Genomic DNA, 57,671 nt, shown 5'->3' with positions numbered 1-57,671 from the left:
TCATTGCGCGACGCGTCCGAGCCCTGGCGAGGTCTCGTGCATCCACTCGAGACGGCCTCGGGCCGGGACAGAGTGCGTTCGACAGGGACGGCGCTTGTCGAACGCATTCTCGGTCCCGGTCCCGGCAGAGTCGACATGCACCACTACCGCCGCCGACACTAAGGCCGCGGTTGAGGTGAGATCGTCCGTTCGGTGAGGTCCGAAGGAACGACGGTCAGTTGGTCGCTGCGCCAGCGGCAGGCGTGCCGCCGGACTGCGTACCCAGGAAGAACTGGACGCTGCCCTGAGCGTCCACCTCGGCATCGAGGACCATCTGGTCGAGCATGGTCGACGCGCCTGCCTCGAGGAAGACGCGGGCACCCTGCTCCTCGACTACCTGGTCGCCATCGGTGGGTTCCGGGGCGACCGCAAGGCTGAGGCTCTGCTGGTCCTCAGGCTGCGCGGTGATGCGCAGTCCTGCGCTTCCGGGAAGCTCGGGGCTGTTCGTCAAGGACTGGATGACGAGCGCAGCGTTGTTGGTGAGCGCAAGCAAAATTGCTCCTCGGATTCGAGTGTGTGGAGATGGTGAACAGGCCCCACTCGAGAACGGCACGCGCGAACCGCACACTGCCGCGTAGGGGCCCTGGCCGGCTGGGCAGGTGGTGAATCACTCCCTGGTGCGTTGACTGCCGGTCATTCCACCCTTGCCCCTCATCGGCGCACAGTCAAACCCAGGGCCCGAGTTGGCGGGTCGCGGAAGCGGGATGATGGGGGAGTGACGACTACCAGTCCCCCCGAATCAGTCGCGTCTGCGCCCATATCCCCACGGTGGGGTATTCCCACCGTGGTCGCCGCGCTGTTGGGGTTCGTCGTACTGTCGTTCGGCGTGTCGGTCGCGCTGGTTGCGCTGGGAGCCGATCCGGTTACTGCCGGAATCGTCGCGACTCCGGTCGGTTGGCTTGCCTTGGCCGGGTTGCCGATCGTGATGTCGCTGCGGCGTGGGAACGGGCCGCGTTCGGACCTTGCGTGGCGGTTCCGCCCGGTCGACCTCGGAATCGGCGCGTTGGGCGGTCTGGTGGTCCTCGTCGCCGCCGTGGTGTTCGTTCTCGTCTATGTCCAGCTCACCGGCGACACTCCCACCTCGTCGCTGGGTGTCGCCGCAGGCGAAGCCCAGGCCGACTGGCAGGTCGTCGCTCTGGCCACGCTCGCGCTTGCCGCCCCGTTCGTCGAGGAGCTGCACTTTCGAGGAGCGTGGTGGTCGGCGCTCCGGCGGCGCGGGCTGGGTGGATGGCCAACCCTCCTGCTGACCGCGGGGCTGTTCGCCGTCATCCACCTCGAGCCGACGAGGGTCGCGCTGTTGTTCGCCGCCGGGTTGGCCGCCGGTTACGTCCGGCTCGTCACCGACCGGCTCGGTCCCGCCATCGTCGCGCATCTGCTCATCAACGGCATCGCCGTGATCGGGCTGCTGAGCCTGCTCTGACAGCCGGCCAAACCCCGCGCGGTGCCTGCTCTGACACGAGGGCTGGCGGCAGGTAAGAATGGCGGCGTGACCCTGTACGTTGACGAAGCGATCGTGCTGCGTACCCAGAAACTGGGCGAGGCTGACCGGATCATCACGATGTTGACCCGGCACCACGGTCGGGTACGCGCGGTCGCGAAGGGCGTCAGACGGACCACCTCACGCTTCGGCGCCCGCCTCGAGCCGTGTTCCTACGTCGAGGTCCAGCTGGCGGTGGGGCGCTCGCTCGACGTGGTGACGCAGGCGGAGACCCGCCGCCCCTATGCCGAGGCGATGTACGCCAACTACGGCCGCTACACCACAGCGGCGGCGATGCTCGAGACGGCCGAACGGTTCACCGCCGAGGAGCGGGAACCCGCCACCCAGCAGTTCCTGCTGCTCGTGGCGGCGCTCCGGTCGCTCGCCGAGGTGGCGCATGATCCGGGACTGATCCTAGACTCCTACCTGCTGCGATCTCTGGCGGTCGCGGGCTACGCAGCGTCGTTCGATGCCTGCGCACGGTGTGGGGTCGAGGGACCGCACCGCGCGTTCTCCCCGGCGGCGGGCGGCATGGTGTGCGCCGACTGTCGGCCCGCGGGGGTCGCGCTGCCGGCCGCGGAGACGGTGCAGCTCCTCGCGGCTCTGCTGACCGGTGAGTGGGAGGTGGCCGACGCCAGCGACGCCCGTCACCGCCGCGAGGCGACCGGCATGGTGTCGGCGTACCTCCAGTGGCATCTGGAACGCGCCCTCCGATCCCTCCCGCACGTCGAGCGATTGGAGCCGCCCGGGACCATGAGCACGGAGCCGCGCCCGACCATGAGCACGGAGCCGCGCCCGACCATGAGCACGGAGCGGGGCGGCGAGCGAGTGAGTGGAGTGGTCGGTGTGGAACGAGGTCGCGAGGGAGGGGCGTGCCGGGTGCCGGGGCCGGGTAGTGACGCGAGCATGGACACAGGCGTGGGCGCAGGATGAGCCCAGGAATGCGACGTCGCCGCCGTCCGCCGGTCCGGCCACGCCCGCCGGTCGTCCCACCCGACCGGCACCCGTCCGGCGCCCGGCCGCCGGAGATCCCAGTCGACCTCCTGCCGCGGCACGTGGCGCTGGTGATGGACGGCAACGGCCGTTGGGCGAAAGCGCGTGGCCTGCCGCGTACCCGTGGACACGAACGCGGCGAAGGCGCCCTCCTCGACGTGATCAAGGGTGCGATCGAGATCGGCGTGAAGACGCTCTCGGCCTACGCGTTCTCCACCGAGAACTGGAGTCGTTCCGCTGACGAGGTGCGGTTCCTGATGGGTTTCAACCGGGACGTGATCCACCGTAGGCGCGACGAACTCGACGCCATGGGCGTACGCATGCGCTGGGCGGGCCGGCGGCCGCGGTTGTGGAAGAGCGTCATCGCCGAGCTCGAGGAGGCCGCCGAGCGTACGCAGGACAATGACGTGATCACGTTGCAGTTCTGCGTCAACTATGGCGGCCGGGCGGAGATCGCCGATGCCGCGCGGGCGCTCGCCATGGATGTCGCGGCGGGAAAGGTTCGCGCCGACCGGGTGGACGAGCGGATGCTGGCGCGTTATCTCTACGAACCGGATCTCCCCGACGTCGACCTGTTCGTGCGTTCCTCGGGGGAGCAGCGGACCTCGAACTTCCTGCTCTGGCAGTCGGCGTACGCGGAGATGGTCTTCCTCGACACGTTGTTCCCGGACTTCGACCGGCGGGATCTGTGGCGGGCTATCGAGATCTATGCCCAACGGGACCGGCGTTTCGGTGGCGCCGAGCCCAACGTCGTCGACGGGAGCTCCTGACGTCGGGCGGGGCCGCCCTCGGTGATCATGCTCCGGCCCGCCGCCGCCGATAGGTTGAGCGGTCCCGGGCTGGTCGCTGTCACCGGGTCGCGCAGGTGCCGCAAGTGCCGAAGACCTCCACCGTGTGGGTGACGTCGACGAATCCGGCCTCGCCAGCCACGCGGTCGGCCCACCGCTCGACTGCCGGGCCCTGGACCTCCACGGTGCGCCCGCAGGACCGGCACACCAGATGGTGGTGGTGTCGGGAGGTCGCGCAGCGGCGGTAGACGGTCTCGCCGTCGGCGGTACGGATGGCGTCGACCTCGCCGGCGTCCGCGAGTGCGGCGAGGGTGCGGTAGACGGTCGTCAGTCCGACCGTCTCACCGCGCGATCGCAGCAGGGCATGGATGTCCTGCGCGCTGCGGAAGTCGTCGATTCCGTCGAGGACCTCGGCGACGGCAGCGCGCTGGCGGGTCGCCCGCAGCTTCGGCCCGGTGGTCACCTGGATACCTCCTCGATCGCCGGTCGCGGGTCCATTCTCGCCGACGGTCTCACGCCGGCGACGAGGCGTCCCGGAGAGCACTAATGCTCGTCGTAGTGCGCGCCGTGGACGGCATGGCGGTGCCCATCGTGGACGTAGTCGATGTGATCGTCATGGTCGATCGCAGGATGCCCGCACCCGGGGCCGTGCTGGTGGAGGTGATCCTCTGCCTCTCGATGGGGCCGCCGGAGCAGGGAGCGCAGCCCGGACGCCAACGCCATGACGATGAACACCGCGATCGCCGCCAGCACGATCGTGCCGCCCGAGGGCGTGTCGGCGTAGTACGACGCGCCGACGCCACCGACGCTCACGACCACGCCGATCACCATGGCCGTCGCGACGGTTCCGGCGAAGCTGCGACCGAGGCGCTGGGCGGAGGCGACCGGCACGATCATGAGCGCGCTGACGAGGAGGAGCCCGACGACCCGCATCGACACGACGACGGTCACGGCGACCATCACGGCGAGCACGACGTTGAGCCCGAGCACGGGCAGGCCACCGGTCCGGGCGTACTCCTCGTCGGCCCCGACCGCGAAGAACAGCCGGGCACCACCGATCGTCGTGACGAGCACGCCGATCGCGAGCGCGGCGAACACGACGAGGTCGGCCGGCGAGGTGGTCGTGATGGACCCGAACAGGAACGCGTTGAGGTTGGCCGGCGTGCTCCCGGGTGACTTGGCCATCAACACGACGCCGCCGGCAATGCCGCCGTAGAAGAGGACGGCCAGGGCGACGTCGCTGCTGGTGCGCCCCTTGGTCCGCATGAACTCGATCGCGAGCGCGCCGGCGATGGTCGCGGCGAGCGCGGTCCAGATCGGTGCGGTGTTGGTGAGGAGACCGACGCCCACGCCGGTGAGGGCGACGTGGCCCATGCCGTCGCCGATCAGTGCGAGCCGCCGCTGGACGAGGTAGACGCCGACCGCCGGTGCGGTGAGGCCGATCAACAGTGCGGCGAGCAGGGCCCGTTGCATGAAGTCGAACTGCAGGATCTCCATGGTCACCGGACGCTTCCGAGGCTGAGGACAGCCTCCGTCGGTGGCCCGTCGTAGCGGACCCGGCCATGGTCGACGACGACCGTACGCCTGACCAGGGCCGCGACCGGCGCGATCTCGTGGGTGGCGAGGAGCAACGTGACCCCGCCGGCGACCAGCGTGGACAGGGTGGCGGCGAGGATCTCCTGGTTGGGTGCGTCGACACCGGCGAACGGTTCGTCCATGACCAACAGGTCGGGCTGGCTCGCCAGGGCGCGGGCGATCAGGGCGCGGCGCTGCTGGCCGCCGGAGAGGGTGGACATCCGCTCGTGTGTCTTCTCGGCCAGCCCGACGGTCGCGATCGCGTCGGCCACGATGCCGCGGTCGCTTCCGGTCAGCCAGGGCCGCCACCGGTGGCTGACCAGGCGGCCGGTGCTCACGACCTCGCCGACGGTCGCGGGGACACCGCCGCCCACGGTCTGCCGTTGCGGGACGTAGCCGATCCGAGCCCGCTCGCCGAACCGCTCACCTGGAGTGCCGAAGAGCTCGAGCGAGCCGGCGGCGAGGGGGACGAGCCCCAGGATGGTGCGCAGCAGGGTCGACTTGCCGGAACCGTTCGGGCCGAGCAGTGCGACCACCTCGCCCGGGTGGACCTCGACGTCGATCCCACTGAGGACCGGCACGCCCGCGTAGCTCACCGCTCCGCCGAGGATCCGGACGACGGGACCTCCGCGCGCGGCGGTGCCTGCAGGCGGTGTGACCTGCGGCGCGGTGGTCGCGGACGACGGGTGGTCGTCGGGGGGCACTAGCAGTCCTGGCCCTTCTCCAGCGTGGCGAGATTGGCTCGCATGACGCTCAGGTAGTCGGTGCCGGCCGATTCGTCGGTGAGCCCTTCCAGCGGATCGAGGACGGCAACGTCGGCCCCGGTCTCCGTCGCCAGCGTGTCCGCGATCGACGGGTCGAGCAGTGTCTCGTAGTAGATCGTACGGACGTCGTGGCGGCGGACGAACGTCGCGACGGCACTGAGCTCGGCAGGCGACGGCTCCTGCTCGGGCGAGAGCCCGGCAATGCCTTCCTGCTCGAGGTCGTAGCGGGCGGCGAGGTACCCGAACGCCGCGTGACTGGTCACCAGCTCGCGGTTCGTGCACCTCGCTAGGCCGGTGGCGAACTCCTCGTCCAGCGCCTCCAGGTCCGCGCGGAGCTCGCCGGCGTTGCGTTCGTACGCCTGAGCGTGGTCGGGGTCGAGGGTGGCCAGGCGTTCGGCGATCCCTTCGCCCACCCCGGCGAGGCGTACCGGGTCGAGCCAGAAGTGGGGGTCGGGCGCTCCTTGGGCCTCGTTGTCCGCGTGGCCTTCTTCCCCGTCCTCGTGAGCGTCCTCGTGAGCGTCCTCATGTACGTCCGAGGCGGCCGGTCGGGTCAGCTTGGCCAGGGTGGTGACGTCGAGGCTGTGGTCGCCCGCCACCTGCGCGATGCTGTCGTCGACCGCGGGTTGGAACCCGTTCAGGTAGATGACGAGCCCGGCCTCCTCGATCGTCGCGACGTCTCGGGGCGTGAGCTCGAGGTCGTGCGGCTCTGCGCCGGGTTTGGTGAGGTTCGTGACGTCGGCGTGGGATCCGGCGATCCGTTCCGCTGCGTACTGCAACGGGTAGAAGGCCGTGACCACCGCCAGTTTGTCGCTGGCTCCGGGGGCTCCTTCGCTATCGGTTCCGCAGCCGGCGACTCCCCCCAGGACGACCAGGAGGACGCCCGCGCAGGCTCCGACCAGCACTCCGCGGCCCCGAGACCGCCTCCACCCTAAGAACATGAGAATCATTGTCAATTAGGGCGACCGGTATGTCAACCGCTCCCGCGGCCGGGGCACTCAGGGCAGGAGGCTCAGGACAAGGGCCACGACCGCGAGTCCGAGGGCGACGACCCTGAACACCCGGCGAAGGCGATCGCCGTGATGCCAGGCGAGATAGGCCACCCAGCCCATCACCAGGACGAGGGCGGCCAGGCACACCGAGCTGTAGGGCCGGGGAGCCGTCAGGCCGCCGAGAAGAAGCGCGACCGGGATGAGCGCGACGAGCCACCGCGGCAGGGTGTGCAGGCGGACGAGGAGGGGATAGCTCACCTTCTCGACACGCGCCCGGAACCCGCTCGCTGCCGGAGCGGCCGAGGTGGTGCGCGACTGACGTGGCGAGTGGGGCCCGCTGGACACGGTTCTCCTGACATCAGGTCGGGTCGGGCGCCTGGGCCGGCGCCTCTCACTCCGATCTTCCCCCACAGGCTGTCCGAACCCTGCGTCAGGTGCGGCAACGTCCCGGTAACCTGTGCAGTTCCGCGTACCCCGCCGACACCCAGCCGGATGGAGCGACCACGTGCCAGCCGACCGCATCGACACCCTCGTCAGTCTCTGCAAGCGTCGCGGTTTCGTTTTTCCCTGCGGGGAGATCTACGGCGGTACCCGGTCGGCGTGGGACTACGGCCCACTCGGCGTCGAGCTCAAGGACAACATCCGGACGCAGTGGTGGCGGTGCATGGTCCGCTCCCGCGACGACGTGGTCGGGCTCGACTCGTCGGTGATCCTGCCGCGGGCGGTGTGGGAGGCGTCCGGGCACGTCGAGGCGTTCGTCGATCCCCTGACCGAGTGCCAGAGCTGCCACCGCAGGTTCCGGGCCGACCACCTCGAGGAGGCGCATGCGGCCAAGCATGGGACGCCGCCCGCCGGTGACCTCGCCGACGTCGCCTGCCCGGTGTGCGGCACGACCGGTGCCTTCACCGAGCCGCGGATGTTCAACGGCCTGCTCAGGACCCATCTCGGTGCGGTCGACCCGGGTGACGAGCGGTCCCACAGCGGGGGATCCGGCGCCGGCACCGGTCTGCACTTCCTCCGGCCGGAGACCGCGCAGGGGATCTTCGTCAACTTCGCGACCGTCATGGCCTCGGCGCGTCGCAAGCCGCCGTTCGGGATCGCCCAGACGGGTAAGAGCTTCCGCAACGAAATCACGCCGAGCAACTTCATCTTCCGTACGCGGGAGTTCGAACAGATGGAGATGGAGTACTTCGTCGAACCGGGAACCGATGAGGAGTGGCACGACTACTGGCTCAAGACCCGGTGGGACTGGTACGTCGGCCTCGGCATCGATCCCGACAACCTGAGGTTCTACGAGCATCCCAAGGAGAAGCTCTCGCACTACTCCAAGCGGACGGTCGACATCGAGTACCGCTTCCGCTTCGGTGGCGAGGAGTTCGCCGAGCTCGAGGGGATCGCCAACCGCACCGACTTCGATCTGACGACGCACGCCAAGCACTCTGGCGCCGACCTGTCCTACTTCGACCAGGACAAGGGCGAGCGTTGGACGCCGTACGTCATCGAACCGGCAGCCGGGCTGACCCGCGCATTCCTGGCGTTCCTGCTCGACGCCTACACCGAGGACGAGGCGCCGAACGCCAAAGGCAAGCTGGAGAAGCGGACCGTCCTACGCCTCGACCGCCGGCTGGCTCCGGTGAAGGCGGCGGTCCTGCCGTTGTCCCGCAATGCGGACCTGTCGCCACGGGCCAGGGAGCTGGCGGCACAGCTGCGTACGTGCTGGAATGTGGACTTCGACGATGCCGGTGCGATCGGACGCCGGTACCGTCGTCAGGACGAGATCGGTACGCCGTACTGTGTGACAGTTGATTTCGAGACCTTGGAGGATCTCTGCGTGACGGTGCGTGAGCGCGACTCGATGGCGCAGGAGCGGGTGTCCCTGGACCGGGTCGGGGGATATCTCGCCGAGCGTCTCGCCGGCTGCTGAGTCCTCCTTTCCTCTGCTGTGGTGACACGACTGCTGTGATGACACGACGAGCACGTATCTGCCGGGTTGCGGGTGTGGGTCTGTTGGTGTGGGTCCTCGCGCTCGTGACGGGCTGCGCCCTCCAGGCAGCTGGTTCTGAGCTCCGGCTCCCGCCCGACAAGTCCGAGAGCACGCCGCACAAGGGTGACACGTCGCCGCGTCGGGTCGCCCAACCCATGTCCAGCACGCCGGCGAGTGTGAAGCCGAAGAAGCGCAAGTCGGCGGCCCCGACGGTCACCATGTCGCCGCTGCCCCAACCTGAGGAGACGTTCGCGACTCCGCGGATGCCGAAGCCACCGGCGAAGTCCGACACCGAACTCACCCGGATCGCGTACCAGCTCAAGACCGAGGTGTGGAAGTCCGCGGGCGTGGTCGATCCGAAGACCACCAAGGCCGACTGCACCGTGTCGGAGAACGACATCATCCAGGTGGGCACCTACAACTTCAGCTGTGACGTGTCGCTGTGGGGATCCTCGACCAGGTTCGGCGTCCGCGCGAAGGTGAGCCGATCGGAGGTCCAGGCGAGCTGGACGGCCAAGCGGCTGCCGGTCTCGGAGCAGAAGGCGATCTACGAAGCGACCCGGCAGTCGTTCAAGCCGGCTCGCGTGACCTGCGACATCATCGGCCTCGAGCTCGTCGAGGTCGGCAACCGGAACGCCTTCACCTGCTGGGTCACCGACGTCTACAACGAGGCGGTGACCTACCGCGGAGAGCTCCTGCCCACAGGGGCGCTCGCGTTGCGGCCGGAGTCCTGAGTCCCTGAGCTCCGGCATCGGGGGACGGGACACAATGTGGGCATGCGAGCAGCAACCCCGGCGCTGACTGTCGGCCGGCACCGTGTGGACCCGCCGGTCGTCCTCGCTCCCATGGCCGGCGTGACGAACGCGGCGTTCCGGACGCTGTGTCGGGAACAGGCTGAGGCGGCCGGGACCGCGGGGCCGTCGCGGAACGGGAAGGGCGCTGCGCCGGCGGCGGGGCTGTACGTCTGCGAGATGATCACCTCCCGCGGGCTGGTCGAGGGCGACGAGTCGACCCGGCGGATGCTGGCGTTCGATCCGGGGGAGGCGGTCCGGTCGGTCCAGCTCTACGGCGTGGACCCGCGCTATGTCGGCGAGGCGACCCGGATCCTGTGCGGGGAGTACGACGTCAGCCACGTCGACCTCAACTTCGGCTGTCCGGTGCCCAAGGTGACCCGCAAGGGTGGCGGGGCCGTCCTGCCCTGGAAACGCGGCCTCCTCGACGCCATCCTCCGGGCTGCGGTCGAGGCGGCGCGGCCCTACGGCGTGCCCGTCACCATGAAGACCCGCAAGGGGATCGACGACGACCACCTGACCTACCTCGACGCGGGCCGGATCGCCGAGCAGGCCGGCTGCGCGGCGATCGCCCTGCACGGGCGTACGGCCGCGCAGCACTACAGCGGCGAGGCCGACTGGGACGCCATCGGTGCGCTCGTCGCCCACGTCGGCATCCCGGTGCTCGGCAACGGCGACATCTGGGAGGCCGCCGACGCGGTTCGCATGGTCGAGCACTCCGGCTGCGCGGGAGTGGTGGTCGGGCGCGGGTGTCTCGGCCGGCCGTGGCTCTTCCGCGACCTGGCGACGGTCTTCGCCGGCGAGCCCGCGACGGTGCTGCCGGCCTTGGGTGAGGTGTCCCGCGTGATGCGGCGGCACGTCGGGTTGCTCGTCGAGGACATGGGCGAGGACCGGGCCTGCCGGGAGTTCCGCAAGCACGTCTCCTGGTATCTCAAGGGTTTCGCCGTACGCCAGCACCTCCGCAGCGCCCTCGCCCTCGTCTCCACCCTGGCCGAGCTCGACGCGTTGCTGGCCGAGCTGGACGCCGATCAGCCGTTTCCGCAGGCGGCTCTGGGACTACCGCGCGGGCGGCAGGGGAGTCCGCGGCCGGTGACCCTGCCCGCGGGTTGGTTGTCGGACCGGGACGGCGTGGGCGCCGACCTCGCCGCCGCAGAGGTCGGGATCTCCGGCGGCTGACAGCCGCCGCCGGCGCTTTCCTCCACCCTTCTGCCTTCGCATGTCAGATGTTGGCCGCGCCATGATCGGCTAAGGCCTCGCCGAGGCGTTGATCGGCGCCCATCCTGGAGGACCCGACCCGAACGCCGAAGCGCATCCGAACGAACACCGTGCGTTCGCGACGGGCTTTCCGAAGAAGCCGAAGCGACGCGGAGGTGGAAGCGTGTCCCCAACGAACGACCGATCCGACGGCCTTGGCAGGCGGACGTTTCTCGCCGGCAGTCTGGCCGCCGGGTCCCTTCTCGGGGCCGGAGTGCCGGCACATGCCGCGGAGAAGGTACCGCCGATCTACGCCCGCATGTACCCCTTCACCCTGGGGGTTGCGTCGGGGGACCCCAGCCATGACGGGTTCGTGTTGTGGACCCGGCTTGCTCCCGAACCCCTTGCCGACGACGGACTGGGCGGCATGCCGGACGCCACGGTGCCGGTGCAGTGGCAGGTCGCGAAGGACGACCGGTTCAGCGACATCGTCGCGTCGGGCAGCGTCACGTCCCGCCCGGAAGATGCGCACAGCGTCCACATCGAGCTCGACAGCCTCGACCCGGGGCGCGACTACTGGTACCGGTTCAAGGTGGCGTCGCACCTCTCGCCGGTCGGGCGTACCCGGACCGCACCCGAGCCGGGCGTACTCGCGCAGCATCTGACGGTGTGCCTGGCGTCCTGCCAGCACTACGAGTCGGGTTTCTACGCCGCCCATCGCGGCATCGCCGACGACATGCCCGATCTCGTGCTGCACCTCGGCGACTACCAGTACGAGTCGGCGGGTGTCGCCGGTCGCCCGCGCCTGCACGCCGGGCCGGAGACCACCACGCTCGCCAACTACCGGCAGCGTTATGCGCAGTACAAGACCGATCCCGACCTGCAGGCCGCGCACGCGGCGGCACCGTGGCTCGTCGTCCTGGACGACCACGAGATCGACAACAACTGGGCCGACGAAGTGCCGCAGGATCCGCACCTGCAGCCGCCGGAGGTGTTCCTGCCCCGGCGGGAGGCCGCGTTCAAGGCGTACTGGGAGAACATGCCGCTGCGCCGCAGGTCGATCCCGGTCGGCATCGACATGCAGCTCTACCGCACGGTCCAGTGGGGGCGGTTGGCGTCGTTCCACATGCTCGACACGCGGCAGTTCCGCGACGACCAGGGATGTGGGGACGGCTACAAGGACTGCCCGGCGTCGGTCGATCCGGCGCGGTCGATCACCGGCGCGGAGCAGGAGGCCTGGCTGATCGAGAGCTTCCACCGGTCGCGGGCGCGTTGGGACGTGCTCGGCCAGCAGGTGTTCTTCGGCCAGCGTGACAACAACGCCGACAGCCTGGTCAAGGTGACGAGCCAGGACGCGTGGGACGGCTACGTCGCCTCGCGGCAGCGGATCACGCAAGGCTGGGTCGACGCGGGAGTGCGCAACCCCGTCGTGGTCACCGGCGACGTCCACGCCAACTGGGCGAGCGACCTGAAGCTCGACTACGACGACCCGACGTCGGCCACGGTCGGGTCGGAGTTCGTGACGACGTCCATCTCCTCCGGTGGTGACGGCTTCGACTCTGACCCGAACGAGCACCCCTTCCTGCAGATCAATCCGCACCTGCGGTTCTACAACAACCTGCGGGGTTACGTGCGGTTGACGGTCACCCCGGACCAGATGCAGGGCGACTACCGGGTCGTGCCGTACGTCAGCCAGCCGGGCGCCACCCCGTTCACCCGCGCGTCGTTCGTCGTCCAGGACGGAGAGCCGGGGCTGCACCAGGTCGCGGACAACCCGACGCCGGTGCGTGCGGCCTCCGCGCCCGACACTCCACAGGAGTGGATCGACTACACGGTCTACGAGGAGACCAGGCGCTACACCTGAGTGGGCCACCCCCGCCTTCCCCACGATGCACGGCACATTCACCGTGCATCGTGGGGAAGTGCCGTGCACCGTCCCCGTGCGTGGCTGCCCGGTCGAGCTCGAGACGTCGTACGTCCGTAACTGGACGCACCGCAGCCAACCGGTCATCTGGTCGTCGCCGGCGCCTCACGATCACGCCATGTGCTGGGGATCTTGCCCGCCGATGCTGAGCACTCCGAGCCAATCTCGCGGAGGTGCTCAGTGCCCGAACACGATGGGCCCCAGCATGACCACACGCCCCATGACGTGGGTCGCCGTATCCTGCTGATCGGTGGACTCGCCGCCGGAACTTCTCTCGCGTTGCCCCAGGTGGCGAACGCGGCGCGGCCGAGCGCCGTCACCCTGGACCCGTTCACCCTGGGAGTCGCGTCGGGTGACCCGGGCCCGGACGGATTCGTCATCTGGACCCGGCTCGCCGTCAACCCAGTCGCCGAAGACGGGCTCGGCGGCATGCCGGACGCCGCGATCGACGTGCAGTGGCAGGTGGCGGCCGACGAGCGGTTCCGTCGGGTCGTCCGGTCGGGTTCGGCGAGCGCCCGCCCGTCGTCGGCGCACGCCGTGCATGTGGAGGTGACACGGCTGGAACCCGGCCGTGAGTACTGGTACCGCTTCCGGGTGGGTCGCTTCGTGTCCCGTGTCGGGCGGGCGTTGACCGCTCCGTCGCCGGACAGCCTGGTGTCGTCGCTCGCGATGGCGTTCGTGTCGTGCTCGCAGTACGAGCACGGGTACTTCACGGCGTACAAGAGACTTGCCGAGGATCGCCCCGAGCTCGTACTGCACCTTGGGGACTACCAGTACGAATACCGGGCCGGCGTGTACGTCGCACCGGGCGGGAACCCGCGCGACCACGAGGGCCCGGAGACGGAGACGCTGGCCAACTACCGGCAACGGCATGCGCAGTACAAGTCCGACCCGGACCTGCAGGACGCACACGCGGTTGCACCCTGGCTCGTCGTCTGGGACGACCACGAGCTGGACAACAACTGGGCCGACGAGGTGTACGAGAAGCCGGAGATCCCGCAGCCGAACTTCCTTGCCCGGAGGGCGGCGGCGTTCCAGGCGTACTACGAGAACATGCCGCTGCGCCGCTCGTCCGTGCCGCGCGGGATCGACCTGCAGCTCTACCGGCGGATCCGCTGGGGTCGGCTGGCGACGTTCCACCTGCTCGACACCCGGCAGTACCGCGACGACCAGGGTTGCGGCGACGGCTACAAGGATTGCCCGGCCGCGGTCGACCCCTCGCGGTCGATCACCGGTGCGGAGCAGGAGGAGTGGCTCATCGACGGGTTCCACCGGTCGCGCGCCCGCTGGGACGTGCTCGGTCAGCAGGTCTTCTTCGCCCAACGCGACAACAACAACGGTCCGGCGAAGGTCACCAGCATGGACGCCTGGGACGGCTACGTCGCCTCGCGGCAGCGGATCACGCAAGGCTGGGTTGACGCTGGCGTCCGCAACCCGGTCGTGCTCACCGGCGACGTGCACGCGCACTGGGCGAGCGACCTCAAGCTGGACTACGACGACCCGACCTCGACGACGGTCGGCTCCGAGCTCGTGTGCAGCTCGATCACGTCGGGCGGCAACGGGGCGGACTCGATCCCGGGCGACCATCCGTTCCTGCAGATCAACCCGCACCTGCGGTTCTACAACAACCTGCGCGGCTACGTGCGGACGACGATCACGCCGGAGGAGATGCGGGCGGACTTCCGTTGCCTGCCGTACGTCCAGGAGCCGGGGGCGGAGGTCTTCACGCGGGCGTCGTTCGCGATCGAGGACGGCAAGCCTGGCCTGCACCAGGTGGCCGACCGACCGCCGAGCACGGCCGTTCGGGCGCGGTCGGCCGACGCTGATCCCGCGCAGGTGATCGCCGACACAGTGGCGTGGGAGACCGAACGCCCGTGACGTGGGGGAGCGGGCCGATCGCTCCCGTTGGATGAGGGCGCCCCTCACGCAAGGGGCGCCCTCATCCAACGGCGGTTGGTCGGAACGGTGGTTGGCCCGACAGCGGTTGGTCAGACGGCGGTAGTGTCGACACCGTGGGAAGGACCGCCCCTCGCACCGACACCGGACTCTTCGGGCCGGGGTCGGTCACCTGGCGGGTGCACACCGAGCCCATCCTCTGGGTCGCCGGACTCCGGGCTCTCTACCTGCAGTCGCTCTATCCGCGGGTGATGCGGGCGACCTACCAGAACTCCGCGCTCTTCGACCGCAAGCGCGCGTGGGCGCGGTTCCTGCGTACGGCCGAGTTCGTGACGGTCCGCACCTACGGCACGTCCGCCGAGGTCGAACGCGCGGCCGCCCGCGTCCGCGCCATCCACGCGGCCCTCACCGGCTACGACCCCGACACCGGTGAGACCTTCCGACTCGACGAACCCGAAGGCCTGCTCTGGGTCCACTGCGCGGAGATCGACTCCTACGTCGACATCGCGCGGCGATCCGGAGCACTCCGCACCGACGCCGACGCCGACACCTACGTGGCGGAGAGCCGCCGTGCCGCCGAGGTGATCGGAATAAAGCGCGAGGACGCCCCGGCCTCCCGCGCCGCTCTTGCCGACTTCTTCGCCGAGATCCGCCCGAAGTTGTACGCATGTACCGAAGCCCGGCGCGGCCTGGTCCACAGCTTCCATCCGCCGCTGCCGTGGAAACTGGCGCCCCTGCGACTGGGCGTTCCGTCGCTCAACGTCCTCGCGTTCTCCTCGCTGCCGGGGTGGGCGCGGCGGCTCTACGGTGTACCCGCGCTGCCGGCGAGCGACCTCGCGACCACGGTCACCTTGCGGATGGTGCGCCAGGCGACCGGCATTCTGCCCCGACCGGAGATTCCCACCCAAGCCTGACCTTCTCCTTTCGGGCCGCCGGTTGTTTCCGCACTGGCTCGTCGAAAAGATCTGGCAGCGCATTCTCCTGGCATTACTGTCGTAGCTGCTGAGCCGTTGTGTGCACCCGCAGCTGCGGCGCAGAGGGGGTTGCGTGTCATGTACACCTATGACTTTTCCCACGGCAACAAGGACATGAAGGACCTTCTCGGCGGGAAAGGCGCGAACCTCGCCGAGATGACCAGGCTCGGCCTTCCGGTACCCCCTGGATTCACGATCACCACCGAAGCCTGCCGCGTCTACCTCGAAACCGGAAAAGAACCGCTCGAACTCCGCGACGAGGTGACCGCACACCTTCATGCGGTGGAAAGAACGCTGAGCAGGACTCTCGGCGACCCGCGCGATCCCTTGCTGGTCTCCGTACGCTCGGGTGCGAAGTTCTCCATGCCCGGCATGATGGACACGGTTCTCAACATCGGCCTCACCGACGACTCCGTCCACGGCTTGGCCGCACGCGCACATGACGAACGCTTCGCGTGGGACTCCTATCGCCGGCTCGTCCAGATGTACGGAAAGACGGTGCTCGGAATTGACGGCGCCCGATTCGATGCCGCACTCGACAAGGCGAAATCGGAACGAAGGGCGGCCCACGACATCGACCTGGACACCGACGCCTTGAGAGATCTGGTGGCGGCGTACAAACGCATTGTCGAAGACGAGACCGGACATGAATTCCCGCAGAATCCACGTGACCAACTCGACGCCGCCGTCCGAGCGGTATTCGACAGCTGGAACGCACCACGCGCGGTGACCTATCGCCGGCAGGAAAGCATTCCGGCCGACCTCGGCACGGCGGTCAACGTGGTCGCGATGGTGTTCGGCAACCTGGGCGGGGATTCGGGCACCGGTGTGGCGTTCACCCGTGACCCGGCATCGGGCGCGCGCGGAATCTACGGCGACTATCTGCCCAACGCGCAGGGTGAGGACGTCGTCGCCGGAATCCGGAACACCCTGCCGCTGACGGAGCTGGCCCATATCGATCGCCGCTGCTACGACGAACTGCTCGCCATCATGTCGACGCTCGAAGGTCATTACCGCGACCTGTGCGACATCGAGTTCACCATCGAGCGCGGCAAGCTCTGGATGCTCCAGACCAGGGTCGGCAAGCGCACGGCGGGGGCGGCGTTCCGGATCGCCACCCAGCTCGTCGACGAGGGACTGATCGACGACGACGAGGCGTTGCGCAGGGTCGACGGCGAGCAGCTGGCCCAGCTGATGTTCCCGCGCTTCGACGGCGGCGCCGAGCGACACCGGATCGCCCGCGGGATGAACGCCTCGCCAGGTGCGGCCGTCGGCCGGGCGGTGTTCTCCACGATGACGGCCGTGGAGAGGGCGCGCGCTGGCGAGGATGTCATCCTCGTCCGCCGCGAGACGACACCGGACGACCTCGACGGCATGATCGCGGCGCGCGGCATCCTCACCAGCAGAGGCGGCAAGACCTCGCACGCGGCGGTCGTCGCACGCGGCATGGGCAAGACGTGCGTGTGCGGTGCGGACCAGCTCGAGGTCGACACGTCGGGGCGGTTCTTCACCGCACGCGGCGGCGTCGAGGTGCGCGAGGGCGACGTGATCTCGCTCGACGGAACGACCGGGGAAGTCTTCCTGGGCGAGGTTCCTGTCGTCGACTCGCCGGTGATGCGGTACTTCGAGAGCGAGCTTGACCCCGGCAGCGACGAAGCCGACGACCTGGTTCGCGCCGTCCACCGGATCATGACCATCGCGGACGCCCGTCGCCGTCTGGCCGTGCGGGCGAACGCCGACCTGCCACCCGACGCGATCCGCGCCCGCTCGATGGGTGCGGGCGGGATCGGCCTGTGTCGTACGGAGCACATGTTCCTCGGCGAGCGACGCGGGTATGTCGAGCGGCTCATCCTGGCCGAGACCGACCAGGAACGGGAGGAGGCGCTGGCGGCGTTGCTGCCGCTGCAGCGGGAGGACTTCGCGGGCGTACTGGAGGCCATGGACGGACTGCCGGTGACCGTACGCCTGCTCGACCCGCCCTTGCACGAGTTCCTGCCCGACCTGACGGAGCTGTCGGTCCGGGTGGCGACGGCGGAGGCTCGTCGCGACGAGCCTGGTGAAACCGGCGGCCCGGCCAGCTCCGACCGGCGGATGCTCACCGCGGTGCGCAGGCTGCACGAACAGAACCCCATGCTGGGCCTGCGTGGCGTCCGCCTCGGCCTGGTCGTCCCCGGGTTGTACGCGATGCAGGTGCGGGCTTTGACGGAGGCGGCGGCCGCCCGTGCCCAGGCGGGCGGCGATCCCCGGGTCGAGATCATGATCCCGCTGGTCGGCGCCGTGCAGGAGTTGGAGCTGATGCGCGAGGAAGCTCTCCGCGCGATCCACGAGGTCCTGGAACGCTGGGGCCTCACCCTGCCGATCCCGATCGGGACGATGATCGAGCTTCCGCGTGCGGCGTTGACGGCGGGTCGGATCGCCTCGGCCGCGGAGTTCTTCTCCTTTGGTACGAACGACCTCACGCAGACCGTCTGGGGCCTGTCCCGCGATGACGTGGAGAGCGAGTTCTTCCCGGCCTACCTCGACCGGGGGATCTTCGGGGTGTCGCCGTTCGAGTCGCTCGACGTCGAGGGGGTCGGCCGGCTGGTACTCCTTGCCAGTGCGGAGGGCCGGGCGGCGCGGGCCGACCTCGAGATCGGCGTGTGCGGCGAGCACGGCGGCGACCCTGCGTCGGTGCACTTCTTCCATCAGGCAGGGCTGGACTACGTGTCCTGCTCGCCGTTCCGGGTGCCTGTCGCCCGGCTGGAGGCGGGGCGGGCGGCTGTCCTCGCAGAGACCGACGCCTCGACCGGAACGGCCTGAGGCACGGTGAGCTCACGGGCGACCGGGCTGACCAATTCCTCAGGTGACTCGCGAGTCAGGCGACTTCCCTTCGAGCTCGTCATCTAAGGTCGGCGGCGATGCCTTCCCCACCTGCACGTTCGACCGCCGAAAGCAGCCTCGGCTACGGCCCGGCCGACATCGAGCGCTGGGTCGTCGAGCCGCCCAAGAGCGCCGGACGTACCCCGTTCGCCCGCGACCGCGCCCGGGTCCTGCACTCCGCTGCGCTGCGCCGTCTCGCCGCGAAGACGCAGGTCATCGGGCCCGGAACGGATGACTTCGTCCGCACCCGGCTCACGCACACGCTCGAGGTCGCCCAGGTCGGGCGCGAGCTGGGGCAGGCACTGGGCTGCGACCCTGACGTCGTTGACACGGCAAGCCTCGCCCACGACCTCGGGCATCCACCGTTCGGCCACAACGGCGAGGCCGCCCTCGACGAGGTGGCGAGCCAGATCGGCGGATTCGAGGGAAACGCCCAGACGCTTCGCCTGCTCACCCGGTTGGAGGCCAAGAGTTTCGCTGGGGGACCGGGCGAGGCAGGGTCCGGATCCGGGCGAAGTGCCGGCCTCAACCTGACCAGAGCCACGCTCGACGCGGCCACGAAGTACCCCTGGGCACGCGGCGAGGGGCCGGCGGAGATCAGCGGCAAGTGGGGCGTGTACGCCGATGATCTCGAGGTGTTCAGCTGGTTGCGGAAGGGGGTCGCCGGCGAGCAACGATGCCTGGAGGCGCAGGTCATGGACTTCGCCGATGACGTGGCCTACTCCGTCCACGACGTCGAGGACGGAGTGGTCTCCGGCCGAATCTCGCTGACGCGTCTCACCGACGCGGCCGAGCGCGGCACCGTCTGGAACGTCGTCCGCGACTGGTACCTCCCCGGCTGCGACGACGCCGAACTGGACGCCGCCTATGGCCGACTCCGGCGGTTCGGCTACTGGCCGGATGGGGACTACGACGGCCGGCGCCGCTCCCTCGCGGTCCTCAAGGACATGACGAGCCAGCTGATCGGCCGGTTCTGCGTCGCCGCCGAACGCGCCACCCATGCCGCCTTCGGCACGGGGCCGCTGACCCGCTACCACGCCTCCCTCGTCGTACCGCACGAGACCAGGGTCGAGATCGCCGTCCTCAAAGGGATCGCGGCCCGCTACGTGATGCGTTCAGGTGAGCGGATGGCGCTCCTGTCCGAACAACGCGACATCGTCCACGGGCTGGTGGCGGCGCTCCGACTGCAGGCGCCCCGCGGGCTCGACCACGCGTTCCAGGACGACTTCAGAGCGGCCGCCGACGATGCCGCCCGGCTGCGGGTGATCATCGACCAGGTGGCCTCGCTCACCGACGCCTCCGCGGTCGCACTGCATGCCGAGCTGACGCGGTAGGTTCGGCTGCATGGCAGACAACACCTCTCAGACGTTCGTCATCGTCGGCGCCAGCGTGGCCGGGGCGAAAGCCGCCGAGGCCCTGCGTTCGGAAGGTTTCGACGGCCGGATCGTGCTGGTCGGCGAGGAGGCGGAACTTCCCTACGAACGACCGCCGCTGTCCAAGGGTGTGTTGCTCGGCAACGACGAACCGTCCGCTGTGTATCTCCACGAGCAGGGGTGGTACGACGAGCAGCGGATCGAGCTGCGGCTCGGTGCCCGCGCGCTGCTGATCGACCGGGACGCGCACGAGGTGGAGCTTTCCGACGGGTCCCGGTTGTCCTACGACAAGCTGCTGCTGGCGACCGGTTCCTCCGTACGCCGGCCGAAGATTCCAGGCGGCGACCTCGACGGTGTCCTGTACCTGCGGACCCTCGCTGACTCGAACCGGTTGCGTGCGGCGTTCGCGGCCGGCCGCCGGGTCGTCGTGGTGGGTGCCGGCTGGATCGGCCTCGAGACGGCAGCTGCCGCCCGTGCCGCGGGTGCCGCCGTGACCGTGATCGAGCCGCAGCCGACTCCGCTCTTCGCGGCACTGGGGCGGGAGATGGGTGAGGTGTTCGCCGACCTGCATCGTGAGAACGGCGTCGACCTCCGCCTTGGCCAGAGTGTGACCGCGTTTCGCGGTGCCGGTCCTGGCGGCGCGACAGTGACGGCTGTCGTGACCGGTGATGGTGAGGAGGTGCCCGCCGATGTCGTGGTCGTCGGTGTCGGCGTCACACCCAACACCGAGCTGGCGGAGTCCGCTGGTCTCGACGTGGCCCACGGTGTGGTCACCGACGCGCGGCTGCAGACATCCGACCCCGACATCTTCGCGGCCGGTGACGTCGTCCGGTGGCAGTCGCCGGTGTTCGGACGCACGCTGCGGGTGGAGCACTGGGCCAACGCGCACGACGGCGGTCCCGCTGCCGCCAGGTCCATGCTGGGCTCGGACGCTGTGTACGACGCGATCCCGTTCTTCTTCTCCGACCAGTACGACCTCGGGATGGAGTACGCCGGCGACGTCGGGCCTGATGGCTATGACGAAGTGGTTGTACGCGGCGACGCGAAGGCGCGGGAGTTCGTGGCCTTCTGGCTGAGGGATGGCCGGGTCGTGGCTGGGATGAACGTCAACGTCTGGGACGTGCAGGACGACATCCAGGCCCTCATCCGCTCGGGCAGCACTGTCGACCGCGCTCGTCTGGCCGATCCGCAAGTCCCTCTCGGCGACCTGACCAGCTGACCTGACCAGCTGACCTGACCAGCTGAACTGACCTGTCGACTGGACAGGTCGGCGGGCGACCACGGTTTTCGCAGGCTGCGGGATTAGACTGCCAAGTGGCCAGGGCAGCCGGCCGCCTGCGCCTCGATCCCGAGGTTTGGTGAATGCCCGTCATCGTGCATCGGACCGCTGATCACTCGAACTCTTCTGCGGACGACCAGCAACGCAGGCGCCTGATCGCGTACCGCGAGAGGACTCGAGATGATCAACCTCCTTGGTGCCGACGATGTCAAGGCGATGGCGAGGCGGCTGCGCACCGCGCTTGCCGCCGACGGCACGACGATCAGTCACAGCGCAGCCCTGGAACTCACCGCCCGGCAGCTCGGAGCCCGGGACTGGAACACGCTCGTCGGGTCGCTGCCCGATGCCGCCCGGAACGACCGGCCTAAGCCGAAGCCGGGCGATCCCGTCGATGCGGTGCCGATCATCCGCATTTTCGACGTTGATCGAGCGTACGCGTTCTACTGCGATTACCTCGGCTTCGGAAGGGACTGGGAACAGCGCTTCGAGGATCACCAGCCGATGTACGCCCAGGTCTCCCGCGGTGACGTCCGGCTTCATCTGAGTGAGCACCACGGCGACGGGAGTCCCGGCATCGGCGTGCTCCTCACGACCCTGGACGTCCAGGCCCTGCACGACGAGCTGCAGAGCAAGGACTACCCGCTGAACCCGGCGATCGAGTCCGAAGAGCGAGGTCTCACGCTGGCAGTCATCGACCCGTTCCACAATCGGCTCGTCTTCCACCAGCCGGTCGACCAACCGGCCCGGGTCGACACCGTTGCCGCACCCTGGCGCCATCGGCTGCGCGTCTCCTGTTCGCCAGCGGTTGCGTTCGAGATCTTCACCCTTCGGATGGGCGAGTGGTGGGGCCCGGGTTACAACGCCCATCCAGAGGCGTACACGGGTGTGCGGCTAGAGCCGCGGGTCGGTGGTGCCGTGGTGTTCACCTTCGACGGGTATCCCGATCAATCCTGGGGCCGGGTTGCGGCGTGGGATCCGCCGCGGGTCTACGCCCAGGACTTCTGGCTGGCGCAGGATCCGGACTACCCCAGCCGGCTGACCGTCACGTTCACTGACGATGCCAACGGCACGGTCGTCGACTTTGAGCATGGCGGCTGGGTGCCGGGCAACGCCGTCTGGCGGAACAAGTTCACCGAGTGACCGATCATCCTGCGCAAGTACATCCGGTTCGCCGATCAACCCGCGTGAGCGCCGGCCACCTCGGTGGCCGGTGTGGCGGGCCGCCGAGGTCGTGAGGGAGCGCCGGCTTCACGTGCGGCACCGGGCGATCTTTCTCACCGCGGGAGGTGTTCGTTCCCTTCGACAACTTCTAGCTGCGGTATCGCTGGGTGACTGAGGTGATGTGCCAGCGGCCGTCAGATCGGCGTTGGGCCCTGTAGTTGTGGGCGTTTTTGGCGCGGTCGCGGTTGTGATGGTCGCAGGCGCGTGCGATGTCGTCGAGTTTGGTGCTGTGGTGGATCGCCCAGGGGTGAACGTGGTCCATTTCGCACCACGTGGCGGGGATGGGGCAGGTGTTGTAGGCGTGGGTGGCGAGGATGGCCTTGCGCATCCAGGGTGGGACGAGGCGGACGGTGGAGCCGAGGTCGAGGACCCGGCTCGTGCGTTGAGCACGATGCGGGTGAGTTTGAGGTGCTCGCCAGGCGGCGGATATGGGGTGCCGGGAGTGGGTGGCCGGTCGACAGGAGTAGTCCGGGTACCTCGCGGCTGGTGCGGCGTCCGCAGGTGGGACAACCGTTGCCGGTCCAGCCGTAGCCTCGGCCCGGTTCGCTGGCGCTGGCGACGGTCCGTTGTCGCTGTCAGTTTCGCCTGCGCCGGGTTTGTCGGCTGTCGGTGTCGCCTGTGTCGGTGTCGCCTGACTCGGTGTCCTGGTGCTCTTCGCCGTCGTCGGTGAGGGTTTCGGCGTTGACGAGGACGAGGAGTTCGGCGGTGACGGCTTGGACGAGGAGTTGGATGAGGACGTCGGCGTTGCGGATGGAGGTGGTGCGGGTGTCGTCGGCGCCTTGTTTGCGGCCATAGGTGTCGAACAACGTCTGAAGCCGGGCGGCCGCTTCGGGCCGGAGATAATAGGAGCCGGAGATGCCGCCGTCAGGTTCGCGGTGTGCGGTCATGAACCGTCTCCGGTGGGCCTTCTCGTCGTCGTGGTGACCGTCGGGATCGAGGACCTGGCGTAGGTATCGTCCGGCTCGGGCGATCTTCTCCACTGTAGGCCTGAATCGGGAACTGGCAGCCCGACTAACGCGGTCGCTGCGGACTCCAACGCGGCGAGCGTCGTGGCGGGCGAGTCCACCACCCCCGTGGTCGAGAACACGTTCCAATCCTAGTGGATCATGCCCCTTCCCCTTGTTCCGTTGGGTGATCGTCATCCATCCGGCGCGGCAGTCGCCTGTGGTCGCGGGTCGATACTGCTCAAGCCCGTGCGTCATCAGGCTGGCGCATAACCACACACAAATGGAATTGTGCCGACATAGCGGGTGAGGTCCGCCGACAGTGCACAGTCCGGTGTGTTCTCTACCAGCTGCGGATAACCCTGCGAAACAAGGCGACCGGGCTTCAGCTCCGTCCGGATCTGTGGCACGGTTGACCAACTCGGCGGGCAACGGCGCTCGCCGAGCCGAAGCTCTGGGTACGCATTGGACCATGCGGGCGGTTGCCCGCGGAGATCACGGGGGCGGCTGTCAGGACCGGATTGGCGGAGACCTCGTGAGAACGACATGAGTGCCGAGACCATCCCCGATGTCGTACGCCTGCTGACCGATCTCGTCTCCATCGACACCGCACACCCGGTGGGCAACGAGGGCAAGGCCGCTGCGCTGCTGGCCGAGATCATGGGCCGCAACGGACTCGACGTCGAGGTCGAGGAGATCGAACCGGGACGCGCCAATCTTGTTGCACGGTTGGAGTTCGGCTCGGCGACGCCCACGTTGATGTTGAACTCCCATCTCGACGTGGTCCCAGCCGGACCGGGATGGTCGATGTCGCCGTTCGCCCCGGTACAGAAGGATGGCCGGCTCTACGGACGCGGCACAGCCGACGCCAAGGCCAGCGTGGCCGCGATGGCGGTCGCCGCTCTCTGCCTGCGCGACCCGGGCGAAGCGGGGCAACTCTCCGGGACGCTCGTCTACACCGCCGTCATCGACGAGGAAGCCGGAAGTACGGGGGTACGACGGCTGCTGGAAAAGCACCGCGCGGACGGCGCGATCGTCGGCGAACCGACAGGGGGCCGGCTGTTCACCGCCCACCAGGGTTCGGTCTGCCCGGTCGTGGAGATCACCGGACGGGCCGCGCACGCAGGGGCGCCGGACCAGGGCGCCAACGCGATCGTGCACGCGGCCGCGCTGATCGAGTTGATCGGTGACTACGCGGGTGTCCTTTCCGGACGTGACCACTCGCTGGTCGGTGCGCCCACGGTGACGCCGGTGCTTGTCGAAGGCGGCGAGGCGTCCAACTCGGTGCCGGAACGGTGTCGGCTCACCTTCGATCGGCGACTGGTGCCCGGCGAGACCGAGAAGGACGCGCTCATGGAGATCGAGCAACTCCTCACGCAGTTCAACACCGACTACGCACCCGTCAATGCCGAGGTGGTGGGCTTCGCGCCGACCACCGGCGGCCCGTCCGAAACGCCGACCGGCCATCCGTTCGTCGTGAGCTGTCAACGCGGCCTTGTCGACGCCGGCCTTGCGGTGGAGGTGGGTGGGTTGGGCGTGAGCTGCGACATGTCCCATTTCCGGGCGGCCGGGATTCCCTGTGTGGTCACGGGTCCGGGAGGGGTCGAGGCGATGCACATCGTGGATGAGTACGTCGACCTCGAGGAGGTGCGCCGCTCCGTTCGGACCTACGACGCACTGGTGCGCGAACTCCTCCGACCAGGCTCCTCCTGGTGGCGGTGACTCCGGACCGAGGTCAGCTGAGCCGGCCGGCCGCGACGAACACGCAGACCGCGAAGATCGCGACGTTCGCGGCGACGTTGCGCCACTCCGCCGAGTTGGCCTGCGTGATCGCCAACCTACTGTGCGAGATCATCGCGCCCACCATGACGACGGCGAGGCCGACCGCGGCCCAGCCGGTGAGTGACGGCGCGATGTCCACGAGGCGCGGGACGATCAGCCCGACCACGGCGATGAGTTCACAGATCGCCGTCAGCCGTACGACCGGCAACGGAAAGGCCGCTGCTCCAGTCTGTCCGGTGGCGAGCAGCCGTTCGGTCGACATGGTCGATTTCGCGATGCCGGAGACCAGAAACAGTGCTGCCAAGAGGATCTGAGCGATCCAGAGCGCCGTGTTCATCCGACGAGTCCTCCCAAAAGCTGTGACCGGGCGCGGGTGCCCGGTCTTCTCAGGCAGAGGACGAGACGGTGGAGGCATCTGTGACAGCGCTCCGCCGACGGGCAGCCGCCCTATCCGTGGTCGAGCACCACGAGATCGAACAGGTCGAGGTGGGGCAACGTGAAGGTGACCGCGCCAGCAGCCGTCCTGGACGTTTCGAGCGGCATTCCCCGCCGGAGCGAGTTCGCAGCCGCCACGGTGGCGACGCCGGGAAGCTCGACCTGGATGTCGTGGATCGGCAGTGGCGGCCCGAACGCCCGCCCCCGCTGGCCCGAGTAGTTGATGAGGTGGACCAGCGTTCGGTGTGGGTCGTCCTGCGTACTCACGACGATCTCGACATGGGGAGGAGCGTCCGTCGAAAGCTGCCGGCCGCCACCCACCTCGTCGAGTGCGTGCACCAGGATGTCGCGGTGCTCGGGCCGGCCGAGGTCGTCGTAGAGCCCACCGATAGGCCAGGGAATGTAGGCCGTCCGCCCGGAGCCGTGACGGTGCCAGAGCAGCCCTGGATGGTCGGTCTCGACGTCCCAGTAGCACTTCTCCGGCGGGCCGTAGCGCGACGGCGGCACCAGGCCGAACGAACACACCGTATCCGGCCTCGGCTCGACATAGAGGTAGGCCCGGTCCAGGAGCACCAGGTCGCCCTCGGTCGCTCCCGGCAGGTCACCCGGATCCGTCACCCGCAGGTAGGCCGACCGCATCGCTCCCGGAGCTTCTCTCCGGTCGATGACGGTGGCGGCACCGAGGCTCCGCAGCGCGATTCCCGGACGGGGGGCTCCGGCGGCGTCGAAGCCCCCGGTGTCGTACGTCGCCACCAGCCCTCCGCCGGTCTCGACGTAACGGTCCAGCACCTCGGCCTGGTCGTCGGAGAGCACCGCGACGTTCGGCAGGACCAGCGCCTTGTAACGCCGCAGGGTGGAGTCGAGGGCATCCATGACGAGCAGGTGATCCAGCACGATGTCGAAGGGCACGTGGGACTCGACCAGCGCCCGGTAGACGCCCCGGATCTCGCCGCGCACCTTGTCGACGCCGGACGGCCCGCCGTACCGTTCTCCACTGCGTACCGACGACACCACGCCCACCTCGGCGGCGGATCGGACATCGGTGTAGAAGCGCGCATTGTCGCGGTGGAAGCAGAAGACGTCGCGGACGATGTCGAAACTCGTCGCGGGCAGCCGGTCAGGAGTGCCGACCAGGTAGGCCGACGGGTTGCCGCCGTGTGCGATCGTCTGGGCGAGGTACAGCCCGAGGTGCCCCTGCTGCTCGGGAACGAACCGGTACGGCATGTCGATGAACATCACCGAGTTGACCCACACCGGCTTGTCGGGCGCCGCCGTCCGACTGGTCCGCAGGAACTCGCCGGTGCCGTAGATCCACAGCGGCTGCGGCCGGTCGACGGCGTTGTTGGCCTCGTAGAACGTGATGTCGGGATCGTGGGCGAGGATCAGCGCGGTGTCGGGATTCTTGCCGGTGATGAGTTTCCGCACCCGGCCGGCGAGGTCGCCGAGCGTCTCGCGGGTGTACTCCAGCCACTGGACGTACGCCGGATCGTCCCAGTCGGCCCGGGTAGGCAACGGCCGGCCGTAGCGCTCGTCAAAGCGGCGTTGACAGTGCGCGCAGTGACACGGCCCGTGGTTGCGGCCGGAGTAGTCGCGCTGGCTGAAGTTGAACCAGTTGAAGAAGAAGCCGTCGACCGGATAGGTGTCGAGGATCTCGCCGAGAATCTCCTCCGACCGCTCCTGGTAGTACGGCGCGCTCGGGCACGTGCTCCAGAGCCCGTTGTAGATCTGGCGTTCACCGGTTGCGCTGACGAAGCACCAGTCGGGATGCTGCTCGGCGAGGTCGGCGTGCACCTTCGAGAAGTCGACGCGGGACAGCACCCGGACCCCGCGGGCGTGGGCGGCTTCGACCGCGTCGCCGATCAGGTCGCCGCTGGGCCGCTCGGCCAGCCATGGGCTCGGATGCTGGAACGCCAGCCGCGACGGATAGAACGACACGATGCCCGCGGTGTTGAGCAGCCACGTGTCGGCTCCGATGTCCTGGATGTGGTCGAGTACCTGCTCCACGTCGAGGCCCGCGTCGACCTCGCGGAGGTTCGTCTGATGCGTACGAAAGGGCTGATGCCACCAGCGGCTGGTCGTCGACATGGCCCCATCCTGCTACGCACGGACGGCGAGGACGGAGCACGACGTTCACAATCGGTCATCGCCGCACCGACCGGCGGGCGCTCAGAGGACGCCGGCGACCTCGGCGAAGTGGCAGGCGACCGGATGACCGTTGCCCCGGTCGACCAGGGCAGGCTCTTCGCTCGCGCAGACCTCCTGCGCCTTCCAGCAGCGGGTCCGGAAGCGACACCCGCTCGGTGGATCGATCGGACTCGGTACGTCGCCGGTGAGGATGACCCGCTCCCGGCGCCGCTCGACCGCCGGGTCAGCCGTGGGCGCGGCCGAGAGCAACGCCTGCGTGTAGGGGTGGGCCGGCCGGGTGTAGAGATCGTCGCGCAGTCCGGTCTCGACCACCTTGCCGAGATACATCACCGCCACCCGGTCGGAGATGTGCCGGACCACGGAGAGATCGTGGGCGATGAAGAGGTACGCAAGACCCAGCGTGTCCTGCAGGTCCTCCAGCAGGTTGACCACGCCCGCCTGCACCGAGACGTCCAGCGCCGACACCGGCTCGTCGAGCACCAGCAGCCTCGGCTCCAGGGCGAGGGCGCGCGCGATGCCGATCCGCTGCCGCTGCCCGCCGGAGAACTCGTGTGGGTAGCGGTTGCCGTGCTCGGGGTTGAGCCCGACCAGCTCCAGCAGCTCCGCGACCCTGGCCGGCCCGCCGCCACCACGCCAGCGGCGGTGCACCTTCAACGGTTCGGCGATGATGTCGTTGACCGGAAGCTTCGGGTTGAGGGAGGCGTACGGGTCCTGGAACACGATCTGGACGTCGCGCCGCACCTCCTGCATCTCCCGCCTGGGCAGGGTGGTCAGCTCCCTGCCGGCGAAGCGGACCGAGCCCGATGTCGGTTCGTGCAATTGCAGGATCGCCCGGCCGGTCGTCGACTTGCCGCAGCCGGACTCGCCGACGATGCCGAGCGTCTCGCCCGCGTCGACGTACAACGACACGCCACTCACCGCGTGGACCTGCCCGACGACGCGGCGGAGGAAGCCGCTACCGCGCACGGGAAATGTCATCACCAGGTCGGTGACCTCGAGCAGATGCTCGCCCTCGGCCCGTGGTGTCGGATCCTCGGCCGGGCGGTCGACCGCCGTGGTGGTGTGCGCGGGAGTCGCGGTCATGAGCCGGCCTCCCGCGTGAGCATCGCAGCCCGTACCTGCGGGGTCCCCGCGGAAACGTGAGCGGAGCGAGCGTTTTCGTGGGGTGCAGAAGCGGAGCGCGGGAGGCCGGCGGGTAGCACAGTCATGGGGTCGACGCCTCGCTCTCGGTACGGAAGTACGCGGTCGGATCGTCGCTCCCGGCCAGCGTCGACCAGTGGTGGCAGGCGGCCCGGTGCCCGTCGTCGTCGGTCGCGGTGAGGTCCGGTTCCGACGTACGACAGACCTCGTCGGCCAGCGGACAGCGCGGCTGGAAGGGGCAGCCCGAGGGCAGGCTGATGAGCGAGGGCGGACTGCCCTTGATCGGGCGCAGCCGCTCAGCGCTCGCCACGTCCAGCGCGGGGATAGAGCCCAGAAGCCCTGCGGTGTAAGGCATCCTCGGCCGATAGAACACGCTGTCGGTGTCGCCGATCTCGACCGGGCGCCCTGCGTACATCACGAGCACCCGGTGAGCCATACCGGCGATCACTCCGAGGTCGTGGGTGATCAGGATGATCGCGGCACCCACGGCGTCCTTGACCTCGAGCAGCTTCTCGAGGATCTGGGCCTGCACCGTCACGTCGAGGGCGGTGGTCGGCTCGTCGGCGATGATGACGTCCGGCCGGTTGATCACCGCCATCGCGATCATCACCCGCTGCCGCATACCGCCGGAGAACTCGTGCGGATAGGCGCGCAGCCGGGTCCGTGCCTGCGGGATGCCCACGAGGTCGAGCATCTCCTCGGCCCGCCCGAACGCCTGCTTGCGGGACATCACCTGGTGGGAGAGTACGGTTTCGGCGAGTTGGTCGCCGATCGTGCGTACCGGGTTGAGTGCGGTCATCGGGTCCTGGAAGACCATCCCGATCGCCCGGCCACGCAGGCCGCGCCGGCGCCGCGGGGACATCGTGAGGACGTCCTCGCCACGGAAGTGGACGCGACCCGTGATCCGTGCCGACTTCGGCAGCAGTCCCATGACCGCCATCGACGACACCGACTTGCCCGACCCGGACTCGCCGACGATGCCGAGGACCTCGCGTTCGTGCACGGCGTACGACACGCCCCGCACGGCCCTGACCAGGCCGTCGTCGGTCGGGAAGCTCACCGTCAGGTCCTCGACCCGCAGGATCTCCTCCCGTGAGGGCAGGCGCGTGTCGGCGAGTCCGGTGACCACGTGCGGATCCTGTGGCGGACCGTCGTCGGAGCCGAAATCCAGTACTTCGCTGCCGCGATCGAAGGCACTCGTCATCTAGTCACGCACCCGGTTCTGTCGGGGGTCGAACGCGTCCCGCAGGCCGTCGCCGATGAAGTTGACCGCCAGCGCGATGGCGATGATGAACGTTCCCGGCCACCAGAAGAGCCACGGGCGGGTCAGCATCGCGGCGCGGTACTCACTGATCTGCGTGCCGAGTGACGCGTCGGGTTTCTGGACGCCGAAGCCGAGGAACGACAGCGCCGTCTCGAGCAGGATCGCGCTCGCGATGGTGAGGGTCGCGCTCACCACGATGACGCCGATGGCGTTGGGCATGATGTGGCGGAAGATGATCCGCAGCGGGCGGGTGCCGGCGGCGCGTGCCGCCTCGACGAACTCCTTCTCGCGGAGCGAGAGGAACTCCCCGCGCACGAGGCGGGCCAGTTGCGTCCACACCACCAGGCCCAGGACCACGCCGAGCATGATGATCCCGGAGTTGCCCGCCATCCGTCCGACGACGGCGGCGATCACGACCAGCGGGATGGTGATCATCACGTCGGTGAAGCGCATGAGGACGGTTTCCCACCGCCCGCGGAAGTAGCCGGCGAGCGCACCCACCGTGCTGCCCACGACGGTGGCGACAAGACCCACGATGAACGCGATGGTGATCGACTGCTGCGCGCCGCGCATCGTCAGCGCGAAGTAGTCCTTGCCGACGTTGTCCTGGCCCAGCGGATGCTCGCCGAACCGGAACCCTTCTCCGCCGAGGAATCGAGGGACGACGCTGAGCGTCGGCCGGCCACCGTCGACCACCGGGGCGGTGGCGGAGTACGGCGTGTCCCACCATCCGGGGATCGGGCCGACACCGATGGAGCTGAACGAGAGGACGAGGATGGCGCCGAGCAGGACCATTCCGGCGAGGGCTGCGCGGTGCCGGAAGAACCGGCGCCGGATCATCTGCCCCTGCGTCCGCGCGACGACGGCCATTCCCTGCGCCTCGTCGGGGCTGGCGCCCGAGCCCGGCCCGGTGGGCGGGTCCGCCTTGGTCACTGTCGTCATCGGCGCCTCCTCTGCTCCATTCGTACGGCCTGGTCAGGACAAGCGGATGCGGGGGTCGAGGTAGGCGTAGGCGATGTCGGCGATCATGTTGAACACGACGATGGCCGTGCCGCTGACGATGAAGAACGCCATCACCCGAGTGGGGTCGACCTCCCGTAACCCTTCGCTGAACAGCCGCCCCATGCCCTGCCAGCCGAAGACCTCCTCGGTGATGATGGCGCCGCCGACGACGCCGGCGAAGTCGAACGCCATCAGGGTGGTGATCGGGATGAGCGAGTTACGGAACGCGTGCCGGACGATGACGCTGCGCTCGGTGAGACCCTTCGACCGTGCCGTGCGTACGTAGTCCTGGTTGAGGATCTCGAGCATGCTCGCGCGCGTGTACCGCGTGTAGGTCGCGAACGAGATCAGCACGAGCGCCATGCTCGGCAACGCGATGTGACCCGTGGCGTCCCAGGCCAGCTGCCAGAAGTCGCCTTCGAAGTTCGGGGTCCGCGCACCGATGGTGGAGATCGGCCGCCCCAGCACGAGGTCGCTGTAGCCCGAGAACGCACGCAGGAAATGGTCGAAGAAGATCAGCCCGGCCGAGAACAACCCGGTGAGCACCGCGGCCGACATTGCCTGCCGGCGCTGCAGTCCGCCGAGGACGTAGCCGATCGCCGCACTCACGACGACCGTCACGAGCGCCAGTCCGATGAGCAGGAACCAGGTCGGGTCGGCGAGGACCGGATCGAGGGCGAGGGAAAGGACCGAACCGAGGACCGCGGTGGTGAGTGCGGCGACCAGTGGGTCCCTGGCGCGGAGTCCGGCGAACAACGTCGTGGCGCCGAGTCCCGCCGCCAAAGACACGACCAGGACCACCGCGAAGCCCAGTCGGGGATCGGCGAACCAGCGGGTGAAGGACAGGTACGCGAGAATCCCACCGGTCGTGGCGGCCGCGACCCCGAACGCCGCCGCCCGGCGCCGTAGGTCACCCCCCAGAACCGCCGCCCACCCCACCCCCGCGACGAGCGCGAGGACGACGATGACGGCCAGGGGGATCGTGGGATCGCGCAGCCAGTTGTTGAACTCGATCGCGGCGTACTGCTTGAGCATCACGGCGACCCAGAACGACGGCAGCGAAAAGAAGAGGAACGACGCGAAGGTCACGGTGTAGTCGAATCCGGTGTACTGCCGGAGCGCGGTGACGATGCCGACCATGACACCGCAGATGATGGCGAGCACGGTGGCCGCGAGCACGAGCTGCAGCGTCGCCGAGACCGCCTGCCCCAGCAGGGTTCCGACCTCGACCCCGTTGCGGGCCGTGCCGAAGTCACCCTGCGCCACTGCGGTGAGCCAGCCGACGTAGCGCAGCGGGATGGGGACGTCGAGCTGCATGCGTTCGGTGCGTTCGGCGATCTTCTCTTCCCGCTGCGGGGTCTGGTCCTGCCGGAGATCGGCCAGCGGGTCGCCGGAGAGCGCCGTCAACGTGTAGACGAGGAACGTCGCGGCCAGCAGAACGAAGAAGGAGATGATCAGTCGGCGGGCGATGAAGGCGGTCACGGCCTGCTGCTCCTCTTCGGCATCCCACGCGTATGTTCGGCATCTCAGGCGTACGGGGACGGAAAGCTTGGAGCTCCGTCCCCGTACGCCTGTCTCACATTGAGTTCTGCGGCTGTGTCGTCAGCGTCAGGACATGGACCACTCGTCCATGTTCCAGGTGATCGACGCCTGGGACGGGTTGGGCTTGATGTTCGTCAGCGTGTCCGTCCACGCGGAAAGGGCCGGCTGCGAGTAGAGCGGAATCGTCACCAGGTCCTCCCAGAGGATCCGCTCGACCTCGCCGATCAACCTGGCCTGCTCCTCGGAGTCGAGCGTGGCGTTGAGCTCCTTGATCAGCTTGTCCACTTCCGGGTTGGAGTAGCAGCCGTTGTTGTTGCCCTTGCCGGACGGCGTGCAGGCGGTCGGCGTGGTGAAGGTCGACGCCCAACCGCTCACCAGCGACGACCCGGCCCAACCGAACAGTGCGACATCGAACCGGTTCGTCGCGAGGTCACCGTCTGCCTCGAAGAAGTTCTCCGCACCAGCGTCGACCACCTTGAAGCCAGCCTTGCCGCAGGAGTCCGCGATCAGCTCGACGACCTGGGTGCGGCGCGGGTTCGGCGTGTTGTACCCGAGCTTGACCTCCATGCCTTCGTTGCCCGTCTCGGCGAGCAGTGCCTTCGCGCCCTCGATGTCAGGCTCGGCGTACGCGTCCATCTGCGCGGCCTCGACGACCGCTTCGTAGCGGGGGTCGAACGGCGCGACGTTGCGGACGTCCATCGGCTCCGCGTCGGCCTGCTCCGGCTTGATCAGGTTGTCGACGATCAGCTTCCGGGGTACGCACTTCGTGAACGCCTCGCGCAGCTTCCGGTCCGAGAAGGGGTTGTTCTTGTTGAAGTTGAAGTCGAGGTGGTCATAGAGGTACTGCGTACCTGTCTCGACCTTGACGCCCTGAGCCGACTCGAGCTGGTTCAGCAGGTCGGGGTTGGTCTGCGGCTCGATGATGTTGACTTCACCGTTCTGCAGAGCCTGCACCTGCTCGTCCTGCACGATGAAGCGGATCACGACGTTCTTCACCGCCGGCGGGTCGCCCCAGTACTTGTCGTTGGCGGTCAACGTGATCGACTGACCGGCGTCCCACTTGCTGAGCTTGTACGGACCAGACGACGGGATCAGCGACTCCTCGGCCAACTTGCCCGGCTCCATGACCCAGCCGGAGTTGTAGAACTCGGCCGCCTTGGCGAGGGCTTTGTCGTCCTGGCTCTTGACCGCGTCGATGAACTCCTGCTCGCTGAGCCCACCCTGCTCCGCGACCACGTGGGCCGGCATGAGGTCGGCGGCGCCGGGTCCACCCTGACCCTCCCAGTCGGCGAACGGCTCCGAATAGCGGAACGTGAAGTCCTTGTCCCCGGCGGCGCAGTCCGGGACCTCGATGAGCTCGACGCCGGTCGTGCCGGAGGTCGAGAACAGGTCCTTGCCGACCTTGCCGGAGTTCGCGGCCCAGAACAGCAGGATGTCGTCGCAGTCGATCGGCGTACCGTCCGACCAGGTGGCCTTCGGGTTGATGGAGTACTCGATCGTCAACGGGTCGTCGGAGGTCTTCTCGTACGTGCCGAACTCGGTGTTGGGAGCGACCTCGCCCTTGTCGTCGAAGTACCAGAAGCCGGTGAGCACGCGCTGCAGCACGATGTTGTTCTTGCTGGCGTTGTTCTCAGCGGTGTTGCCGTTGTAAGCGTCGATTTCCTGTTCGAAGGTGTGGGTGATGGTGACCGCGGCCGGTGCCTTCGGGCCCGCGCCCTCGTCGCCACCGGTGTCGTCCCCACCTCCGCCGCCCCCGCCGCAGGCGGCAGCGAGGAAGAGCGCGACGCCTGCGCCCAGCCCCAGAAGTCGGCTGCGTCTCCGATTAGTCCGCACGGCATAGCTCCCTGTGATTGTTCGGTAGAGGCATCCGATGCCGCCGCGATGTGCCCGGCGCAGTCGGGTGGCAAAAGATGACCACCAGGCCATGGATGCTGGCAAGTGGTTGCGGGCGGAGTGTTACGGAAACGATGCCCGGCACGCCCCAGGCGAGCCGTGATCGCCACCGGCCGTGTGCCGCGCGTCCCCGGCGGGTCCGCCAGCCGTAGACTCGCGAACATGGCCGGCCGGATCCGCGACGACGACATCGCGCTGGTCCGCGAACGGACGCGGATCGACGAGGTGGTGTCGCAGTACGTCACCTTGCGGCCCGCGGGTGCGGGGTCGATGAAGGGCCTGTGTCCCTTCCACGACGAGAAGTCTCCGTCGTTCAACGTCCGCCCCCAGCTCGGTGCGTTCCACTGCCTTGCCGGGGAGACGGAGGTGCTCACCTGGCAGGGTCCGCGGCCCATCCGGGAGCTTGCAGGTGGCGTGCATCGGGTGCTCGGACGGCACGCCGACTGGATTGAGGCGCCCTTCCGGTCGTACGGCGTCCAGCGCTTGTTCAAGATCACGCTGACGCGGAACCAGCAGGTCAAGGAGCTGTACGCGACCGACGGGCACCGCTGGTTCGTCAGGTCCGGCAGGACGCTGGAGTCGACCCGCGAGGCGTTGACGACTGACCTTCGTCCCGGGCACCGACTTGCGTACGTCTATCCCAGGTCGGGGATCCGTCAGACCACGCCCTCGCCGTTCGGTATCGCGCACGGAATCACGTACGGTGACGGAACTCTGAACGGCACGGGCGCCATGGCGAAGCTGTGCCCGCCCAAGGACGCCGAGCTCCTCAAATGGTTTCCGAACAGCTACGTGAGCGCCGACGGCGACAACCTGCTCGTCCATCACCTGCCGCGGTTCTTCAAGTCCCTGCCGTCCCTCGACGAATCGGTCCCGTATCTGTACGGCTGGCTGGCGGGCTACTTCGCGGCGGACGGCTGCGTGGCGGAGGACGGCACCGTGATGCTGAACTCCGCCAAGTGGGAGAACCTCGAATTCGTCCGGACCGTCTGTACGCGCCTGGGCATCGGCACGTTCGGGGTCACGATGCAGATGCGGGAGGGTTTCGCTGGACGCGAGCCGAGCCCTCTCTACCGCGTCCACTTCGGGGGCGACGATCTCACTGAGGAGTTCTTCCTCCTCGACGTACACCGGCGCCGATTCGAGGCGACGCCCAAGAACTACGTCCGGCGCGGTTGGGTGGTCCGCTCCGTCGAGCCGACCGACCGGGTGGAGGAGGTCTTCTGCGCGGAGGTCGAGGACGGACACGCGTTCGTGCTCGCCGACAACGTCCTCACGGGCAACTGCTTCGGCTGTGCCGAAGGCGGAGATGCCATCTCGTTCCTGCAGAAGATCGAGGGCCTCGGCTTTGTGGAGGCGGTTGAGCGCCTCGCCGCGCAGGCGGGCATCACCTTGCGGTACGAGGACGGCGGTCGGCCCGAACGCAAGGAGCACGGCAGCAGGGCGCGGCTCATCGAGGCGCACAAGGCGGCCGCGGACTACTACGCCGAGCAGCTGCACGACTCGCCCGATGCCGCCGCCGGGCGGACGTTCCTGTCCGAGCGCGGGTTCGACAAGGCGGCGGCCGAGACATTCGGGATCGGCTTCGCGCCACGCGGACCCGGTTCGTTGCTCTCCCACCTGCGCGGACGCGGGTTCGCCGACGAGGAGCTCGTCACCAGCGGCCTCGTCGCCACCGGTGCACGTGGCCGCTACGACCGGTTCCGCGGCCGACTCGTCTGGCCGATCCGTGAGCTCGCCGGCGACGTCGTCGGCTTCGGGGCCCGCCGGCTCTTCGACGACGACCGGGTCGAGGCGAAGTACCTCAACACCCCGGAGACGCCGATCTACCACAAGAGCCAGGTGCTGTACGGCGTCGACCTGGCCCGCCGCGAGATCGCCCGGCGACAGCAGGCGGTGGTCGTCGAGGGTTACACCGACGTCATGGCCTGCCATCTCGCCGGCGTGCCCACCGCGGTGGCGACGTGCGGTACCGCGTTCGGTGAGGACCACGGGCGGGTGTTGCGACGGCTGCTCCTCGACCACGACGAGTTCCGTGGCGAGGTGATCTTCACCTTCGACGGCGACGAGGCCGGTCAGCGGGCGGCGATGCGGGCCTTCGACGGTGACCAGCAGTTCGTGTCCCAGACCTACGTCGCAGTCGAGGCGTCCGGCATGGATCCGTGCGACCTGCGCCTGGCACACGGTGACGCCGCGGTCCGCGACCTGATCGCCCGTCGGGTGCCGCTCTACCGCTTCGTCCTCGGCAATGTCCTGCGCCGCTACGACCTCGACCGCGCCGACGGCCGGATCGACGCCCTGCGGGCGACCGCCCCGCTGTTCAGGTCCGTCCGCGACAAGGCCAAGGCCGGTGCGTACGCCCGCGAGCTGGCCGGCCTGCTCGGGCTGGAGGTCGAGGAGGTCCGCGCCGAGGTCGGGCGAGCGATGGGTGCGGCCGAGAACGACGGTCGGAAGGGTCAGGGCCGGGGGACCGCCCGGGTCCGGGGTGCGGCTCCGCCGGAGCGTCCGAACGTCCCCGCCACACCGCTGCCCGACCGCGACGACCCGCGCCTGACGGTGGAGCGGGAGCTGCTCAAGCTGGTCATGCAGTCGCCGACGCTCGCCGGTCCCGCGTTCGACTCGCTCGAGGACGAGGTGTTCACCCATCCGGGCTACGTGGCCGTGCGCCATGCGATGGCGGCGGCCGGCGGCGCGGGGACCTCGGCCGGCGGTGACGCCTGGGTGGCCGGGGTCGGTGACAAGGCTGTCGACGACGGCGTACGTGCCCTCGTGACGGCCTTGGCCGTCGAACCCCTCAGGGCCACGGCGGGACCGGACCAGCGGTACGCCAGCTCGTTGCTCGCCAGGGTCCAGGAGCTGGCGGCGGCCCGGCAGATCGCCGACGTGAAGTCTCGCCTGCAGCGGATGAACCCGGTCGAGCAGACCGAGGCCTACAACAGGCTCTTCGGCGAACTGGTCGCGCTCGAGCAGCACCGTCGGGCCCTCCGTGACCGCGCCATCGGTGGCCTCGACTGACGCCAGTCACCGGCGGCTGGCCGCCTGATCGGCGCGGCGGCTAGGTTTTGGGCATGCCGAAGGTTGCCGGGATCGACTCGTCCACCCAGTCCTGCAAGGTCGTCGTCTGCGACGCGGAGTCCGGTGCGGTGCTCGCGGAGCGCGCAGCACCCCATCCGGACGGAACCGAGTGTCCGCCCCACGCCTGGTGGGCCGCTCTCCAGGAGGCGGGCGACGGGCTGCTCGACGACGTGGCGGCCGTCGGCGTCGCCGGGCAGCAGCACGGGATGGTCACGCTGGACAAGTCCGGCAGCGAGGTCCGGCCGGCGCTGCTCTGGAACGACACCCGCTCCGCCGGGGCCGCCACCGACCTGATCGACAAGCTCGGCGGACCGCAGGCGTGGGCCGACGCGACGGGATCCGTACCCCTCGCGAGCATGACCGTCACCAAGCTCGCCTGGCTGGCCGAGCACGAGCTGGCGAACGCCGACCGGGTGGCCCAGGTCATGCTTCCCCACGACTACCTCACCTGGCAGCTCTGCGGGCGTCCGACCACCGCCACGACCGACCGCGGAGACGCGTCCGGCACGTTGTACTGGTCACCGGTCACAGGCGAGTACCGGACCGACCTGCTGGAGCTCGCCTTCGGTCGTACGCCGGAACTGCCCACGGTCCTCGGCCCGGCAGAAACAGCGGGGGAGACCTCCAGTGGTGCGCTCGTGTCTGCCGGCACGGGCGACAACATGGGCGCTGCCCTCGGCCTCGGCATCGGCGCGGGCGACGTGGTCGTGTCGCTCGGCACCAGCGGCACGGTCTTCGCGGTGCACGACCGGCCGACCACCGACGGGTCGGGCATCGTCGCCGGCTTCGCCGATGCCACCGGCCGGTTCCTTCCGCTCGTCTGTACCCTCAACGCCGCGCGGGTGATCAACGCCACCGCGGCGATGTTGGGCACGGACATCGAAGGCTTCAACCGGTTGGCGCTGGCCGCCGCACCTGGCGCCGGTGGCCTGGTGCTTCTGCCCTACCTCGACGGCGAACGTACGCCCAATCTGCCTGACGCCGCGGGTTCTCTGCACAACCTGCGACGTTCCGCCATGACTCCGGAGAACCTCGCCCGCGCCGCGGTCGAGGGGATGCTGTGTGGCCTCGCCGACGGGCTTGACGCCCTGCGTGACCAGGGTGTGGTCGTACGCCGGATCCTGCTGATCGGTGGTGCTGCCCGCTCACCGGTCGTACAGGCCGTTGCGCCGCTCGTCTTCGGGGGCCCGGTCACGGTGCCGACGCCGGCCGAGTACGTCGCACTGGGTGCGGCACGGCAGGCGGCCTGGGCGTTGGCCGGGGGCGCGGCACCGCCGGAGTGGACTCTCGCGGAGAGTGTCGCCGAACGTACCCGGGACGTCGACCCGGACGCGGGCGCGCAGATCCGTGCCGCCTACGCGAACGCCCGGACGGCCCTGCACGGATAGTGGCGACGGCGCGCGCGGGCGGTCCGTCCGTGATTGGTCCCCTTCATGAGTGGGGATGGTGCCGTTCGGGGAGGGACGATGGCGATAGTTCCGGGCGGCGCTGGTGCGCGTCGCCGTCTTGTCGTACGACAACGGCTCCGTGAGCGCCGACGCGATCTCGGGCTCACGCAGAAGCAGGTGGTCAGCCGGTTGGCCCGGCTCGGCATGCTCACGACCAACAAGGCGCTGAGCAGCCTCGAGCACGGCACCGGCCTCGACGTCGCAAAGCTTCCAGAGCTCGCGCGAGCACTCGAGTGCACGATCACCTATCTACTCGGGCTGACGTCCGACCCGGGCCGGTGGGAACCTGATCCACGACCCGCACCCCAGCGGCCGGCGCCGGTGCGCCAGGAGTCCCGGGTTCCGCCGGTACGCGAGCAGGCCGTGCGTGAGCAGTCTGAGCGGGATCGATCGACTCGTGAGCAGGCCGCGCGTGAAGTGGCTGTGCGTGAGCAGTCTGAGCGGGAACGATCAGCGCGTGAGCAGGCCGCGCGGGAACGATCAGCGCGTGAGGAGTCCGTGCGCGACTCCACGGCGGACGAACACTCATCCACGCGGGAGCCGATCCGCGAACCGTCGTCGGTCTGAGCAGGCGCCGCCGACCCGACGCCGCCCGTCTTGACCCGCCTCGTCGACAGGTCTAGTTTGTTCGGGACCTGAACGAATAGGCGGTTGCCAGACCCGGGAGGCGGCTGGGTGACAGATGCGCCGACGCGCCTCCTCGGGAGGGCGGATCAGGGCGCCGTACGCAGGGCCAATCTGGCGGTCGTCGTGCGCGCCCTGCGCTCCAGTCCTCGCACCCGAGCCCAGCTGACCGCGGACACCCTGCTCACCAAGGCCACGGTGTCCAGCCTGGTCGGCGAGCTTTCCACCCGCGGTCTCGTCCGCAGCCATGAGCCCACCAAGGCCGGCCTGGTCGGCCGCCCCGGGCAGCAGGTCGAGCTCATCGGAGAGCGGGTGCTGGCGGTGGGGCTCGAGCTGAACGTCGACTACCTGGCCGCGGTCGTCCTGGACCTGACCGGGGAGCGTCGGGCCAAGGCGCGTACGGCCCTCGATGTCTCGGCGAGCGTCGAGGACACCGTGGACGCCGCTGCCGACCTGATCGCTAGGGTGACAGCTCAGGCGGAGACCGCGGGCAACGTGCTCGCCGGCGTCGGGGTCGCCGCTCCCGGGCTGGTCGACGCCGCCTCCGGGCAGGTCCGGGTCGCACCGAACCTCGGATGGCGTGATGTCGCCCTACGTGACCTGCTCCGGCGACGGCTGCCCAGGACGCGCGTCATGGTCGACAACGAGGCCAACCTCGCGACCCTCGCGGAGTACGCCGCCGTCCAGGACGTGGCGGCCACCGACCGCGACCTCATCTACCTCACGGGCGGCATCGGCATCGGCGGTGGGATCGTCGTCAACGGCGAGGTGGTCCGGGGGAGTGCGGGGTACGCCGGTGAGGTCGGACACCTCGCAGTCGCACCGGCACCGGACGGCGAGCGCTGCGGCTGCGGTCGGCGTGGCTGCCTGGAGACCGTGTGCGGACTCGGTGCTCTCCTGCGGCTGGCCGCCGACGAGGCGGATCCCGTTCACGATCACGGCCGCGACCTCGACGAACGCCTGGACCTGCTGATGTCCCGTGCCACCGCGGGCGACCCACGCACCCTCCGCGCATTCGCGCAGATCGGTCGTGCGCTCGGCCATGGCGCCTCGATGCTCGTCAACCTGGTCAACCCCCGCGTGCTTGTGCTCGGCGGCTACTTCGCCCGGGTCGGCGAGTTTCTCCGTGAGCCGGTCGAAGCCGAGCTTGCCGAGCGGGTCGTCGCGCCCGATCTTGGCGGCTGCCGGATCACGCTGTCCCGCCTGGGCCTCGCCGCCGCCGCGACAGGCGCGGCGCACTCAGCCCTGCAACCCGTCCTTGACGACCCCACCCTCGTGCCTGCCCTCTCACCCCGGCATGGGGCGCACGCAACCCTAGAGAAGGAGATCGGATGAACGACTACACACCGACCCCCGAGGACAAGTTCTCCTTCGGGATGTGGACCGTCGGATGGCAGGGCGTGGACGTGTTCGGTTCCGCGGTCCGCGAGCCGCTCGACCCGGCCCACGGCGTGCGCAAACTGGCCGAACTCGGTGCGTACGGCGTGACCTTCCACGACAACGACCTCTTCCCGTTCGAGGCGAGTGCCGCTGAGCGTGACCAGGCGGTCGCGAGTTTCCGCAAGGCGCTCGACGAGACCGGGCTGGTCGTGCCGATGGCGACCACGAACCTGTTCGGGCACCCGATCTTCAAAGACGGCGCGTTCACCGCCAACGACCGGGCCGTCCGCCGGTTCGCGATCCGCAAGGTGATGGACAACATCGACCTGGCGGCGGAGCTGGGTGCCACCACGTACGTCTGTTGGGGCGGCCGTGAGGGCGCGGAGTCCGGGGCGGCGAAGGACATCCGCGCCGCGCTGGACCGGATGAAGGAGGCCTTCGACGTCCTCGGGCAGTACGTGATCGACCAGGGCTACGACATCCGGTTCGCGGTCGAGCCCAAGCCGAACGAGCCGCGCGGCGACATCCTGCTGCCGACGATCGGGCACGCGATCGCGTTCATCAACGAGCTGGAGCACCCTGAGATGGTCGGCCTCAACCCCGAGGTCGGGCACGAGGAAATGGCCGGAGTCAACTTCGCCCACGGGATCGCGCAGGCGCTCTGGCACGGCAAGCTCTTCCACGTCGACCTCAACGGCCAGCACGGTCCGCGGTTCGACCAGGACCTGCGCTTCGGGGCAGGCAACCTGCGCGGGGCGTTCTGGGCGGTCGACACCCTCGAGACCGGAGGATATGACGGTCCGCGACACTTCGACTTCAAGCCGCCACGGACCGAGGACATGGAGGGTGTCTGGGAGTCCGCGCGCGGGTGCATGCGCAACTATCTGATCCTGCGTGAGCGGTCACGTGCGTTTCGTGCCGACCCGGAGGTGCAGGAGGCGCTTCGTACGTCCAAGCTGGACGAGCTGGCGCGGCCGACTCTGGCCGCGGGCGAGACCTACGCGACCCTGCGCGAAGAGGATTGGGGCGACGCGGCCGTCGATGCCCTGGCCAACCGTGGCATGGGCTTCGAGCGGCTCGACCAGCTCGCGATGGACCACCTGCTCGGCGTCCGGTAAGCAAGGGCTCGGCATCCGGTAAGGAGAAGAGGACCACGTATGGGTGACAGCAAGCCGACGCTCGGCGTAGGCATGGTCGGCTATTCCTTCATGGGGAAGGCACACTCGCAGGCCTGGCGTACCGTGAACGCCGCCTACGACCTGCCGTACCGCATCGAGATGGCCGCCATCGGTGGCCGGAACGAGGACAAGGTGCGCGCCGCCGCGGACTCCCTCGGCTGGCGGTCGTACGAAACGGACTGGCGGCGGATCGTCGAGCGCGACGACATCGGCCTGGTCGACGTCTGTACGCCGGGCGGCAACCACGCTGAGCTCGCCATCGCCGCGCTCGAGGCGGGCAAGCACGTCCTGTGCGAGAAGCCGCTGGCCAACACGGTCGACGAGGCGCGCGAGATGGTGAAGGCGGCGGAAGCGGCCTCGGCCAAGGGCGTGAAGTCGCTGGTCGGCTTCAACTACCGGCGGGTGCCGGCGGCCGCCTACGCCCGCCAACTCGTCGCCGCCGGCAAGCTCGGCAAGATCAGGCAGATCCGGGCGGTCTACCTGCAGGACTGGCTCACCGATCCCGAAGCGCCGCTGGTGTGGCGGCTGCAGAAGGAGCTCGCGGGTTCCGGAGCGCTCGGTGACATCGCCTCGCACATCGTCGACCTCACGCAGTTCATCACCGGGCAGAGGGTGACCGGTGTGAGCGGGCTGACCGAGACGTTCATCAAGGAACGCCCGATCCTGCTGGAGACCGAGGGCCTGGGTGGATCGGGTTCGGCAACGGAGCGGGGCGAGGTCACGGTCGACGACGCCTCGCTGTTCATCGCCCGACTCGACGGTGGTGCGGTGGCGACGTACGAAGCGACCCGCTTCGCCACCGGACGCAAGAACGGCCTGCGACTCGAGATCAACGGTGAGAAGGGCTCGCTCGCCTTCGACCTCGAACGCCTGAACGAGCTCGAGGTCTACTTCAGCGACGACGACCCCGCCACGCAGGGCTTCCGCCGCGTCCTCGTCACCGAAGCCGACCACCCCTACATGTCGGCGTGGTGGCCGCCCGGTCACATCATCGGCTGGGAACACACGTTCACCCACGAGGCGCGCGACCTCGTGACGGCGATCGGCGACGGGAGCGATCCGGCGCCGAGCTTCGCCGACGGCCTGCAGGTGCAGCAGGTCCTGGAGGCCGTACTCGCGAGCGCCGAGTCCGGCTCGAGCTGGGTCCCCGTCACGTCGTAGAAGTCGTAGAAGGAGAAAGACATGCCGCGTCCTGTCACGTTGTTCACCGGCCAGTGGGCCGACCTGCCGTTCGAGGAGATGTGCCGGCTCTCGTCCGAGTGGGGCTACGACGGTCTCGAGATCGCCTGTTGGGGCGACCACCTGGACGTCTGGAAGGCCGCCGAGGACGACAAGTACGTCCGGGACAAGCTCGACACCCTGGAGAAGCACAACCTCAAGTTGTTCGCGATCTCCAACCACCTCAAGGGGCAGGCGGTCTGCGACGACCCGATCGACCAGCGCCACAAGGACATCCTGCCCGCCAAGATCTGGGGCGACGGCGATCCCGAGGGTGTCCGCCAGCGGGCCGCCGAGGAGATGAAGATGACCGCGCGGGCGGCCGCCCGGCTCGGCGTCGACACGGTCGTCGGGTTCACCGGCTCGTCGATCTGGAAGTACGTCGCGATGTTCCCGCCGGCGTCGGACGCGCTGATCGACGCGGGCTACCAGGACTTCGCCGACCGCTGGAACCCCATCCTCGACGTCTATGACGAGGTGGGCGTGCGCTTCGCCCACGAGGTGCACCCCAGCGAGATCGCGTACGACTACTGGACGACGGTCCGCACGCTCGAGGCGATCGGCCACCGGCCGGCGTTCGGGCTCAACTGGGACCCGAGCCACTTCGTGTGGCAGGACCTCGACCCGGTCGGGTTCATCCTCGACTTCAAGGATCGGATCTACCACGTCGACTGCAAGGACGCGAAGCGTCGCGTCGGCAACGGCCGCAACGGTCGGCTGTCCTCGCACCTGCCCTGGGGTGACCTGCGGCGCGGGTGGGACTTCGTCTCGACCGGCCGCGGCGACGTGCCGTGGGAGGACTGCTTCCGGGCGCTCAACGCGATCGGCTACGACGGACCCATCTCGGTGGAGTGGGAGGACGCGGGCATGGACCGGCTCATGGGCGCGCCCGAGTCGCTGAAGCTCGTGCGTGCGCTCTGTGACATCGAGCCGTCCGAGGCGTCCTTCGACGCCGCGTTCAGCTCCGACGGCTGAGGAAAACGTCCTGGATCCAGCCGCCGATCGCCTGCAAATGACCACGCTGAGCGGGCAATCGGTAGCCGGGACGGGTGTCGACACCCGTCCCGGCTACCGCAGCTCTGCTCAGCGTGGTCATTTGCCGTGCGCCCCCGGCGGCCCGGGCGTACCCGCCCTCGGCGGCGCACCTGACTCCGGGCGCGCGGGTGCAGCCAACGGTCTGACCCGCGCCGAGTTCACCCGCGCGACACTGGGCGTGGTCGCCAGCTTCTCCTTCTTGGTCGCGTGTGCCGGAGGGCGGGCACCCGAACGAGTCGGAGCGCGCCGCCCGTCCGCCAACGTCACCGCACGTCTTCGAGGCCAGGACGACGGGTCCGCTCCACCCGGGCGACCGGTCACTCTGCCCGGGCTGCCGTTCTCGTTCCACCGGGACGGGTACGAGTTTCACGACCTCGCGCCGGGGCAGCTCCCGCGCGGTCCGAACGTCACAGCTCCGAGGCGAGACCCTGAACCGCACGACGACCACGGCGTCCGCATGATCGAGGTCGACAACACGCTCTACGACCATCCGAACTACCAGGCGAACTTCGGCCTGGAGAACCTCGAGTCGCACCGGTTGACCGGCGAGGGCTTCTTTCTCGACCGGGCGAAGGCCCAGGGGAGGCGGCTGATCGACCGGCGGGTGGAGTCGCGCGGCGCGTGGTTCTATCCGTACACCTTCGACTTTCCGTTGCACGGCGATCCCGACGACATGGCTGTGGCGCCGTGGTACAGCGGTCTGTCGCAGGGCAAGGCACTCAGTCTGTTCTCCCGGCTGGCGAAGGTCACCGGCGAGGCGAAGTGGCGCGTGGCCGCGGACCGGACGTTCGCCAGCTTCCTCCTCCCGCCGGATCCCGCACGCGCCCCACGCGGTGGTGGTGAAAAGCCGTGGGTGGTCGCCGTCGACTCCCACCAGCTCGTGTGGCTCGTCCAGCATCCCCGGGGCGCCACCCTCGCCGACTCCGACCGGATCTTCAACGGTCACCTGTCAGGGATCTTCGGGCTGTGGGAGTACGAACGGTTGACGAGGAATCCGGCAGCACTCGCGTTGTACGACGGCGCGATCACGACCCTCCGTCGACACGTCGACGACCTGCGCGTACCGCACTGGCGGTCGACGTACTGCCTCACGCACCGCGCGGAGGCATCCAACGGCTACCACCAGCTGCACGTCGACCAGTTCGCGCAGCTGTGGTTGATGACGCGGGAGCCGCGGTTCATCCGGTTCGCCGAGCAGCTGCGCGACGACAACCCGTACCCGATCCTCGCCTCGTCCCGCACCATCGAGTTCAGGGCCGGTGAGCACGTCGGCTACGACGTCGACATCGCTACCGGGCGGATCCTGGACGAGGAGCGGGTGAGCCTGCGTACGCCAGAGACGGGCACCACGATCCGCCGGATGCGGATGAAGGGGAGCGCCGACCAGCCGGGCGGCATCTACTACCGGGTCGCGTCCGGCCCGCTCTACGACCGGTGGGTACGCGAGGATCCGGATCGTACGACGCTTCGCGGTCCCGTCGCCGAGCTGGCCTACCGGGGCGAGCGGCGGGCGCGTTTCGAGGGCGGTCGGGAGTACGTCGGCACGCGGTACGACCGGACCGGCGACGTCGTGACGACCGAGCGGGCGAGCCCTGCGAAGGACGCCGACGTCCGCATCGACCGGACGGCCTGGGTCGACGGTGCGCCAGCGGCGCACGTCACGGCGGGCCCGCTCGCCGGCACCTGGGTACCACTCGCGAACGTCCGCCTCGACTAGGGCCTAGACGGTCATCTAGGGTCTGGTCCGCGCCGAGGCGCCGCGCCAGCGCCGGGGGTTGCCAACTATCCTCCGCAGGAGGGAAATTCTCATCTGCACTCCGATGCGTGTCGTCGGTGGCGACAGGCGGGGATCGGCCGAGCCCCGTCGTACGCCGGGGCCGCAGCTGCTGGGGGGCTCATGCGGCGTCGGATGGTGCTGGTCGGTGCGCTCGTGTGCCTTGTCGGCACCGCGGCCTGTATTCCGACCGCCGCGGAGCCTGAGGTGCGCGAGCACGAAGCCCCCGCCGCCGCGCAGCCGAGGGTCACGCCGGAGCCGGTCAAGCCCGCACCGCCGACGAACAACGGCACCCGGGACCTCGCGATCGCACCGGCCAGTGACGTCGCGGCCGGGATCGCCCGCCATGACGACGGGTCGGCACCGCCGGGAGGGCCGGTGTCGCCGGCGGAGGATCCCTTCACCTACCAGCGGGACGGGTTCGCCTTCCATGACCTGAGTGGTGCGGCCGTCCCCTACGTTCCCAGGAACGAGGTGGCGAAGGACGACGACCTGCCGCGTGACGCCGACGGCGTACGCATGCACGAGGTGGCGGGCGAGTTCTACGACCACCCCAACTTCCAGGCGGGTGACGGGATCGCCAACCTCGAGTCGTATCGGCTCACCGGCGACGAGTTCTACCTCGACCGGGCACTGGTGCAGGCGCGGCACCTCGTCGAGCACCGGGTGGAGTCGCGCGGTGCGTGGTTCTATGCGTACACCTTCGATTTCCGGGTCCACGGCAACCCCGCGGAGACGATGCGGGCGCCGTGGTACAGCGGTCTTGCGCAGGGCAAGGCGCTCAGCTTCTTCAGCCGCCTCGCCGCGGTGACCGACGACGACCAGTGGCGGGAGGCCGCCGACCGGACCTTCGCGAGCTTCCTCAACCCGCCGAGCGCCACCGAGCCGTGGGTCTCGAGGGTCGACAAGTACGGCCTGCTCTGGCTGGTCGAGTATCCGCACCAGGCGACCCCGGCGAAGTCCGACCATGTCTTCAACGGCCACATGTCGGCGATCGTCGGGCTCTGGGACTACTACCGCGTGAGCAAGGAGCCCCTCGCGCTGGGAATGTACGACGGGTCGATCACGACGATGCGGCGTTACCTTCCCATCATCCGCGTCCCCGACCGTCCCTCGCTCTACTGCGTACCGCATGCGACTCCCGCGTCGGGCAGCTATCACACCCTGCACATCAGCCAGTTCGTGTTCCTGTGGCTGATGACCGGGAAGCCGGAGTTCGTTCGCATGGCCGACACGTTGCGCGACGACGCTCCGCCGCCGATCCTGGCGGAGCAGCGGGTCGTCGAGTTCCGGGCCGACGCCCTGGTGGGCTACACGTTCGACCTGCAGTCAGGCGCCGTGCTCGCCCGCGACAACGAGACGGTCCGGGTCGGGAGCACCGGCACCACGATCCGGCGGATGCGGATCGCGCACCGGGGCATCTTCTACCGGATGGCGTCGGGTCCGCTCGCCGGAAGCTGGGTGGCCGAAGGCCCGGACAGTGCGATGGTGCGCGGACCGATCGCCGAGGTCAACTACAAGGGGCTCCGGTACGCACGTCTGTTGCGCGGCCGGACCTATGTCGGCCACACGTTCAATGCCGCAGGCGACGTCGTCGACACCGACGAGGTCGTCCCGACCGACGAGACAGAGGTGTGGTTCGACAAGTCGGCCTGGGTCGATGGCGTACGAGCAGGTCACGTGGCGGTGGGCCCCCTCGCGGGCTCGTGGGTGGCGACGGCGGAGGTCGACCTCTCCTGACCGGTGGGGCCGGCCGAGGCCGAGGTCGCTCAGCCTGTCGTCGCGACGGCTGCGCGGGGCCGGGGTTGGTCATTGCTGCGCGATTATCCGCAAACGCCCAACGTAATGCTCATCAGCCGGGCAGACTGATCACGCTGGTCTTCCCCTGGGAGGAGTTGCGCCGTGCCGGTCTTCGCGCTCAAGTCAGTGGCTCACAGAGCCGACACCCCACCCCCAGAAGTCTCCGCACCACCGGGAACTTCGGATGCGGCTCCCTCGCCGGGAGCGGCACCGACGGAGGTCAATACCGGTGTCGAGGAACTTCCGGCGCTCGACGAACTCGCCGAACGCACCCCCGATCTGGTTCGCCAGTACCTCCGTGAGATCGGACGCGTACGCCTGCTCACGGCTGCGCAGGAGGTGGAGCTGTCACGCTCCATCGAGGCGGGCCTGTTCGCCGAACGTAGCCTCGTCGAGGGTGGCACCGTCGACGCCACCCCAGCCGAACTGCAGGCGCTGGTCCGGCTCGGCTGTGAGGCCAAGCGACACCTGATCGAGGCGAACCTTCGGCTGGTGGTGTCCGTCGCCAAGCGGTGTACGGGTCGAGGGCTGCCGTTGCTCGACCTGATCCAGGAGGGCAACCTCGGTCTGATCCGGGCGGTGGAGAAGTTCGACTACACCCGGGGCTACAAGTTCTCGACCTACGCCACCTGGTGGATCAGGCAAGCGATATCCCGCGCCATCGCCGACCAGTCGCGCGCGATCCGGGTGCCCGTGCACGTGGTGGATGCGATCAACCGGATCCTGCGGGCGCAGCGCACGCTGTTCCAACAGCTCGGCCGGGATCCGCTCATCGAGGAGGTCGCCGAGGCGGTCGCGCTCGATCCCGATCGCACCAGTGAGCTCCTCCGACTGGCCCGGGAACCCGTCTCGCTCCATACGCCGATCGGTGAGATGGAAGCATCCGAGCTCGGAGACCTGATCGAGGACCTCGACGCCGTCGCCCCGTTGGAGGCGGCGGCGTCGTCTCTTATGCGGGAACACATCGACCGGGCGCTCGCGCAGCTCGGCGAGCGGGAGCGCTACGTCGTACAGATGCGCTACGGCCTCACCGACGGACAGGTGCACACCCTGGAGGAGGTCGGCCGCCGCTTCGGCGTGACCCGTGAGCGGGTACGCCAGATCGAGGCGAAGACGCTCGCCAAGCTCCGCGGTGGTGGCTGGGCCCCGGGTCTGAAGGAGTATCTCGCCTGACCCAACCGCGCGTCCGGGACCGTGGGGGAGTGCCAGTACCGTGAGCGGGTGCGCCGCCGGCCTGGTCTTCCTCGCGACGTGACCGATTCCCTGCAGCTGGAGCGCGGTGAGCGGGTGCTCGCGACATCCCGTGACACCGCCGAGCGTTGGGTTGTCGGCACCGACCGCACGCTGTTCCTTCCCACGGCAGAAGGGGCATACGACCGAATTCCGTGGGAGCAGGTCGAACACGCCGAATGGGACCGTGACACCGAGGTCCTGCGGGTCACCGGGACGGCGCCGCTCGGGGAGCGTCTGCCGGTCTGGACCGTCAGCTTCGCCGAGCCCGGCTCCCGCCTGCTCTCGCTGATCCGCGAACGGATCACCGCCAGCGTCGTCGTCGATCAGCGGGTCAGCCTGCGCGGTCCGCTCGGTGTCCGGGTGATCGCCCGCCGTCCGCCAGCCAAGCTCGCGGATCTGGGTATGGCAGGAGAGCCGGCTACGGAGCTATCGGGTGCAGCCGGGCAGCCAGGCACGGCAGGGGAGCCAGGCACAGGGGGGATGGTGTGGGCACTCGCGTTCGACGAGGGGCTCGATCCGGCGGACCCGGAGATCCTGGCAGCCGCCGAGCGGGTGCTGGACGGCGTCCGTGCGGAGGTCGAGCCGTGAGCCGCACCGCGACGACCGTACGACGCCTGCTCGCGGCCGGTGTGCTCGTCGCCGGGATCACCGCGTGTGCTCCGAGCGCCATCGGCGGACTGCTGGACGCCGACCAGGCCACGCCGACGCCCAGCGGATCCGCGTCGTCGGACCGGCTCGGCCCGCGGGCTTCGGACCCACCACTCGGCACTCCCGCACCAACGCAGGCGCCCGGGCCCCAAGGTCCTTCGGCATGTCCGACCGGAGGCGGAGGCGGCGGCAACTCCAAGGTGATCTCGGCGGCGGAACCCGCGCGGGCGAACCGCGCGCGCGACAGCGCGGCACGGGCCCGGCCGTGGAAGGAGCGGCCGGTCGTCCGGCTGTGCTTCGACGTCGCCAAGAACCGCCAGGTCGTCCGCGGTACCGAGGCCGTGACCTTCACCCCTGACCGGCGTACCTGCGAGGTGATCTTCCGGGCCTGGCCCAACAAGCCGGAAACAGCTCGGTCGGGCAACCGACTCGAGGTCACCGCGGTGGCAGTCGGCGGTCGCATGGTCGAGCCGCGCGTCGAGGCCGCCGGCGCGCCTCGCGGTGCGCCGGGCACGTTGATCAGGGTGCCAGTCAAGGGCTGCGTAGCGGCCGGCCGGTCAGTCGACGTCGAGCTCGCCTTCACGCTCACCCTCGGCGCCGACGGTCCCGAACGGGTGGGCTACTCGTCGGAGGACGGCACCACCTGGCTGGCAACTGCGTACCCGCTGCTCGCCTGGGAACGCGGCCGTGGCTGGGCGACCGATCCAGCCGTGGACCTTTTTGGTGAGACGGTGACTAGCGAGCAGTTCCAGCTCGAGACGCTCGACGTCGTGGCACCGAAGGGGGACGACGTCCTCGGCACCGGCGAGCTCGTCGACACCATGCCCGCGGCCAGGGCGGGGAGTGTCGTTCACCGCTTCACCGCTGACGCTGTCCGCGACGTCACGGTCACCGTGGGGCAGTTGACCCTCGCCGAGCGGGAAGTGGACGGCGTACGCATCCACGTGGGCGCACCGGCCGAGGTGAAGACCCGGGCGACACCGCAGGAGTGGGCCGACCTGACCGCGGCGGCCGTCGCGGAGCTGTCCGGCCACCTCGGGCCCTTTCCGTACGACGATCTGTGGGTGACGATCGCGCCCGACATCCCGACCGGCATCGAGTTCCCCGGGGCAATCCAGTTCGGGAACGTGAACCCGCGCACGTACCCGCAGCTCGTTCCGCACGAGGTCGCCCACATGTGGTTCTACGGCCTGGTGGGCAACAACCAGGCGCGGGACCCGTGGCTGGACGAGGCGTTCGCCGAGTATGCGGAGGTCCTGGCCAACGGCACCGCCGGAGCCGAGACGCGGTTCGTGGTGCCGCCGCGGGTGCGGAACCGGGTCGGCGAGACGATGCGGTGGTACGCCGGTTTGGGTCAGCCGGACTACTACGGCGCGGGGGTCTACCGGCAGGGCGGCGCGATGCTGCACGAGGCGCGGCGTACGGTCGGATCTGCCACATTTGACCGGCTTCTGCGGAACTACATCGAGGCCAACGCCCACCAGATCGTCACCGACGACGACGTGGTCCGTGCCTTCTCCAGCGCTCCCGAGGTCGTCAAAATCCTGCGCGAGTACGGCGCCATATCGCGCTGAGGACCGGGCCGCGAAAGGGCCATCTGTCGGCCTGCGCCGACGGGGCGCCCGGCGGCGTGGTGGGGCGGAGCAGGGCTGCTAACCTATGCGGGGCCGGCAGTCGTCGGCGTCGCGATCCCGCGTAGCTCAATTGGCAGAGCGTCCGGCTGTTAACCGGCAGGTTACTGGTTCGAGTCCAGTCGCGGGAGCACTTCTGACCTGGGGTCATACCCCGGTCGAGACTCTCTAGAGGTCCCTCTCCGTCGCCACAATCTGTGGTCCAGCGAGGGAGCCTTTCCTTTCGGGCGTCCTCCTGGAGGGACGCCTCATGAGCCCCGTGCCGACTGCCACCGTCACTGCGCCCGCCGAGGGTCTGGGCACTGCACACTCCTGGCCGCGGCTCTCCCGCTTTCCGTCCGCCGGGCCAACGCTTTGTTACCGGGAGACGAACACTGTCACACAACTGTCATGCAACCCGCCGTGCCCGTGAGGATTTTCCCATGCACGGGAAGGCGGGCAAGCCGTCCCCAACTGGAGGGAAACACGTGAAGAACATTCGTCAGGTGGCCAGAGGCCTCGGCGTCGGCGGTGCCGCGCTCGCCCTGGTCGCGGGGGGAGCGCTGCTCGCAGGTGGAGCAGCCGTCGCGGCGGGCACCATTACGTCCGGCGACATCGCCGACCAGACCATCCAGTCGAGAGACATCGGTCCGGGTGGGGTCGGGTCCAGCGAGATTCGCGACAACGCGATCCGGCAGCATGACATCGGAGAGGCCGCGGTCGGGTCGAGCGAGATCCGCGACGGGAGGATCCTGATGCAGGATTTCGCCCCGGACACGGTAGAGCAGTTGAAGGGCGAGAAGGGCGACACCGGCGAGGCTGGTCCGGCGGGCGAGCAGGGTCCGGCCGGCGAGCAGGGTCCGGCCGGTGCCGACGGTGCGGACGGCGTGTCCAACTACGAGATTGTCGGCCGGTCGGCCGACGCCAAGGACGTCACCGACGCCGAGGGTCGAGTCACGATCACGTCGAAGTGCAGCAGCGGCGATGAGGTCGCCATCGGGGGCGGCGCGAACACCACCGGCACCGTCGTGCTCAACGCGTCGATGCCGGGCGACGTCCACCAGGTGTCCGAGCCCACCGAGACCGACCCGGCCGGACGCTGGGCGGCTGGTGGCTGGACCGTCGTGGTGAGCGGTACCGGCAACGTGCAGCCGTACATCATCTGCGCCACGATGGAGTAGGCAGCAGCACACATCGAAACGGCCCCCGCTCAGACCTGGCGGGGGCCGTTCCTATTCGTCCGTGTCATGCCGGGTCAGGTACTCCTGGAGTGCGAGCATCACCAGCCCGGCCATAGGGATACGCCGTTTCCGCGCGTACGCCTGAGCGCGACGCCACAGGGCCTGATCCTCGGCCCGTACGTACAGCCTCGTCTGACTTCCCTCGGCCACATGGAAACCCGGGACCCGTTGCGGACGGACGGGCCTTCCCCGACCGGCAAGTCCTTGCGTCAGGCGGTCGGCTGGTTCACTGCATCGCCAAGCCCGTACGCCCGTGAGAGCCGCCGTGACGACCGTGGCGACGATCGTTCCAGGCGGCGACAGACAGCGTTCGAGTTCAAGCCTTCCCACAAGCGCATCCAGCGCGTTCCGTGAACGGCCTCTGCAACCGCTGCCGACCACGAAGGTCCGACGTGTAGTCTCGCGGGAAAGCGACGCCAACCTGTCAAGGGCGGCGGAGCGGGCACGGCCGTACCCGGGGTCGAGGGAGGCAGTTGTGGGAATCCCAGATCTCGCCACCTCGGCCTTCGCGATGAAGTACGCCATCCTGGTCGACGTCGGCTATCTCTACGCCGCGGCCGGCGAGGTCCTCTTCGGCGCGCGCGAACGCCGTGAATACCGGGTCGCCGCCGACGAACTGATCCAGGTGCTGCAGAAGCACGGTGCCGAAGGGCTGCCCGGCGAACTTCTCCGCGTCTACTGGTACGACGCCGCCCATGATCGCGTACCCACCGTCGACCAGCGAGTGATCGCAGCCCTGCCGATGGTGAAGGTACGCCTCGGCAATCTCAACAAGCAGGGTCAGCAGAAGGGCGTCGACGCCCAGATCCGCAGCGACCTTGACGCGCTCGCCCGGCACGGTGCCGTCACCGACGCGGTGCTGCTCGCCGGGGACGAGGACCTCGTGTCGGCGGTCGAGGCAGCCCAGGCGTACGGCGTCCGGATCCACCTCTGGGGGGTGGAGCCGTCCTACGGCAGCAACCAGGCCGAACGACTCGTCTGGGAGTCCGACACCGTGCAGGTGCTGTCCGCCGACCTGCTCCGGCCGTACTTCCGCCAGGCGCACCCGCTGCCCCACCACGCCACCCAGCCGAGCGCGGCGCCGACGCCGGCCGAGGTGTTCGCCGCCCGAGCGCCGGCCGCGAAGTCGGTGCGTCCGCACTCACTCGGCGCCACGCTCTCCAAGCTCGGCCCCAATCCGAACACCGTGGAAGAGGTCGGCGAACACGTCGCGCAGAAGTGGATCCTCACCCGCGGCCGCGACAACATCCGCGATCTGCTGCCAGGGCCGATCCTGCCGACCGTGATCGACACCGAACTGCTCATCGAGGCGGAGAAGGAACTCGGCCACTCCCTGCGCCCCTATCCCGAGGCCAGGGTCTGGCTGCGGGACGGCTTCTGGGCGAGGGTCTACCGCGAGTTCGACATCACCGTCGGCAAGGCGACCAAGTAGCCACCCGCCGCTGTCGTCCTGAGGGAGTGGATCGGATCAGTCGGGGACCCGGAGCCGATGGAGCTCCGCACACGGAACACCCCACGCCTCCAGATGGATCACCGACGGCCGGGATGCGGGTATCGCCCGGAGGTACGTCACGGCACAGTTGGCCATGTCGTCATGGGGATAGGCGTCCGCGACATTCTTGACGAGGTACGGAAGCGCTGCCCGGAACCCGCCACCGTGGCCCACCACCAACACGACCGGCGTGTCACGGCCTCCCTGGGTCGCTGGTCGCTGCCCGACCGTCGTCGCCGCTCCCAGGAGCGCCGCGCGGAGCCGGTTGGCGAGGTTGCGGAGGTTCTCCCCGTCGGAGAACCGGCGGGACCATTCGCCTGCCGCCCAACGACGATGCACCTCGGCGTAGACGTCCCACGCCTCCTGGTCGCTGCGGCCGTCGAGAGCGCCGACATCGATCTCGCGCAGGCGTTCGTCCGTGACGATGCTGAGGTCGAGCTTGGCGGCGATCACCTGAGCCGTCTCCTGGGCGCGCCGCGACGGGGAGCTGACGATCTCGGCGTCAAAACGCCAGCTCTGATCGGCGAGGCTACGTGCGAGCTGTTCGGCCTGGTCGCGCCCGTGGTCGGTGAGCGGATGGTCGACAACCTTGTGCGACAACTGGTGGAGGGTGTTGGCCAGGTTCTCACCGTGGCGTACGTACAGGATTCGCACAGCTGCTGCGGAGGGCATGCCGATACCTCCGAAAAATCCGACTTCGAGCCGAACGGGGTCACGCGGTCGCACAGGCGTGAGGCTGGGAGAATATCTTTGTACCTACACAGGCACGGATGGCCCGGCTGCACTGCGTCCGGGAAGGATACAGCCGGTCGTCCTGGCCGCCCTCGCCGTGATCGCCGGTCCGGCCGTGGGTATTCGGGCCTCACGCCGCACCTCTCGACGGTCCCGGCGCGACTTGTGGCTAGGCTCTTCTCGCGGCAGCGGAGCGCACCGGCGCCCGCTGTGTGGAGGGGCGGTAGCTCAGCCGGTTAGAGCAGGGGACTCATAATCCCTGGGTCGCGGGTTCGAGTCCCGCCCGCCCTACCCCTTCTGACGTGGGCAGACGCCTTATCGGGCGACCTAGAGCTTGATCGCGTGACATCATTCGTGGTGCGAGTTGGCGTAGCATGCGCCGCGGATGTCGGAAGGCGCGCAGTAGAGACGGACGTACCCGAGGGTCGATCACCGAGCTGCCGTCACGCCGCTTCCGCGTCAGGGTGTACTCGGGCGTGGACCCGGTCACGAAGCGGCGGATGTATCTCACGGAGACCGTCGACACGATGGCGCACGCTCAGCGAGCACGCACTCGATTGCTCAACCAAGTGGACGAGCGGCGCAACCCGCGGACGACGGCGACGATTAGCCAGCTGATCGACCGATGGCTCGAGGTTGTCGATGTGGAGCCCAGTACTCGGCAGGGATACGAGCGGAAGATCGGCAAGCACATTCGCCCGGTTCTGGGAGGCCTGCAGGTCGGGCGACTCGACGCCGAGATCCTGGAGTCCTTCTATGCGGACCTTCACCGGTGCCGGGAGCACTGTGCGGGGCGTCGGTTCGTCGAGCCCGCTCGTAGGCTGCTGCGTCATCGGCATGCGCGCGGAGGTAGTGCGGAGTGCGACATCGCCGAGGGCACGCCGCTGGCCCGTTCTGTTCGCCGACCTCGGGACCAGGAAGTGCCCAAGACCGACAACCCCCGCGTCGCCAGGTGATGACCGGGGAGGTGCGGCGTTACGCCAGGCCCGGTGGCCAAGGTGTCGAGGCACACCGGATCTCCTGGTCGCCCAACGGCCAGTTCCTCACCTACATGCTCAGGAACCACAAGGTGTGGAACGGGGCCAGCGCCGGCGGTGCCATGCGCATTGAGCGGCTCGACGTCCACGATGGAGCGGCGACGGTGATTCCCTTCCCTCGGGCCGACGGCAGCCCCGCCGTCAGCGATGACGGCCGGGTTGGCGTCGTCGGGTTCGACTTCGCGTGGTCGGCGGTCCGAGTCTTCGTGGCCTGATTGCCTATAGGAAGTGTCTGGTGTGTGGGCCGTACACATACGGCCCACACACCAAGGCCGTTGCCTGCCGGCGTCGTCGCGGACCAGCTGGAGACGCTAGTGGCTACACCGGCGACATCGACGAATCGACCGGGAAGCTCAACAACAACCGGGTGAGATCGCTTCGCTGACGTACCTCGTTAGCGAAGCTGCGGAGTACCGGCGCGTTCCAAGTAGCCGAGCACCTACCCGGGTTCTACCCTCATAATCACGGTTATGTGGGCATCACGGGAGGCGACCCCGGGCTGATCCTCCCGCCGGCGGCCACGGGCAGGCCGCTACGGCTCGTCAACGACCAGGACCGGTTGTCTCGATGGGTCGCCGTGTTGTCCGGTTGGGGAACGGCAACCGTGGACATCTGAGGTGCCCACACCGGCGACAGTGCGGGATATCCGCAAGGGATCCGCATCTGCGACGGCTGATCATCAGCGCGGGCCGTCGGCGTTCGGGCTGTAAGCCGCGTCCGTGGCGGCTCGGCTTGGAGCAGCAGGTATCGGCACCGCCGCACCACGATCGCGGCGCGCCGGCCTGGGATCACGGGACCGGGAAGTCCCCGGGGGCTCCTTCTCCGGTGGAGCCGTCGACTGCTTCGCGGAGCAGGTCGGCGTGCCCGGTATGACGGGCGTACTCCTCGATCATGTCGGCCAGCAACCGCCGGAGGTTCATCCCGTCGTGTGTTGGCTGATCGAGCCCGCCGTTGGACAGCGCCTCGGCCAGGGATTCTCTGGAACGGTGTACGGCATCGTTCCACAGCGCGCGCAGTGCCTGCGGGGTGTCATCGGCTGCAGTACGCCAGGCCCAGTCGTCCCAGTCGACCTCGAGGTCGAGCCCGTCGAACGGCGCCATGGGCGCCCTTCCCGCCAGCCGGTGTTGGAAGTAGAGCTCTTCAACCCAGGCCAGGTGTTTGAGCAGACCGCCCAAGGTCACCGACGACGGGCCGAGCCGCAGGGCCATCCCAGTTGCGTCGAGGTCGGCACATTTCCACGCGAACGTGCGCCGGTTCCGTTCGAGGGTTATCAGGGCAGTGTCGACCTCATCGCCGTGCATGAAACGCTCGACGTCCCACTTTGGCGGCTCGCCGGCCGTAAAGCCGGGTGCACTCGTCATGTCCGCCCTCCTAGGTTCAGACGACCAGGTCGCGCATCAGCACCTGGATCGGGACAGCCAAAGCTCACATGTTGGGAACGTACGATAGCCATGCCGGCATCGTAGAACCGGTTCCGGACGATGTACGTCCGCATTGCATACCCGCGCTCGCGAATCCATAGCACGATCCCTGTGACCGGACGGCGAATGGAGCGGGCTGGGCGCGCCAGAGCTGAGCCTCGTGGCGGCAGTCACATCATCGTAGGGCTGATGTCGCCACCGAACGCGTTCGTGCTCTAGAGCACGGACGCCCGTCACGCAGCTGGAGACCCTCACCGACGTAGCCGTCCGTTAGCGGAAGGTTAACCGTCGACACCTTGGGGAGCACGACGGCGACCATGCGGGTGTCCGCAAGGGAGTGTGTCACGAACACGGAGAGGGGTTCGATGTAGGTAGAGCTTCTTGATGTGGTGCTGCGCGGGAGATGAGGGTTGTGGCCCCTCGGTGTCGCCCTGCGGGGGGAGGCATCAAACCGCCCA

At 68.9% G+C, this 57,671-nt stretch carries 48 protein-coding genes, 2 tRNA genes and 1 pseudogene; 34 read left to right on the top strand and 17 right to left on the bottom strand.

Annotation, left to right across the window (positions count from 1 at the left end):
- Positions 1–214 precede the first annotated feature (214 nt).
- Positions 215–532: a Fe-S cluster assembly protein HesB gene (locus ABN034_RS11165; protein WP_349327663.1), complete on the bottom strand. Its 318-nt coding sequence runs from the start codon at positions 530–532 to the stop codon at positions 215–217.
- A 291-nt stretch (positions 533–823) separates the two neighbouring features.
- Between ABN034_RS11165 and ABN034_RS11160 the strand changes: the two genes are divergently transcribed.
- The 3 genes from ABN034_RS11160 (at position 824) to ABN034_RS11150 (ending at position 3,279) form a co-directional block, all read left to right on the top strand.
- The gene (locus ABN034_RS11160) at positions 824–1,459 is read left to right on the top strand and encodes a CPBP family intramembrane glutamic endopeptidase (protein ID WP_349690923.1); all 636 of its coding nucleotides are present in this window, start codon (positions 824–826) and stop codon (positions 1,457–1,459) included.
- A gap of 66 nt (positions 1,460–1,525) precedes the next feature.
- A complete protein-coding gene (gene recO, locus ABN034_RS11155; RefSeq protein WP_349690922.1) occupies positions 1,526–2,449 on the top strand; it encodes a DNA repair protein RecO in 924 nt (307 codons plus the stop codon).
- 8 nt (positions 2,450–2,457) lie between these two features.
- Entirely contained in the window at positions 2,458–3,279 is an 822-nt protein-coding gene (locus tag ABN034_RS11150) for an isoprenyl transferase (protein ID WP_349327666.1), read from the top strand.
- A 79-nt stretch (positions 3,280–3,358) separates the two neighbouring features.
- Here the strand turns inward: ABN034_RS11150 and ABN034_RS11145 are convergent, their stop codons facing one another.
- From ABN034_RS11145 to ABN034_RS11125, 5 genes are all read right to left on the bottom strand, one after another.
- Positions 3,359–3,760: a Fur family transcriptional regulator gene (locus ABN034_RS11145; RefSeq protein WP_349690921.1), complete on the bottom strand. Its 402-nt coding sequence runs from the start codon at positions 3,758–3,760 to the stop codon at positions 3,359–3,361.
- 80 nt (positions 3,761–3,840) lie between these two features.
- Positions 3,841–4,794, bottom strand: coding sequence for a metal ABC transporter permease (locus ABN034_RS11140; RefSeq protein WP_349691214.1), 954 nt, complete (start codon positions 4,792–4,794; stop codon positions 3,841–3,843).
- A gap of 2 nt (positions 4,795–4,796) precedes the next feature.
- Positions 4,797–5,576 (bottom strand): metal ABC transporter ATP-binding protein, encoded by a 780-nt coding sequence (locus tag ABN034_RS11135; RefSeq protein WP_349690920.1) that lies wholly within the window; start codon positions 5,574–5,576, stop codon positions 4,797–4,799.
- Complete coding sequence (locus tag ABN034_RS11130) at positions 5,576–6,433, bottom strand: metal ABC transporter substrate-binding protein (protein WP_349690919.1); 858 nt, start codon at positions 6,431–6,433, stop codon at positions 5,576–5,578. The genes ABN034_RS11135 and ABN034_RS11130 overlap by 1 nt, the downstream gene beginning before the upstream one ends.
- A gap of 198 nt (positions 6,434–6,631) precedes the next feature.
- Positions 6,632–7,147: a DUF6703 family protein gene (locus tag ABN034_RS11125; RefSeq protein ID WP_349690918.1), complete on the bottom strand. Its 516-nt coding sequence runs from the start codon at positions 7,145–7,147 to the stop codon at positions 6,632–6,634.
- Here ABN034_RS11125 and ABN034_RS11120 point away from each other — a divergent pair.
- The 10 genes from ABN034_RS11120 (at position 7,131) to ABN034_RS11075 (ending at position 22,039) form a co-directional block, all read left to right on the top strand.
- A complete protein-coding gene (locus ABN034_RS11120; protein WP_349690917.1) occupies positions 7,131–8,549 on the top strand; it encodes a glycine--tRNA ligase in 1,419 nt (472 codons plus the stop codon). The two genes, ABN034_RS11125 and ABN034_RS11120, sit on opposite strands and share 17 nt — an antisense overlap.
- 38 nt (positions 8,550–8,587) lie before the next feature.
- Positions 8,588–9,343 carry a hypothetical protein gene (locus tag ABN034_RS11115; protein ID WP_349690916.1) on the top strand — a complete coding sequence of 252 codons (756 nt, stop codon included), beginning with the start codon at positions 8,588–8,590 and terminating at the stop codon, positions 9,341–9,343.
- Between the two features lie 42 nt (positions 9,344–9,385).
- Positions 9,386–10,576 (top strand): tRNA dihydrouridine synthase DusB, encoded by a 1,191-nt coding sequence (gene dusB, locus ABN034_RS11110; RefSeq protein ID WP_349690915.1) that lies wholly within the window; start codon positions 9,386–9,388, stop codon positions 10,574–10,576.
- 202 nt (positions 10,577–10,778) lie between these two features.
- Complete coding sequence (locus tag ABN034_RS11105; protein WP_349690914.1) at positions 10,779–12,458, top strand: alkaline phosphatase D family protein; 1,680 nt, start codon at positions 10,779–10,781, stop codon at positions 12,456–12,458.
- A gap of 285 nt (positions 12,459–12,743) precedes the next feature.
- Positions 12,744–14,396 carry an alkaline phosphatase D family protein gene (locus ABN034_RS11100; protein ID WP_349690913.1) on the top strand — a complete coding sequence of 551 codons (1,653 nt, stop codon included), beginning with the start codon at positions 12,744–12,746 and terminating at the stop codon, positions 14,394–14,396.
- 134 nt (positions 14,397–14,530) lie between these two features.
- Positions 14,531–15,328, top strand: a complete 798-nt coding sequence (locus ABN034_RS11095; protein WP_349690912.1) for an oxygenase MpaB family protein — start codon at positions 14,531–14,533, stop codon at positions 15,326–15,328.
- Between the two features lie 138 nt (positions 15,329–15,466).
- Positions 15,467–18,187, top strand: a complete 2,721-nt coding sequence (gene ppdK / locus ABN034_RS11090; RefSeq protein ID WP_502879007.1) for a pyruvate, phosphate dikinase — start codon at positions 15,467–15,469, stop codon at positions 18,185–18,187.
- Positions 18,188–18,285: 98 nt separating this feature from the next.
- The gene (locus ABN034_RS11085; RefSeq protein ID WP_349690910.1) at positions 18,286–19,581 is read left to right on the top strand and encodes a deoxyguanosinetriphosphate triphosphohydrolase; all 1,296 of its coding nucleotides are present in this window, start codon (positions 18,286–18,288) and stop codon (positions 19,579–19,581) included.
- A 10-nt stretch (positions 19,582–19,591) separates the two neighbouring features.
- Entirely contained in the window at positions 19,592–20,839 is a 1,248-nt protein-coding gene (locus ABN034_RS11080) for an NAD(P)/FAD-dependent oxidoreductase (protein ID WP_349690909.1), read from the top strand.
- A 240-nt stretch (positions 20,840–21,079) separates the two neighbouring features.
- On the top strand, positions 21,080–22,039 hold the full coding sequence (locus ABN034_RS11075; protein WP_349690908.1) for a glyoxalase superfamily protein: 960 nt from the start codon (positions 21,080–21,082) through the stop codon (positions 22,037–22,039).
- Positions 22,040–22,208: 169 nt separating this feature from the next.
- Here ABN034_RS11075 and ABN034_RS11070 read toward each other — a convergent pair whose 3' ends face one another.
- Positions 22,209–22,448: an HNH endonuclease gene (locus ABN034_RS11070; RefSeq protein ID WP_349690907.1), complete on the bottom strand. Its 240-nt coding sequence runs from the start codon at positions 22,446–22,448 to the stop codon at positions 22,209–22,211.
- A gap of 247 nt (positions 22,449–22,695) precedes the next feature.
- Positions 22,696–23,262, bottom strand: a complete 567-nt coding sequence (locus tag ABN034_RS11065) for a DUF222 domain-containing protein (RefSeq protein ID WP_349690906.1) — start codon at positions 23,260–23,262, stop codon at positions 22,696–22,698.
- A 348-nt stretch (positions 23,263–23,610) separates the two neighbouring features.
- Here ABN034_RS11065 and ABN034_RS11060 point away from each other — a divergent pair, with 348 nt between their 5' ends.
- Entirely contained in the window at positions 23,611–24,786 is a 1,176-nt protein-coding gene (locus ABN034_RS11060) for a M20 family metallopeptidase (RefSeq protein ID WP_349690905.1), read from the top strand.
- Positions 24,787–24,799: 13 nt separating this feature from the next.
- Here the strand turns inward: ABN034_RS11060 and ABN034_RS11055 are convergent, their stop codons facing one another.
- The 7 genes from ABN034_RS11055 to ABN034_RS11025 form a co-directional block, all read right to left on the bottom strand.
- Positions 24,800–25,183 (bottom strand): DoxX family protein, encoded by a 384-nt coding sequence (locus tag ABN034_RS11055; protein ID WP_349690904.1) that lies wholly within the window; start codon positions 25,181–25,183, stop codon positions 24,800–24,802.
- 110 nt (positions 25,184–25,293) lie between these two features.
- A complete protein-coding gene (locus ABN034_RS11050) occupies positions 25,294–27,366 on the bottom strand; it encodes a beta-galactosidase trimerization domain-containing protein (RefSeq protein ID WP_349690903.1) in 2,073 nt (690 codons plus the stop codon).
- Between the two features lie 81 nt (positions 27,367–27,447).
- The gene (locus tag ABN034_RS11045) at positions 27,448–28,509 is read right to left on the bottom strand and encodes an ABC transporter ATP-binding protein (protein ID WP_349690902.1); all 1,062 of its coding nucleotides are present in this window, start codon (positions 28,507–28,509) and stop codon (positions 27,448–27,450) included.
- A 121-nt stretch (positions 28,510–28,630) separates the two neighbouring features.
- Positions 28,631–29,770: an ABC transporter ATP-binding protein gene (locus tag ABN034_RS11040; RefSeq protein WP_349690901.1), complete on the bottom strand. Its 1,140-nt coding sequence runs from the start codon at positions 29,768–29,770 to the stop codon at positions 28,631–28,633.
- Positions 29,771–30,772, bottom strand: a complete 1,002-nt coding sequence (locus ABN034_RS11035) for an ABC transporter permease (protein WP_349690900.1) — start codon at positions 30,770–30,772, stop codon at positions 29,771–29,773. It abuts the gene before it with no gap.
- Positions 30,773–30,805: 33 nt separating this feature from the next.
- The gene (locus tag ABN034_RS11030; RefSeq protein WP_349690899.1) at positions 30,806–32,314 is read right to left on the bottom strand and encodes an ABC transporter permease; all 1,509 of its coding nucleotides are present in this window, start codon (positions 32,312–32,314) and stop codon (positions 30,806–30,808) included.
- A gap of 126 nt (positions 32,315–32,440) precedes the next feature.
- A complete protein-coding gene (locus ABN034_RS11025) occupies positions 32,441–34,207 on the bottom strand; it encodes an ABC transporter family substrate-binding protein (protein WP_349690898.1) in 1,767 nt (588 codons plus the stop codon).
- A gap of 222 nt (positions 34,208–34,429) precedes the next feature.
- Between ABN034_RS11025 and ABN034_RS34335 the strand changes: the two are divergent.
- The 16 genes and pseudogenes from ABN034_RS34335 to ABN034_RS10950 form a co-directional block, all read left to right on the top strand.
- A pseudogene (locus tag ABN034_RS34335) lies at positions 34,430–34,615 on the top strand (CHC2 zinc finger domain-containing protein); the annotation flags it as partial.
- 384 nt (positions 34,616–34,999) lie between these two features.
- Positions 35,000–37,282: a DNA primase gene (gene dnaG / locus ABN034_RS11020; RefSeq protein WP_502879029.1), complete on the top strand. Its 2,283-nt coding sequence runs from the start codon at positions 35,000–35,002 to the stop codon at positions 37,280–37,282.
- A gap of 53 nt (positions 37,283–37,335) precedes the next feature.
- Entirely contained in the window at positions 37,336–38,730 is a 1,395-nt protein-coding gene (gene xylB / locus ABN034_RS11015; RefSeq protein WP_349690896.1) for a xylulokinase, read from the top strand.
- Positions 38,731–38,808: 78 nt separating this feature from the next.
- Positions 38,809–39,357: a hypothetical protein gene (locus tag ABN034_RS11010; protein WP_349690895.1), complete on the top strand. Its 549-nt coding sequence runs from the start codon at positions 38,809–38,811 to the stop codon at positions 39,355–39,357.
- A 108-nt stretch (positions 39,358–39,465) separates the two neighbouring features.
- Positions 39,466–40,749 carry an ROK family protein gene (locus ABN034_RS11005; RefSeq protein WP_349690894.1) on the top strand — a complete coding sequence of 428 codons (1,284 nt, stop codon included), beginning with the start codon at positions 39,466–39,468 and terminating at the stop codon, positions 40,747–40,749.
- Positions 40,746–41,912, top strand: a complete 1,167-nt coding sequence (xylA, locus tag ABN034_RS11000) for a xylose isomerase (protein WP_349327695.1) — start codon at positions 40,746–40,748, stop codon at positions 41,910–41,912. The genes ABN034_RS11005 and xylA overlap by 4 nt, the downstream gene beginning before the upstream one ends.
- Before the next feature lie 39 nt (positions 41,913–41,951).
- Positions 41,952–43,133 carry a Gfo/Idh/MocA family protein gene (locus tag ABN034_RS10995; protein WP_349690893.1) on the top strand — a complete coding sequence of 394 codons (1,182 nt, stop codon included), beginning with the start codon at positions 41,952–41,954 and terminating at the stop codon, positions 43,131–43,133.
- Positions 43,134–43,154: 21 nt separating this feature from the next.
- The gene (locus ABN034_RS10990) at positions 43,155–44,165 is read left to right on the top strand and encodes a sugar phosphate isomerase/epimerase family protein (protein ID WP_349327697.1); all 1,011 of its coding nucleotides are present in this window, start codon (positions 43,155–43,157) and stop codon (positions 44,163–44,165) included.
- Positions 44,166–44,202: 37 nt separating this feature from the next.
- Positions 44,203–45,942 carry a D-glucuronyl C5-epimerase family protein gene (locus ABN034_RS10985; RefSeq protein ID WP_349690892.1) on the top strand — a complete coding sequence of 580 codons (1,740 nt, stop codon included), beginning with the start codon at positions 44,203–44,205 and terminating at the stop codon, positions 45,940–45,942.
- A 180-nt stretch (positions 45,943–46,122) separates the two neighbouring features.
- Complete coding sequence (locus ABN034_RS10980; protein WP_349690891.1) at positions 46,123–47,739, top strand: D-glucuronyl C5-epimerase family protein; 1,617 nt, start codon at positions 46,123–46,125, stop codon at positions 47,737–47,739.
- Between the two features lie 162 nt (positions 47,740–47,901).
- Positions 47,902–48,972, top strand: coding sequence for an RNA polymerase sigma factor (locus ABN034_RS10975; protein ID WP_349690890.1), 1,071 nt, complete (start codon positions 47,902–47,904; stop codon positions 48,970–48,972).
- A gap of 78 nt (positions 48,973–49,050) precedes the next feature.
- Positions 49,051–49,620: a hypothetical protein gene (locus ABN034_RS10970; RefSeq protein WP_349690889.1), complete on the top strand. Its 570-nt coding sequence runs from the start codon at positions 49,051–49,053 to the stop codon at positions 49,618–49,620.
- A complete protein-coding gene (locus ABN034_RS10965) occupies positions 49,617–51,254 on the top strand; it encodes a M1 family aminopeptidase (RefSeq protein ID WP_349690888.1) in 1,638 nt (545 codons plus the stop codon). Before ABN034_RS10970 ends, ABN034_RS10965 begins: the two co-directional genes overlap by 4 nt.
- A gap of 115 nt (positions 51,255–51,369) precedes the next feature.
- Positions 51,370–51,442, top strand: a tRNA-Asn gene (locus ABN034_RS10960).
- 336 nt (positions 51,443–51,778) lie between these two features.
- Entirely contained in the window at positions 51,779–52,471 is a 693-nt protein-coding gene (locus ABN034_RS10955) for a hypothetical protein (RefSeq protein ID WP_349327703.1), read from the top strand.
- A 535-nt stretch (positions 52,472–53,006) separates the two neighbouring features.
- Positions 53,007–53,963, top strand: coding sequence for an NYN domain-containing protein (locus ABN034_RS10950; protein ID WP_349690887.1), 957 nt, complete (start codon positions 53,007–53,009; stop codon positions 53,961–53,963).
- Between the two features lie 36 nt (positions 53,964–53,999).
- Here ABN034_RS10950 and ABN034_RS10945 read toward each other — a convergent pair whose 3' ends face one another.
- Positions 54,000–54,695, bottom strand: a complete 696-nt coding sequence (locus ABN034_RS10945) for a histidine phosphatase family protein (RefSeq protein WP_349690886.1) — start codon at positions 54,693–54,695, stop codon at positions 54,000–54,002.
- A 277-nt stretch (positions 54,696–54,972) separates the two neighbouring features.
- Between ABN034_RS10945 and ABN034_RS10940 the strand changes: the two genes are divergently transcribed.
- The 4 genes from ABN034_RS10940 to ABN034_RS10925 all read left to right on the top strand — a co-directional run bounded on the left by ABN034_RS10940 (position 54,973) and on the right by ABN034_RS10925 (position 56,408).
- Positions 54,973–55,046 (top strand) — tRNA-Ile (locus ABN034_RS10940).
- 185 nt (positions 55,047–55,231) lie between these two features.
- Complete coding sequence (locus ABN034_RS10935) at positions 55,232–55,711, top strand: tyrosine-type recombinase/integrase (protein ID WP_349690885.1); 480 nt, start codon at positions 55,232–55,234, stop codon at positions 55,709–55,711.
- Positions 55,711–56,007, top strand: coding sequence for a hypothetical protein (locus tag ABN034_RS10930; RefSeq protein WP_349690884.1), 297 nt, complete (start codon positions 55,711–55,713; stop codon positions 56,005–56,007). Before ABN034_RS10935 ends, ABN034_RS10930 begins: the two co-directional genes overlap by 1 nt.
- A gap of 257 nt (positions 56,008–56,264) precedes the next feature.
- Entirely contained in the window at positions 56,265–56,408 is a 144-nt protein-coding gene (locus ABN034_RS10925; protein WP_349690883.1) for a hypothetical protein, read from the top strand.
- A 172-nt stretch (positions 56,409–56,580) separates the two neighbouring features.
- On the opposite strand, the gene ABN034_RS10920 is transcribed toward ABN034_RS10925, so the two are convergent.
- Complete coding sequence (locus ABN034_RS10920; RefSeq protein ID WP_349690882.1) at positions 56,581–57,153, bottom strand: mycothiol transferase; 573 nt, start codon at positions 57,151–57,153, stop codon at positions 56,581–56,583.
- Between the last annotated feature and the right edge of the window lie 518 nt (positions 57,154–57,671).

Origin of the sequence: Actinopolymorpha sp. B11F2 (assembly GCF_040195635.1) — a bacterium.
In the GTDB taxonomy this organism is placed as follows: Bacteria; Actinomycetota; Actinomycetes; order Propionibacteriales; family Actinopolymorphaceae; genus Thermasporomyces.
The sequence above is the reverse complement of the archived record's forward strand: the minus strand, read 5'-3'. Positions and strand labels throughout refer to the sequence as shown.

Excerpts from the sequence above, each read along its gene's own strand:
- ABN034_RS11125 (WP_349690918.1), bottom strand. The coding sequence starts at position 7,147 with ATGCGGTCGGCTGGCACGTGGTCGCTCCATCCGGCTGGGTGTCGGCGG.
- ppdK (WP_502879007.1), top strand. The coding sequence starts at position 15,467 with ATGTACACCTATGACTTTTCCCACGGCAACAAGGACATGAAGGACCTT.
- ABN034_RS11040 (WP_349690901.1), bottom strand. The coding sequence starts at position 29,770 with ATGACGAGTGCCTTCGATCGCGGCAGCGAAGTACTGGATTTCGGCTCC.
- ABN034_RS11065 (WP_349690906.1), bottom strand. The coding sequence starts at position 23,262 with ATGACGATCACCCAACGGAACAAGGGGAAGGGGCATGATCCACTAGGA.
- ABN034_RS10945 (WP_349690886.1), bottom strand. The coding sequence starts at position 54,695 with ATGCCCTCCGCAGCAGCTGTGCGAATCCTGTACGTACGCCACGGTGAG.
- ABN034_RS11140 (WP_349691214.1), bottom strand. The coding sequence starts at position 4,794 with ATGGAGATCCTGCAGTTCGACTTCATGCAACGGGCCCTGCTCGCCGCA.
- ABN034_RS10985 (WP_349690892.1), top strand. The coding sequence starts at position 44,203 with ATGACCACGCTGAGCGGGCAATCGGTAGCCGGGACGGGTGTCGACACC.
- ABN034_RS10980 (WP_349690891.1), top strand. The coding sequence starts at position 46,123 with ATGCGGCGTCGGATGGTGCTGGTCGGTGCGCTCGTGTGCCTTGTCGGC.
- ABN034_RS11075 (WP_349690908.1), top strand. The coding sequence starts at position 21,080 with ATGATCAACCTCCTTGGTGCCGACGATGTCAAGGCGATGGCGAGGCGG.
- dusB (WP_349690915.1), top strand. The coding sequence starts at position 9,386 with ATGCGAGCAGCAACCCCGGCGCTGACTGTCGGCCGGCACCGTGTGGAC.
- ABN034_RS11045 (WP_349690902.1), bottom strand. The coding sequence starts at position 28,509 with ATGACCGCGACTCCCGCGCACACCACCACGGCGGTCGACCGCCCGGCC.
- ABN034_RS10930 (WP_349690884.1), top strand. The coding sequence starts at position 55,711 with ATGACCGGGGAGGTGCGGCGTTACGCCAGGCCCGGTGGCCAAGGTGTC.
- ABN034_RS11085 (WP_349690910.1), top strand. The coding sequence starts at position 18,286 with ATGCCTTCCCCACCTGCACGTTCGACCGCCGAAAGCAGCCTCGGCTAC.
- ABN034_RS11050 (WP_349690903.1), bottom strand. The coding sequence starts at position 27,366 with ATGTCGACGACCAGCCGCTGGTGGCATCAGCCCTTTCGTACGCATCAG.
- ABN034_RS10990 (WP_349327697.1), top strand. The coding sequence starts at position 43,155 with ATGCCGCGTCCTGTCACGTTGTTCACCGGCCAGTGGGCCGACCTGCCG.
- ABN034_RS11070 (WP_349690907.1), bottom strand. The coding sequence starts at position 22,448 with ATGCGCAAGGCCATCCTCGCCACCCACGCCTACAACACCTGCCCCATC.
- xylB (WP_349690896.1), top strand. The coding sequence starts at position 37,336 with ATGCCGAAGGTTGCCGGGATCGACTCGTCCACCCAGTCCTGCAAGGTC.
- ABN034_RS10995 (WP_349690893.1), top strand. The coding sequence starts at position 41,952 with ATGGGTGACAGCAAGCCGACGCTCGGCGTAGGCATGGTCGGCTATTCC.
- ABN034_RS11035 (WP_349690900.1), bottom strand. The coding sequence starts at position 30,772 with ATGACGACAGTGACCAAGGCGGACCCGCCCACCGGGCCGGGCTCGGGC.
- dnaG (WP_502879029.1), top strand. The coding sequence starts at position 35,000 with ATGGCGAAGCTGTGCCCGCCCAAGGACGCCGAGCTCCTCAAATGGTTT.
- ABN034_RS11060 (WP_349690905.1), top strand. The coding sequence starts at position 23,611 with ATGAGTGCCGAGACCATCCCCGATGTCGTACGCCTGCTGACCGATCTC.
- xylA (WP_349327695.1), top strand. The coding sequence starts at position 40,746 with ATGAACGACTACACACCGACCCCCGAGGACAAGTTCTCCTTCGGGATG.
- ABN034_RS11010 (WP_349690895.1), top strand. The coding sequence starts at position 38,809 with ATGGCGATAGTTCCGGGCGGCGCTGGTGCGCGTCGCCGTCTTGTCGTA.
- ABN034_RS11080 (WP_349690909.1), top strand. The coding sequence starts at position 19,592 with ATGGCAGACAACACCTCTCAGACGTTCGTCATCGTCGGCGCCAGCGTG.
- ABN034_RS11115 (WP_349690916.1), top strand. The coding sequence starts at position 8,588 with ATGACACGACGAGCACGTATCTGCCGGGTTGCGGGTGTGGGTCTGTTG.
- ABN034_RS10920 (WP_349690882.1), bottom strand. The coding sequence starts at position 57,153 with ATGACGAGTGCACCCGGCTTTACGGCCGGCGAGCCGCCAAAGTGGGAC.
- ABN034_RS11150 (WP_349327666.1), top strand. The coding sequence starts at position 2,458 with ATGCGACGTCGCCGCCGTCCGCCGGTCCGGCCACGCCCGCCGGTCGTC.
- ABN034_RS11055 (WP_349690904.1), bottom strand. The coding sequence starts at position 25,183 with ATGAACACGGCGCTCTGGATCGCTCAGATCCTCTTGGCAGCACTGTTT.